This is a genomic window from Micromonospora sp. NPDC049662 (genome assembly GCF_040675055.1).
GTDB lineage: Bacteria > Actinomycetota > Actinomycetes > Mycobacteriales > Micromonosporaceae > Micromonospora.
Window position 1 is genome coordinate 1 of sequence record NZ_JBFAOC010000051.1, and the last position, 43,084, is coordinate 43,084.

The 43,084-nt window shown below is 72.4% G+C and carries 35 protein-coding genes; 18 read left to right on the plus strand and 17 right to left on the minus strand.

The window, feature by feature from the left end:
* Positions 1–93 precede the first annotated feature (93 nt).
* The gene (locus AB0J36_RS27270; protein ID WP_363661280.1) at positions 94–495 is read right to left on the minus strand and encodes a peptidase inhibitor family I36 protein; all 402 of its coding nucleotides are present in this window, start codon (positions 493–495) and stop codon (positions 94–96) included.
* Positions 496–680: 185 nt separating this feature from the next.
* Here AB0J36_RS27270 and AB0J36_RS27275 point away from each other — a divergent pair, with 185 nt between their 5' ends.
* Positions 681–3,497 (plus strand): BTAD domain-containing putative transcriptional regulator, encoded by a 2,817-nt coding sequence (locus tag AB0J36_RS27275; RefSeq protein ID WP_357392789.1) that lies wholly within the window; start codon positions 681–683, stop codon positions 3,495–3,497.
* Here the strand turns inward: AB0J36_RS27275 and AB0J36_RS27280 are convergent.
* A complete protein-coding gene (locus AB0J36_RS27280) occupies positions 3,467–4,906 on the minus strand; it encodes a nitrilase-related carbon-nitrogen hydrolase (protein WP_363661281.1) in 1,440 nt (479 codons plus the stop codon). The genes AB0J36_RS27275 and AB0J36_RS27280 overlap by 31 nt on opposite strands.
* A gap of 109 nt (positions 4,907–5,015) precedes the next feature.
* Between AB0J36_RS27280 and AB0J36_RS27285 the strand changes: the two genes are divergently transcribed.
* Both AB0J36_RS27285 and AB0J36_RS27290 read left to right on the plus strand, forming a co-directional pair.
* Positions 5,016–6,164 carry a histidine kinase gene (locus tag AB0J36_RS27285; RefSeq protein ID WP_357392787.1) on the plus strand — a complete coding sequence of 383 codons (1,149 nt, stop codon included), beginning with the start codon at positions 5,016–5,018 and terminating at the stop codon, positions 6,162–6,164.
* A complete protein-coding gene (locus AB0J36_RS27290) occupies positions 6,164–6,817 on the plus strand; it encodes a response regulator transcription factor (protein WP_357172185.1) in 654 nt (217 codons plus the stop codon). Before AB0J36_RS27285 ends, AB0J36_RS27290 begins: the two co-directional genes overlap by 1 nt.
* Positions 6,818–6,947: 130 nt before the next feature.
* Here the strand turns inward: AB0J36_RS27290 and htpG are convergent, their stop codons facing one another.
* Entirely contained in the window at positions 6,948–8,864 is a 1,917-nt protein-coding gene (gene htpG, locus AB0J36_RS27295) for a molecular chaperone HtpG (protein ID WP_363661282.1), read from the minus strand.
* Positions 8,865–9,055: 191 nt separating this feature from the next.
* Here htpG and AB0J36_RS27300 point away from each other — a divergent pair, with 191 nt between their 5' ends.
* A complete protein-coding gene (locus AB0J36_RS27300; protein ID WP_357121569.1) occupies positions 9,056–9,754 on the plus strand; it encodes an SDR family oxidoreductase in 699 nt (232 codons plus the stop codon).
* A gap of 106 nt (positions 9,755–9,860) precedes the next feature.
* Here the strand turns inward: AB0J36_RS27300 and AB0J36_RS27305 are convergent, their stop codons facing one another.
* Together AB0J36_RS27305 and AB0J36_RS27310 are read right to left on the minus strand one after the other, a co-directional pair.
* A complete protein-coding gene (locus AB0J36_RS27305; protein ID WP_355049970.1) occupies positions 9,861–10,367 on the minus strand; it encodes a hypothetical protein in 507 nt (168 codons plus the stop codon).
* A 130-nt stretch (positions 10,368–10,497) separates the two neighbouring features.
* Complete coding sequence (locus AB0J36_RS27310; RefSeq protein ID WP_357392786.1) at positions 10,498–12,255, minus strand: M28 family peptidase; 1,758 nt, start codon at positions 12,253–12,255, stop codon at positions 10,498–10,500.
* A gap of 204 nt (positions 12,256–12,459) precedes the next feature.
* On the opposite strand from AB0J36_RS27310, the gene AB0J36_RS27315 reads away from it, so the two are divergent.
* Positions 12,460–15,303: an ATP-binding protein gene (locus AB0J36_RS27315; RefSeq protein WP_357392785.1), complete on the plus strand. Its 2,844-nt coding sequence runs from the start codon at positions 12,460–12,462 to the stop codon at positions 15,301–15,303.
* Between the two features lie 469 nt (positions 15,304–15,772).
* Here the strand turns inward: AB0J36_RS27315 and AB0J36_RS27320 are convergent, their stop codons facing one another.
* A complete protein-coding gene (locus AB0J36_RS27320) occupies positions 15,773–16,534 on the minus strand; it encodes a hypothetical protein (RefSeq protein ID WP_363661283.1) in 762 nt (253 codons plus the stop codon).
* A complete protein-coding gene (locus tag AB0J36_RS27325; protein WP_357121554.1) occupies positions 16,531–17,031 on the minus strand; it encodes a SigE family RNA polymerase sigma factor in 501 nt (166 codons plus the stop codon). The genes AB0J36_RS27320 and AB0J36_RS27325 overlap by 4 nt, the downstream gene beginning before the upstream one ends.
* 140 nt (positions 17,032–17,171) lie before the next feature.
* Between AB0J36_RS27325 and AB0J36_RS27330 the strand changes: the two genes are divergently transcribed.
* On the plus strand, positions 17,172–17,999 hold the full coding sequence (locus tag AB0J36_RS27330) for a DUF3152 domain-containing protein (RefSeq protein ID WP_363661284.1): 828 nt from the start codon (positions 17,172–17,174) through the stop codon (positions 17,997–17,999).
* Positions 18,000–18,008: 9 nt separating this feature from the next.
* Here AB0J36_RS27330 and AB0J36_RS27335 read toward each other — a convergent pair whose 3' ends face one another.
* Complete coding sequence (locus AB0J36_RS27335; RefSeq protein ID WP_363661285.1) at positions 18,009–18,662, minus strand: hypothetical protein; 654 nt, start codon at positions 18,660–18,662, stop codon at positions 18,009–18,011.
* Between the two features lie 256 nt (positions 18,663–18,918).
* On the opposite strand from AB0J36_RS27335, the gene AB0J36_RS27340 reads away from it, so the two are divergent.
* A complete protein-coding gene (locus AB0J36_RS27340; RefSeq protein ID WP_363661286.1) occupies positions 18,919–19,512 on the plus strand; it encodes a hypothetical protein in 594 nt (197 codons plus the stop codon).
* 48 nt (positions 19,513–19,560) lie between these two features.
* Here AB0J36_RS27340 and AB0J36_RS27345 read toward each other — a convergent pair whose 3' ends face one another.
* Complete coding sequence (locus AB0J36_RS27345) at positions 19,561–20,556, minus strand: GlxA family transcriptional regulator (RefSeq protein ID WP_363661287.1); 996 nt, start codon at positions 20,554–20,556, stop codon at positions 19,561–19,563.
* Between the two features lie 256 nt (positions 20,557–20,812).
* Here AB0J36_RS27345 and AB0J36_RS27350 point away from each other — a divergent pair, with 256 nt between their 5' ends.
* Both AB0J36_RS27350 and AB0J36_RS27355 read left to right on the plus strand, forming a co-directional pair.
* Positions 20,813–21,451, plus strand: coding sequence for an HD domain-containing protein (locus AB0J36_RS27350; protein ID WP_357121539.1), 639 nt, complete (start codon positions 20,813–20,815; stop codon positions 21,449–21,451).
* Between the two features lie 12 nt (positions 21,452–21,463).
* Complete coding sequence (locus tag AB0J36_RS27355) at positions 21,464–22,381, plus strand: NADP-dependent oxidoreductase (protein WP_357121535.1); 918 nt, start codon at positions 21,464–21,466, stop codon at positions 22,379–22,381.
* 65 nt (positions 22,382–22,446) lie between these two features.
* Here the strand turns inward: AB0J36_RS27355 and AB0J36_RS27360 are convergent, their stop codons facing one another.
* A complete protein-coding gene (locus AB0J36_RS27360) occupies positions 22,447–22,779 on the minus strand; it encodes an L-rhamnose mutarotase (RefSeq protein ID WP_357392783.1) in 333 nt (110 codons plus the stop codon).
* A gap of 159 nt (positions 22,780–22,938) precedes the next feature.
* Here AB0J36_RS27360 and AB0J36_RS27365 point away from each other — a divergent pair, with 159 nt between their 5' ends.
* From AB0J36_RS27365 to AB0J36_RS27390, 6 genes are all read left to right on the plus strand, one after another.
* Positions 22,939–23,619, plus strand: a complete 681-nt coding sequence (locus tag AB0J36_RS27365) for a response regulator transcription factor (RefSeq protein ID WP_357392782.1) — start codon at positions 22,939–22,941, stop codon at positions 23,617–23,619.
* Positions 23,620–23,632: 13 nt separating this feature from the next.
* On the plus strand, positions 23,633–25,051 hold the full coding sequence (locus AB0J36_RS27370; RefSeq protein ID WP_357392781.1) for a HAMP domain-containing sensor histidine kinase: 1,419 nt from the start codon (positions 23,633–23,635) through the stop codon (positions 25,049–25,051).
* Positions 25,038–25,952, plus strand: a complete 915-nt coding sequence (locus AB0J36_RS27375; RefSeq protein ID WP_357392780.1) for a Gmad2 immunoglobulin-like domain-containing protein — start codon at positions 25,038–25,040, stop codon at positions 25,950–25,952. The genes AB0J36_RS27370 and AB0J36_RS27375 overlap by 14 nt, the downstream gene beginning before the upstream one ends.
* 105 nt (positions 25,953–26,057) lie before the next feature.
* Positions 26,058–26,693, plus strand: coding sequence for a TetR/AcrR family transcriptional regulator (locus tag AB0J36_RS27380; RefSeq protein WP_357392779.1), 636 nt, complete (start codon positions 26,058–26,060; stop codon positions 26,691–26,693).
* A gap of 33 nt (positions 26,694–26,726) precedes the next feature.
* Positions 26,727–28,220, plus strand: a complete 1,494-nt coding sequence (locus tag AB0J36_RS27385; protein WP_357121518.1) for a DHA2 family efflux MFS transporter permease subunit — start codon at positions 26,727–26,729, stop codon at positions 28,218–28,220.
* A 128-nt stretch (positions 28,221–28,348) separates the two neighbouring features.
* A complete protein-coding gene (locus tag AB0J36_RS27390) occupies positions 28,349–29,140 on the plus strand; it encodes a maleylpyruvate isomerase family mycothiol-dependent enzyme (protein ID WP_357392778.1) in 792 nt (263 codons plus the stop codon).
* A gap of 42 nt (positions 29,141–29,182) precedes the next feature.
* Here the strand turns inward: AB0J36_RS27390 and AB0J36_RS27395 are convergent, their stop codons facing one another.
* Together AB0J36_RS27395 and AB0J36_RS27400 are read right to left on the minus strand one after the other, a co-directional pair.
* The gene (locus AB0J36_RS27395; RefSeq protein ID WP_357392777.1) at positions 29,183–30,382 is read right to left on the minus strand and encodes an RtcB family protein; all 1,200 of its coding nucleotides are present in this window, start codon (positions 30,380–30,382) and stop codon (positions 29,183–29,185) included.
* 1,027 nt (positions 30,383–31,409) lie between these two features.
* Positions 31,410–32,690: an RICIN domain-containing protein gene (locus tag AB0J36_RS27400; RefSeq protein WP_363661288.1), complete on the minus strand. Its 1,281-nt coding sequence runs from the start codon at positions 32,688–32,690 to the stop codon at positions 31,410–31,412.
* A 201-nt stretch (positions 32,691–32,891) separates the two neighbouring features.
* On the opposite strand from AB0J36_RS27400, the gene AB0J36_RS27405 reads away from it, so the two are divergent.
* Positions 32,892–34,079 carry a spore photoproduct lyase family protein gene (locus AB0J36_RS27405; protein WP_357392775.1) on the plus strand — a complete coding sequence of 396 codons (1,188 nt, stop codon included), beginning with the start codon at positions 32,892–32,894 and terminating at the stop codon, positions 34,077–34,079.
* A 10-nt stretch (positions 34,080–34,089) separates the two neighbouring features.
* Here AB0J36_RS27405 and AB0J36_RS27410 read toward each other — a convergent pair whose 3' ends face one another.
* Together AB0J36_RS27410 and AB0J36_RS27415 are read right to left on the minus strand one after the other, a co-directional pair.
* On the minus strand, positions 34,090–34,962 hold the full coding sequence (locus tag AB0J36_RS27410) for a M15 family metallopeptidase (RefSeq protein WP_363661289.1): 873 nt from the start codon (positions 34,960–34,962) through the stop codon (positions 34,090–34,092).
* A 78-nt stretch (positions 34,963–35,040) separates the two neighbouring features.
* Positions 35,041–36,060, minus strand: a complete 1,020-nt coding sequence (locus AB0J36_RS27415) for an acetylxylan esterase (protein WP_363661293.1) — start codon at positions 36,058–36,060, stop codon at positions 35,041–35,043.
* Between the two features lie 213 nt (positions 36,061–36,273).
* On the opposite strand from AB0J36_RS27415, the gene AB0J36_RS27420 reads away from it, so the two are divergent.
* Positions 36,274–37,296: a LacI family DNA-binding transcriptional regulator gene (locus AB0J36_RS27420; protein WP_363661290.1), complete on the plus strand. Its 1,023-nt coding sequence runs from the start codon at positions 36,274–36,276 to the stop codon at positions 37,294–37,296.
* Positions 37,297–37,422: 126 nt separating this feature from the next.
* Here AB0J36_RS27420 and AB0J36_RS27425 read toward each other — a convergent pair whose 3' ends face one another.
* The 3 genes from AB0J36_RS27425 to AB0J36_RS27435 all read right to left on the minus strand — a co-directional run bounded on the left by AB0J36_RS27425 (position 37,423) and on the right by AB0J36_RS27435 (position 40,367).
* Complete coding sequence (locus AB0J36_RS27425; RefSeq protein ID WP_363661291.1) at positions 37,423–38,271, minus strand: peptidylprolyl isomerase; 849 nt, start codon at positions 38,269–38,271, stop codon at positions 37,423–37,425.
* A gap of 91 nt (positions 38,272–38,362) precedes the next feature.
* Entirely contained in the window at positions 38,363–39,595 is a 1,233-nt protein-coding gene (locus tag AB0J36_RS27430) for a D-alanyl-D-alanine carboxypeptidase (RefSeq protein WP_363661292.1), read from the minus strand.
* 10 nt (positions 39,596–39,605) lie between these two features.
* The gene (locus AB0J36_RS27435) at positions 39,606–40,367 is read right to left on the minus strand and encodes a MerR family transcriptional regulator (RefSeq protein WP_357122175.1); all 762 of its coding nucleotides are present in this window, start codon (positions 40,365–40,367) and stop codon (positions 39,606–39,608) included.
* A gap of 173 nt (positions 40,368–40,540) precedes the next feature.
* Between AB0J36_RS27435 and AB0J36_RS27440 the strand changes: the two genes are divergently transcribed.
* Positions 40,541–42,826: an excinuclease ABC subunit UvrA gene (locus tag AB0J36_RS27440; RefSeq protein WP_357172168.1), complete on the plus strand. Its 2,286-nt coding sequence runs from the start codon at positions 40,541–40,543 to the stop codon at positions 42,824–42,826.
* Positions 42,827–43,084: the final 258 nt, after the last annotated feature.

Here is a 43,084-nt window from a genome sequence, read left to right on the forward strand (position 1 = left end):
GGCCGGAGCCCTCGCGGACTCCGGCCGGCGCCGTGGCGGCCCCTCCCCCGGTGCGGCGTCGCCGGCTCCCCCCTGCGCGGCGACGCTCATGGATCAGCAGACCCGGACCGCCTCGATCCGCTGATTCCAGTTCCCCCCGATCGCGGCCGAGTCGTACGCCAGGTTCGCCCGGTAGCCATAGGCGTGCTGGTAGCCGAGCAGGCCGATGGCGTTGGCGTTGTCCCAGAAGGTGGAGACGGTGCCGGACGGCCGGTTGTTGATGATCGATTGGGCCCGGTTGCGGAAGTACGAGGGCAGCGGGACGTCGTTGCATCCGTTGTACGGACCGTCGAGCAGGAAGATGTCGCCGCTGAAGTTGGCCCCGGCGTACAGGCAGAGCAGACCCGACGGGCAGGCGTAGTTGGCCTGGGCCGGACTCGGGGCGACGCCGAGCGTGGCGCCCACGGCGATCGTACCGAGCAGCGCGGACGTGAGCCTTCGCAGAGCACTTCGCACGATGGTGACCTCCGGTGTCGTCACGACCGGAACCGGCCGCGAGTCGAGTTGCCGACATCACGTTGATCGATGTCCTTGTAGCAACGATGATCTGCGCGGAAGGTCGACGAATTCCTGCCGGAACCTCAATCCGGCTGTCCCGGGGGTGCCGGTGGGGCGACCGGCGGTGCAGCGAGCGGCGGTTCATGGAGATTCGGGTCCTCGGGCCGGTCGAGGTCTGGGCGGACGGCCGTCCGGTCGATGCCGGAGCGGCCCGCCAGCGCGCCGTCCTGGCCGCACTGGCGGTCGACGTGGGCCGACCGGTGAACCTGGACGCTCTGGTGGACCGGGTCTGGGGCGACGCGTCGCCGCCCCGGGTTCGCCACAACCTGCACGTCTACCTCGCCCGGCTCCGCCGGGTGCTGGCCGACGCGGGCGCGCCGGACGTGTTGGCGCGACGGTCGGGTGGTTACCTGCTGGACCTGCCACCGGAGACAGTGGACGGCCCGCACTTCGACGCGCTGCGGCAGCGTGCCGACGGGCTGCCCGACGGGGACCCCGAACGGGTGGAACTGCTGCGCAGGGCGCTTGAGCTGTGGCGTGGCGAGCCGCTGGCGGGGCTGCCGGGCGAGTGGGCGGCCCGGGTCCGGCAGGACTGGCACCGCCGGCACACCGACACCGTCGTGCAGTGGGCCCGTGGGCTGTTGCGACGGGGCGAGCCGGATGCGGTGATCGATCCGCTGACCCGGCTCGCCGACGAGCACCCGCTCGACGAACCGGTCGCCGCCGTGCTGCTGCACGCGTTGGCCGCGGCTGGTCGCGGGGCGCAGGCACTGACGTACTACGCCCGACTGCGGGACCGGCTCGCCGACGCGCTCGGTGTGGACCCGGGCATCGAGCTTCGCCAGCTGCACCAGGCCATCCTGCGCGGCGAGGTCACCTCGCCGACCCCGGAGGTGTCCCCCGTGCCGGCCGCCGCGGTCATCGTCGCCCCGTCGCGGCCGGACCGCCCGGTCCCCGCGCAGTTGCCGTCGGATGTCCGGGGCTTCGCCGGGCGGCGTTCGGAGCTGGACCGTCTGGACGCGCTGCGGGCGTCCGCCGAGGAACGACCCGGGGCCGTCCCGCTGGCCGTGCTCTCCGGAGCGGGCGGGGTCGGCAAGACGGCCCTCGCCGTGCACTGGGCGCACCGGGTCGCCGGGCAGTTCCCGGACGGGCAGCTCTACGCCAATCTGGAGGGCTACAGCCACAGCGGCGTCGTCCGAAGCGCGGAGCAGGTGGTCCGGGGCTTCCTGGCCGCGCTCGGGGTGCCGCCGCGCGAGGTGCCGGCGGACGAGCAGGCGCAGACCGCGTTGTACCGCAGCCTGCTCGCCGGTCGGCGGGTGCTGGTGCTGCTCGACAACGCCCGGGACGCCGCGCAGGTACGGCCGCTGCTGCCGGGCGCGGCCGGCTGCCTGGTGCTGGTGACCAGCCGGGATCGGCTCACCGGTCTGGTGGCCACCGAGGGCGCCGAGGCGGTCGTGCTGGATCTGCTCAGCGCCGACGACGCCCAGGCCCTGCTGTACGCGCGGATCGGGGCGCGGGCGGAGGCGGAGCGGGCCGCGGTCGACGATCTGGTCCGACTCTGTGACCGGCTACCGCTGGCCCTGGTCGTGGTGGCGGCGCGGGCGGTGGTCCGGCCCCACCTGCCGCTGGCCGAGTTGGGCGCGCAGCTCCGGGCCGGCGGCCGGCTGGACGGGCTCGACACGGGCGACCACGACAGCAGCGTGCGGGCGGCGCTGTCCTGGTCGTACCGGCTGCTGTCGGTGCCGACCGCGCGGCTGTTCCGGCTGGTCGGCGGCAGCACGGACGTGACGGTGAGTACGGCGGCCGGGGTCAGTCTCGTCGGTGCCGGCCGGCGGGCCGTCCAGGCGGCGTTCGCCGAGCTGGCGGATGCGCACCTGATGCTGGAACGTGCCCCGGACCGGTACGCCATGCACGACCTGCTGCGGGCGTTCGCGGCCGAACTGTCCGCCGAGCACGACCCAGCCGGCGACCGGGCCGAGGCGCGCGGCCGACTCTTCGACCACTACCTGCACAGCGCGCACGCCGCGGCCGTGCTGCTGCATCCGCACTGGGATCCGATCACCCTCGCCCCGGCCGTCGCCGGCGTGCGGCCGGAGAAGTTCGGCGACCACGACGAGGCCATGGCGTGGTTCACGCGCGAGCGCGACGTGCTGATCGCGCTCGTGGAACGGTGCGCCGCCAGCGGCGCCGACCGGCACGCCTGGCAACTGGCGTGGAGCCTGACCAGTTTCCTGGACCGCCAGGGCGGCTGGCACGACCAGTTGGCGGTGCAGCGGACGGCGCTGGCGGCGGCGCGGCGCGGCGGCGCGGCGGTCGGGCAGGCGTACGCGCACCGCAGCCTGGCGCGGGCGCAGGCCCGGCTGGGCCGGCTCGACGAGGCGCCCGGTCAGCTCCGGCGGGCGCTGGAGCTGTTCCGCGAGCTGGGCGACCCCGCCAACCAGGCGCACACCTACCTCGATCTCGCCGAGGTGGCCGACCGGGAGGGCCGGCGAGCCGAGGTGGTCCGGCATGCCGAGGCGGCGTTGGCGCTGTACCGCGAGGCGGGCCATCGCTACGGGCAGGCGATGGCCCTCAACGCGGTCGGCTGGTACCGGGCCCAGCTCGGCGAGCACGACGCCGCCGTTGAGGCGTGCCAGCAGGCGCTGGAGCTGCTGCGCGAGTTCGACGACCGGCAGGGCCAGGCGCCCACGTGGGACACCCTCGGCTACGCGCAGCACCGCGCCGGACGACCAGCGGAGGCGGTCATCGCCTACCGGCACGCGCTGGCGCTGTACCGGGAGTTCCGGGACCGGTACTACGAGGCGGACACGCTGACGCACCTGGCGGAGGCGTTGGTCGACGCCGGCGACCCGGCGGAAGCGGCGCGGAGCTGGCGGGCGGCGCTGGGCATCCTCGACGAGCTGGGCCACCCGGACGCGCAGCGGATCCGTCAACGGCTCACGGCGGCCGACGGGTCGTGACGGCGGGGCCCGCTGTTGGGCCGGCCCACCGCCGCTCCCACGGAGATCACGAACAAGACCAGGGACACGATCGGAAACCAGTCTCCCGTACGCGAATAGACAGTGCCGAACCCCGCCGTCGGAGCGGCCGTGACCAGCAGCTCCGCGTCACCGGCGGTCGCCTCGCCCACGACCCTGCCGCCCGGGTCAGTGACGGTCAGCCGGCCGAACGCGGCGGCGCGGACCACGGTGATCCCGTTCTCCACCCCACGGACGAGGGCCATCCGGCTGTGCAGCCAGCCGTCGGAGGTGAAATCCAGGCCGGGGACGAGCAGCACCGAGACGCCCTGCGCCCGATACCGCCGGACCAGACCGGGATAGTCAAGGTCCTTGCAGATCGCCACGCCGAACCGCCCGTCCACGATCACCTCGTCGCCGCCCGGCGTCAGCCAGTCCTCCAGGCCCGGGATCAGATGTCGCTTCTCGTACGTCCTGATCGTTCCGCTCGGGTCCAGCACCAGCGCCACGTTGCTCGCGGTCCCGGCCCGCCGCAGCACCACGCCGACGACGACCCGGGCCGCGGTCTGCTGGAGCGCCTCGACGAGCAGGGGCAGGGTGGCGTCTGTCACGGCGAACACCTTCTCCGGCAGCACGACGATCCGCGCCCCGCGCGCGGCCAGGTCCGAGACCCGCGGAACGTACCGGGTGAGCAGGTCCCGCCCGGACGGTTCGTCGATCGGGAGCCCGTCCTCGGACTGTCGCAGCGCGACGAGGCCCACGGTCAGCGGCTCGGCCGGCTGCGGGGAGCGACTCAGTGACCAGGCCGACCATCCGCCGACGCCGAGCAGGAGGGCGAGCAGGCAGGTGAGGGCCGGGCGTGGGCCGTCGAGCCGAGCGGTGCGGGTGGGTCGCAGGCCTGCGAGCAGGGCGGCGAGGGCGATCGGGACGGCGAGCAGCAGGTAGGTGACGCCCCACACGCCGGTGAGCGCGGTCAGCTGGATGACCGGGCGGACGTCCGCCTGCGTGTAGGCGAGGCTCCACCACGCGCCGTGCGGCAACAGGCGGGACGCGGCGTACTCGCCCAGCACCCACAGTGACGGCACGGTGAGAACAGCGGTCCCGACTCGCCCGTGCCGCAGGAGCGTCCGGGCGAGCAGGACCGTGCCGGCTGCCAGGCCGAGGCCGAGCACGAACACGCCGCCGACCACGAAGACCGGTAGTCGCAGCGTGCCGCGGTAGTACCCGACAATGCCGAGTTGGCCGATCGACCAGGCGAGAACCGTCGCACCGAGCGCGGTCCTCGGGCGTACCCGCACCGAGGCGAGGATCAGCGGGATCGGGGCGAGCCAGGTCAGCGCGGCAACCGGGTGCAGCCCGGAACCACCGAGCCAGAGCAGTCCACTGAGGAGCGCGGCGATGATCGTCGTCATGCGTCGATCGTGCGGCGGGAGCGGCCGGGGCGGATCGCCGTACGAACTGGAGGTGATCTGGTCCTGTGGAGGGAGGCGCGGCAGCGCCCGGCGAGACCATACTGCCGGCGTGAAGCGGTACGTCAATCTCGCCGTCACCGTGGCCGCCGTGGCCGCGACCGTGCTACCCGCCCTGGCCGGCGGTCCCCGTGCCTGGTGGGTGCTGCCGCTCGCGGTCGCGTCCTCGGTCCCGGTGCTGTGGCGTGACCGCGCGCTGGTCCAGGTCGCCGTCGTCGTGGGCCTCGCCACGACCGTCTCCGCCTCGCTCGGCGCACCCCCGCTGCTGCCGGTCGGTCCGCTCGTCTGCCTCTACACGTTCGCGGCGCGGGCCGCCCTGCCGATCCGCCTGCTCGGCATCCTGGTCACCGCCGGCGGCCTGCTGGTCTCGCTGCTCTATCCACACCCGGACGTGGAGGTGCTGCGGTACCTGGTGGTCGCCTACAGCTTCGCGTACGCCCTGGGCACGAGCGCCCGCGCCCGCCGTACCCAGGCCATGGCCCACGCCGAACGCGATCGTCGCGTCGCCGGTGAACGTGCGGCGGCCGTGCTGCGCGAACGCGCGCGCATCGCCCGGGACCTGCACGACATCCTCACCCACGCGGTCGGCGTCATGATCGTGCAAGCGGAGGCGGGACCTCTTCTGGTGCGCCCCCACCCGGACCGCGCCGACGCGGCGTTCGCCACGATCGCGGCCACCGGCAGGGACGCGGTCGTCCAGCTCCGCCGCGCGGTCGGCAGCCTGCACGAACCCGCCGATGAGTCCCTCGACCAGCCGGGCCTGGCCCACCTGCCCGTCCTCGTCGAACGCGTCCGCGCCACCGGACTCGACGCCGTCCTCACCATCTCACCCCCGCCGTGCGGATCCGTCGCCGGATCTCAGTCCGAGGTCACCCTCGGTCCACCGGTCGAACCGCCCGCGCACGTCGGGGTCGCCGCCTACCGGATCGTGCAGGAGTCCCTGACCAATGTGGTCCGGCACGCCGAGGCCCGATCGGTCCGCATCCTGCTGAGCTTCAGCGCGGACGCCCTGACCGTGTCGATCACCGATGACGGTCGCGGCAACCGGGCTGTCGGCGTCGGGGTGCCCGGATACGGGATCGTCGGCATGCGCGAGCGCGCCCGGACCTGCGGCGGAACCCTGCGCACCGGCCCGGCCTCCGAAAGCCACGGCTTCACCGTCACCGCCACCTTGCCGCTCTGCGCACCCGTGGCCGTCTGATGCTGCGTGTGGTGCTCGCCGACGATCAGGATCTGTTCCGGGCCGGATTCGCCACGATCCTCGGCGCGGAGCCGGACATCGAGGTGGTCGCCGAGGCCCCCGACGGCGCCGCCGCCGTGCGGGCCACCCTCGACCACCGTCCCGACGTCGTCCTGATGGACATGCGGATGCCCGTTCTCGACGGTGTCGCCGCGACCCGGCACGTCTGCTCACTCACCCCGAGCCGGGTCCTCGCCCTGACCATGTTCGACACCGACGACTACCTGTACGCGGCCCTGCGTGCCGGTGCCAGCGGCTTCCTGCTCAAGGACGCCCCACGAGCCGACCTGGTCAACGCGGTGCGGGTGGTCGCCGCCGGCGATGCGCTGCTCGCTCCCGGCGTCACCGCCCGGGTGATCGGCGAACTACACCGGCGCGGCCACCCGGACCCGGCGCTCGCCGCCGCGGTGACCGCCCTGACCGCCCGCGAGACGGACGTCCTGCGCCTGATCGCGGCCGGTCTGTCGAACGCCGAGATCGCCGCCCACCACCACCTGAGCGAGCACACGGTGAAAACTCACGTCGGCAACCTGCTCGCCAAACTGAGTCTGCGCGACCGCGCCCAGGCAGTCATGATCGCCTACGAATCCGGCCTGGTGATCCCCGGTCGCTGACCGGTGGCGACGTCACGGTCTGCCGACCTCGTCGATCATGGAGTCATGGTGCCTGTCAGGCACCGTGATGAGCGCTTTGTCACCCACCACAACTCCATGATCGACGAGGCGAGACAGTTCGCGAGGAGGCTTACAGGGTGCGCGCCAGCCGGTCGGCGAGGGTACGGGTGAACCGGGCCGGGTCGGCCAGCTCGCCGCCCTCGGCGAGGACCGCCAGGCCGTACAGCAGCTCGGCGGTCTCGGTCAGGGCCGGGCCGGAATCGCCCTGCTCGTGGGCCTTGCGCAGCCCGGCGACCAGCGGGTGACCCGGATTGATCTCCAGGATCCGCTTGGTCGAGGGGACCTCGTGCCCCATCGCCCGGTACATCTTCTCCAGCGTCGGCGTGAGGTCGTGCGCGTCACCGACCACACAGGCCGGTGAGGTGGTCAGCCGCGAGGACAGGCGGACCTCCCGGACGCTGTCGGCCAGGGTCGTGCCCAGCCAGTCGACCAGCGCGGCGAACTCCTGCCGCTGCTGCTCACGCTCGGCCTCGGCCTGCTGCTTCTCCTCGTCGGTGTCCAGGTCGACCTGGCCCTTGGCGATCGAGCGCAACGGCCGGCCGTCGTACTCGCCGACGCGCTCGACCCACACCTCGTCGACCGGGTCGGTGAGCAGCAGCACCTCGTGGCCCTTGGCGCGGAACGCCTCCAGGTGCGGGGAGTTCTCGATGGTGGTCCGGGAGTCGCCGGTGGCGTACCAGATGTCGCTCTGGCCGTCCTTCATCCGCGACACGTAGCCGGCCAGGTCGGTGGGCTCCGCCGCGTCGTGGGTGGACGCGACCGACAGGATCTCCAGCAGGGTGTCGCGGTTGTCGGCGTCGTCGATCAGCCCTTCCTTGACCACCGCGCCGAACTCGGTCCAGAAGGTGCGGTAGCGCTCGGCGTGGTTGGCCTTGAGGTCCTTGACGGTGGCGAGGACCTTCTTGACCAGGCGGCGGCGGACGATCTGGATCTGCCGGTCCTGCTGGAGGATCTCGCGGGAGATGTTCAGCGACAGGTCGTGGGCGTCGACGACACCCTTGACGAAGCGCAGGTAGGTGGGGACCAGCGCCTCGCAGTCGTCCATGATGAACACGCGCTTGACGTAGAGCTGCACGCCGCGGCGGCCCTGCGGGGAGAACATGTCCAGCGGGGCGTGGCTGGGCAGGAACAGCAGCGCCTCGTACTCGAAGGTGCCCTCGCCCTTCATGTGCACGACCTCGAGCGGGTCGGCCCAGTCGTGGCTGACGTGCTTGTAGAACTCGTTGTACTCGGCGGCGTCGACCTCGTCGCGGGGACGCGCCCACAGCGCCTTCATCGAGTTGAGGGTCTGCACCTCGCTGGTGGGCGGCTCGCCCTCAGCCCGCGAGCGCTCGACGCTCATCCGGATCGGCCACGCGATGAAGTCGGAGTAGCGCTTGACGATCTCGCGGATCGTCCACTCGGCGGTGTAGTCGTGCAGGTTGTCCTCGGTGTCGGCGGGCTTGAGGTGCAGGGTCACCGCGGTGCCCGCCGGCGCCTCGTCGACGGACTCGATCGAGTAGGTGCCCTCGCCGGTGGACTCCCAGCGGGTGCCGCCGGTCTCGCCGGCCTTGCGGGTCAGCAGGGTGACCCGGTCGGCGACCATGAACGCGGCGTAGAAGCCGACGCCGAACTGCCCGATCAGTTCCTGCGAGGCGCGGGCGTCGGCGGATTCGCGGAGCTGGCGCAGCAGCTCGGCGGTGCCGGACTTGGCGATCGTGCCGATCAGCCGGACCACCTCGTCACGGGTCATCCCGATGCCGTTGTCCCGCACGGTCAGCGTGCGCGCGTCCCGGTCGACCTCGATGGCGACGTGCAGGTCGTCGGTGTCGGCGACGAGGTCCTTGTCGACGAGCGTCGCCAGCCGCAGCTTGTCCAGGGCGTCGGACGCGTTCGAGATGAGTTCCCGCAGGAAGACGTCCTTGTTCGAGTAGATCGAGTGGACGACCAGCTGCAGGAGCTGACGCGCCTCGGCCTGGAACTCCAACGTCTCGGCCTGGTTGCTCACACCGTCTCCCTTCTCGGCTCGTACGGAGGTTCGCGCAAAGGATACGAGCCGTCACCGGCGCGGGTGTGTGCGCCTCCGGGTCGTATTCCCGATTCTCGTCCGCCCGTCGCGTGACCTACCTGACTTTGCCTAACAGAAGTCAGCCGGATAGCGTTCCGGTCGAGAAGCCGCCACGAACCCTGGAGCACTCCATGAAGATCGCTGGAAGCACCGCCCTCGTCACCGGCGCCAACCGGGGCTTCGGCCGGCACCTGGCCGCCGAGCTCGTCGCCCGCGGAGCAACGGTCTACGCCGGCGCGCGCAACCCGGACAGCGTCGACCTGCCCGGCGTGACGCCGGTCCGGCTGGACATCACCGACCCCGCCTCGGTGGCCGCCGCGGCGAAGCTGGCCGGCGACGTGAACCTGCTGGTCAACAACGCCGGCATCGACAGCCGGGCGGACCTGCTTGAGGGTGACCTCGACCTGATCCGCCTGGAGCTGGAGACGCACTACCTCGGCAACCTGTCGATGATCCGGTCCTTCGCGCCGGTCATCGCCGGCAACGGTGGCGGAACCATCCTCAACGTCCTGTCCGTGCTGTCCTGGGTGAATTTCCCCCTGCACGCGGCGTACGGCGCGGCGAAGTCGGCCGAGTGGGCGATGACCAACGCGCTACGCCTCCAGCTCGCCGAGCGGGGCGTGCGGGTCGCCGGCCTGCACGTCGGCTACATGGACACCGACATGGCCGCGACGATCGACGGCCCCAAGTCCGACCCGGCGGAGATCGCCCGGATCGGCGTCGACGGCATCGAGGCCGACGCGTACGAGATCGTCACCGACGACGTCAGCCGGCAGGTGCAGGCCGGGCTCGCGGGCGGCGTCGCCGCACTCTACCCGCAGCTCCCCTGACCGCCCCCCCACCGGGAACGCGACGGGCCGCCGCCGGCATGCACCGGCGGCGGCCCTTGATCGGGTACGCGGTCAGCTCCCGCCGCGTACGCCGTCACACTCGCGGTCAGCAGCCACCGCAGGTGTAGAAGAGGATGTCCCAGTGGCTCCCCTCCTTGGTGTAGAGGTTGCCCGACGGCGCCCGGTACTGGTACCCGAAGCCGGAGATGTAGCCGACATAGGCGTAGTTCGCGGAGATGTAGTTCTGGATGCACGTGCTCAGCGCGATGTCGAGCTTGTAGCCGTTCCAGTGGCTGTACGTGCCCCCGGCGTGCCCGACCTCGGTTCCCGCGGTGATGGTGACCGCGCAGCCGCTGGCCCGCTTGAAGGTGATGATGCCGTCGATGGTGGCCTGCCGGACCCCGTCGAACGAGGTGCAGGTGGACACGTTGCGGTCGCTGCAGTTGCCGCTGGAGGTCCAGGAGATGCCGGCGGCGCGTAGCTGCGAGGTGGCGCTGGAATGGCTGATGGCGAAGGCCGGAGCGGCCAGGCCGAACGTGGCGCAGACCGCCGCCAGGGTGGCCACGAGCAGCGTGAGCACGCGGCGGCGCAGGGTGGATCGAGTGGGTGACATGGCACTCCCGTTCGCGTGAGGGGCGGAATTCTGCGAATCAGGGGCCGGCCTTGGAGGATTTCTACCAGAGATAGACGGACGTGACCAGATGTCGGGTGGGAGCGCGACGCGCGCCCCCACCCGACGCGCCTCAGCTGGCCTGCAGCGTCACGTCGTCGATCACGAAGCTGGTCTGCAACGACGAGTCCTCGGTGCCGGTGAACTTCAGGGTCACCGTCTGCCCGGCAAACCCGGCCACGTTGAACGTGCGCTGGGTGTAGCCGGAGGCGGCGTTCAGGTTCGAGTACGTCGCCAGGGTGGTCGAGCCCACCTGCACGGTGAGCTTGTCGTACGCCGTGGAACCGGTCGTCTCGGCGGTGTCGATGTGCAGCCAGAACGACAGCGTGTAGCTGGCGCAACCCGCCGGCACGGTCACCGACTGGGACAGGGTGTCGGTGTGGGTGCTGCCGTACCCGTCGAGCCACGCCTTGTACGACCCGGTCCGGGCCGCCTGGCCGCTGGAACTGGTGATCACGCCGGAGGAGGCGGTCCACGGCGTACTGCCGCTCTCGAAGCCACCGTTGCCGATCACCTGCCCACCGGCACAGCCCCCGGTACCGGTCACCGTGAGGGTGAGGCTGGCGGTCCGGGTGACCGAGCCGGTGCCGGTGACCGTGAGGGTGACGGTGCCGGTGGCGGCACTGGACGACGCGGTCAGCGTCACCGTGGCCGAGCCGCCGGAGGTCACCGACGACGGGCTGAACGAGACGCTCACCCCGCTGGGCGCGCCGGACGCGCTGAGGCTGACCGTCTGGGCCGAGCCGGAGGTGGTCGCGGTGCTGACCGTGGCGCTGGTGCTGGCGCCCCGGGCGACGCTGAGCGCGGTGGGGCTGACGGCGACCGAGAAGTCGTTGGTCGGGGTGCCGGTGCCCACGGCGAGCTGCCACAGCGCGTACGCGACACCGTCCGCGGCCCGGTTCAGCACGGTGGCGCTGACGTTGGCGGTGGTGTCACAGGACCGGTGGTAGCAGGCGTCGTACGCCGCGTTGGCGGTGCCGCCCCACTTGGCCGCCTGGCTGCTGGTCTTGCGGGCGCTCGCGCCCGCGGCGTACCCGGAGGTCGGGATGCCGGCCTGCTGGAAGTAGTAGTCGTCGGAGCGGCCCTGGCCCTCGACGTTCTCCTCCGGTTGCAGCCCCAGCGAGTCCCAGTACGCCTTCAGCGGCGCCGCCGTGGTGGAGGTGACCCGGTTGATGAAGTAGCCGCCGTTGGTGGAGCCGACCATGTCGAAGTTGTAGTAGCCCTTGAGGTAGCCACGCTGGGTGGAGTTGAGCGAGTTGACGTAGAAGCGGGAGCCGTTGAGCCCCTGCTCCTCGTCGGTCCACCAGGCGAACCGGACCTTCTTCGTCATGGTCGGGTTCTGCGCGGCGAGGACCAGGGCGTTCTCCAGCAGGGTGGCCGAGCCGGAGCCGTTGTCGTTGATGCCCGGACCAGCCGAGACGCTGTCCAGGTGGGCGCCGAACATGACCACCTGGTCGGCCGGGCCGCCGGGCCACTCGGCGATGAGGTTGTTCGACGGGTACGTACAGCTGGAGCAGTACTGCTCGCTGACGGTGTAGCCGGCCGCCTGGAGCTTGCCCTTGACGTAGCTGAGCGAGGCGGTGTAGCCGGCAGACCCGGCCCTCCGGTTGCCGCCGTTGCTGCTGGCGATGGAGTTGAACTGGGTCAGGTGCGCCTGGACGTTGGTGACGGAGATGTCCGGCGCCGCCAGGACGGCGGCGGACGCGGCGATCGGCCGGCCCGCCGTCGTCGCGGCGGAGGGTGACGCGGTCGCCGGCTGGGCGGCCAACGTCACCGTCATCCCGGTGAACACGGCGAGCGCGATTCCCGCGCTCAGCGTTCTACCTCTCATGGGGGCTCCTCGGGGTCGGAGAGATAACCGAGACACTTACAGATATCTATGTCTGTGACATCGGACGTTCGTCCCGAACCCCCGCCCGTTAGACGGTGGGTACCGGCGTCGGCACAGGTGAGTAGAGGTGCCAGGATGGGTAGGTAACGCCAGCAGGGGTCGTCGGGCCCGGAACGGGGGGCTAGCGATGAGGCCGGGTCGAGCGTGACACGACCCCGCAGCGACCTGTTCGACGACGGCGGGGCCACCGGACAGCTGATGGCGGAGCTGGACTGGGCCGACACACCGCTCGGCGCGGTTTCCGACTGGCCGCAGAGCCTGCGCTCCGCCGTACGGATGGTGCTCTCCTCCCGCTACCCGATGCTGCTGCTCTGGGGCGACCGCCTCTCGCAGCTCTACAACGACGCGTACTCGGCGTTGATCGGCGACAAGCACCCCGGCGCGCTGGGCGACGACGTGCGGGTGACCCTGGCCGAGGGCTGGGACGTCCTCGCCCCCCTGATCGAGCAGGCCATGGCGACCGGGGTGGCCAGTTGGGTACCCGCCCTCCAGCTTCTGCTGGAGCGCGCCGGCTACCGCGAGGAGGCCTACTTCAGCGTCTCGCACGCCCCGGCCCGCGACGACGACGGCCGCACCGTGGGTGTGCTGACGGTGTGCAGCGAGGTCACCGAACAGGTCGTCGGCGAACGGCGACTGCGGCTGCTGCGCGACCTGTCCCTGCGCGGCGACGGGCGCACCGTCGACGTGGACGCGACCTGCGCGCGGCTGATCGACGCGATCGGCGGCCACCCACTGGACGTACCGTTCGCCGCGATCTACCTGCGCGACGGTGGAACCCTGCGGCGGATCGCCCACGCGGGCGGCGGCCCGCGCGACGCGACCATCACCGGATCGCTGCCGACCGTCGTCGACCTGGCCGACCCGGGCCCGACGGCCCGCGCCTGGGGGCTACCGGACGCGGCGGCGGGGCGGCCCACCGACGTGACCGGCCTCGACGAGCGGCTGTCGCTGCCCGCCGGTCCGTGGGGCGATCCGGCCCGCGCCGCGCTCGCGCTGCCGCTGCCGGCGGGTGCCGACGACCAGCCGCTCGGCGTCCTGCTGGTCGGCGTCAGCCCCAACCGCTCGCTGGACGAGGCGTACCGCTCGTTCTACCAACTGTTGACGCAGCAGGTCTCGACGGCGGTGCGCAACGCCCAGGAGTACGAGCGGGAGCGACGTCGGGCCGAGACGCTGGCCGAGCTGGACCGGGTGAAGACCACCTTCTTCACCAACGTCAGCCACGAGTTCCGTACCCCGTTGACCCTCATGCTCGGGCCGTTGGCCGACGCCCTCGCCGACACCGCCGCGCCCCTGACGCCACCGCAGCGGGAGCGGGTCGAGACCGCCTGGCGCAGCGCGACCCGCCTGTTGACACTGGTCAACAGCCTGCTCACCTTCTCCAGCCTGGAGGCCGGCCGGGCTTGCAGCGACGCCCACGAGGTAGACCTGCCGGCGCTCACCGCCGAACTGGCCAGCGTCTTCCGCGCCGCCGTCGAGCGGGCCGGGCTGACCCTGGACGTCGACTGCCCGCCGCTGCCCCACCCGGTCACCGTCGACCCGGTCAACTGGGAACGCGTCGTCACCAACCTGCTGTCCAACGCCCTGAAGTACACGTTCATCGGTGGCATCCGCGTCGCCGTGGACGCCGACCACGACGAGGTACGCCTGACCGTCGCCGACACCGGCATCGGGATCGCCGAGGCGGAGCTGCCGAAGCTCTTCGAACGCTTCCACCGGGTGCAGGGCGCGCGGTCGCGCAGCCACGAGGGCACCGGAATCGGCCTGGCCCTGGTCAACGAGCTGGCCCGGCTGGAGGGCGGCGAGGTGCGGGTGACCAGTCAGGTGGGCGTCGGCACCACCTTCACCGTGGCCCTGCCCTGGTCGGCGGCACGGCGCGCGGCGGCGACCGGTCCGTCCCCCGAAGGGCGGGGCGACGCGGCACGCGCCGCCGTCCAGGAGGCGACGGGCTGGCTGACCGACCCGGCCGGAGACGTCGCCGAGCCCGCCACGGCGCCCGGTCCGGCCGCCGACGAGCTGGCCGGCGCACGGATCCTGCTCGCCGACGACAACAGCGACATGCGCGCGTACCTGAGTCGGCTGCTCGCCGCGCAGGGCTGGCGGGTGCGGTCGGTCACCGACGGCCGGCAGGCCCTCGACGCGATCCACCGGGACCCACCGGACCTGGTGCTCACCGACGTGATGATGCCCGTGCTGGACGGCTTCGACCTGGTCCGCCGGTTGCGCGCGGACCCCGCGACCCGGTCGCTGCCGGTGCTCGTGCTCTCCGCGCGAGCGGGCGAGGAGGCCAGCGTGGCAGGTCTGAGCCTGGGCGCCGACGACTACCTGGTGAAGCCGTTCGCCGCCGCCGAGCTGATCGCCCGGATCCGGACCGCCATCCGCCGGTCGCGCAGCGGCGCGTCCGACCACGACAGCCCCGCACCGACAGCCGTCAGCACCCCGACATCGACGCAACCCGTCGGCACGGCCACGGAGACCAGGGCCCGGACCGGACCCCCCGGTGACCAGCCCGCACCGGTCGAGGCCGCACCGGCAGGGGGCGCGTCACCCGTGGACCGCGCCGGCGACCCGACCCGCGCGTCGGCGATCGCCAGGCCCGACGAGGACGGGCTCGGCGACCGGCTGGACGAGCAGTGGACGTACCCGTCGGTGCCCACCTCCGCGGCGGCCATGCGACGGGACGTCCGGCTGGCGTTGGACGACCTCGACGTCGACGGGGAGGTGGCGGAAGATCTGCTGCTCGCAACCTCCGAGGCGATGAACAACGCCGTCGAGCACGCGCAGCGACCCAGCCGTCCCGAGGTGCGGGTCCGGCTCCAGGTGGGCGACACGCTGGTCCGGATCTCGGTACGCGACTTCGGCACCTGGCGGGACCGTCGACCGGCCATGGACCGGGGGCGTGGCGCGCTACTGATGAACGCCTACGGCGACGTACGGCTGGTCTCCACCGGCGAGGGAACAACCGTGACCATCGAACGCCGGCTGACCTGAGCCACGGCGACCAGCTCGGCTGAGGACTAGCCAAAGGCCCTGAACTAGGCCAAAACAAGGTACCGATTCCCACCCCGCCCCCGCGCCCGCGCCCGCCCCTACGCCACCCCCACGCCCGCGTCGATCATGGACTTATGGTGGGCGTTATGCATTCGCTCACACCCTTCGTCCCCACCACGACTCCATGATCGACGGGGTGGGGGCGGGAGTTGTGGTGGCGTTCGGACTGGGGTCCGGGACTTGCCGGGTTTAGGGACACCGACCCGAGCCACATTCAGAGCGTGTTTGAGCAGCTGAGCCCTGGGTCCAGCCCGCACCGCGTCAGAAGCGGATGCGCCCAGTGCTGGGACGCTGGTTGCGACATGGCTGAGTTGGGCCATCGCCGTCGTCAAGGCGCACCGCACAGCTGCCGCCCGAAGACCGTGATCGAGCAGGAGCTACCCACCACGGGCCAGCGCTGTCCCAGGGATCAGAGTCGGTGGCCCGCGCCGTCGCGGGCGACGATGCCGTCCAACCGCTCCCCCGGCGCGAGGGTGGCCGGATCGAACCAGAAGATCACGACCTGCTTGTCGAGACTCCATCGCGCCAGCGTGGCGTCGACCTGCCGACCGTCGACCGTGCCGATGATCCGCGCCGCCGGACCGACGAAGTAGCCGAAGGTGGGCACCGCCGGGGTCGACGCGCTCTCGTCGTACCCGATCTGGTGGAACCCCAGGCTGCGGTCGGCGCCCTCGACGTCGTTGACCAGGATGTCCGTGCTCACCGTGCCGTCCACGGCACGACGACCGGCGGCCAAACCGATGGTCACCCTGGGCGCCCCCGGGACCGTCACCGCCACGAAGAAGTAGACCCGCCGGTCGGTGCCGTGCCCTATTCCGGTGTCGATCACCTGGCCCAGGGGCTTCGGATGCGGCACGCCACGAGCCTGCGTGGGCGGTGGCGTCGACTCGTCTGACATCGCCGCCGCCGTCGGCGTGACACCGGCCGGGGGCGAGGCCACGGCGACCGGAGACGCGGGCCCGGCCGGCGCGGGATCGCGCGAACCGCTCGGGTCGACCGTCACCGCGGTCACGGCGACCAGCCCGGCCGCGAGCGTCGCCGCAGCCGCCCCGGTGACCCGCCGACGGGTCCGCAACCGTCGCCCGTCACGCATCACCCGGGCCAGGTCGATCACGGCGTCGGGGCGTTCGGTCGCCCGCATGGCGTCCCGGAGCCGATCCAGCTCGCTCATCGGCGCGCCCCCTCGTCGGTGGTGCGCGGTGCGGCGGTGCGCAACTTCTCCAGGGCCCGTGAGCTGGTGCTCTTGACGGTGCCCACGGACACGGCGAGTTCTCGGGCCACCTGCGCCTCCGGCAGGTCGAAGTAGTACCGCAGCACGACGATGGCCCGTTCCCGAGGGCTCAGCACGCCGAGGATGGCGACCAACCAGCGCCGGGTCGCCACGTCGTCGGCCACGTCACCGCGTCGCTGCTCCGGCACCTCGTCGGTCGGGTACTCCCGCATCGGCCGTCGCCACCGGTCCACCAGGTGATTGACCAACGTGCGACGCGCGTACCCGTAGGCGTCGTCGTCGTGGATCCGCGACCACGACGCGTACGTGCGGACCAGCGCGGTCTGTGCGGCGTCCTCGGCCTGGTGGTGATCGCCGGTCATCAGGAACGCGGCGTGCACCAGCCGCGCGGACGCCGCCCGCGCGAACTCGACGAACTCCGCGTCACCCCGCGCCACCGCGAACCCTCCCCCGTGCCACATCACCTCAGACGGGTGCGGCCGCCGGAAGGTTGAGATCCGGATCACTTCAACTTTTTGTCGCCATGACCCGTCTTCTCCTGTGTGCGCGCCTTCAGGCGACGCGCGAGGGGAGAGACATGTCGACGAAGGGTACCCGCCGGTGGCATCTGGCCTCGGCGGCGTCACTGCTGGCGGTGGCGCTGCTCACCGGATGCACAGGGCCAGCGGCCGGGCAGCCCGCCGGAGACCCCGGTACCGGACCGCGACCCGATGACCACGCGGCGGCGTCGCACCGGCCAACCGGCGTCGGCATCCTCGGCACCCGTAGCACGCCCAACCACCCGGTCAGCTATCCCGCCACCGGCGGGAACCGCTGGACGATGGCCGCGGCCGAGACGACGCGTGGCGGCGCGGAGAGCGGCACTCTGCTGCGCTACCGGGTCGCCGTGGAACGCGACATCCATGGTCTCGCGGCGGGTGACATCGCCACCGCGATCACCGCGACGTTGAACGACCCGCGCGGATGGACGGCGGGCGGGGACTGGCGGCTGCGGCGGGTGGGTGCCGGCGATCCGGCGGACTTCACCATCTACCTGGCGACCCCCGGCACCCGCGACACTCTCTGCCAGGACGTGCCGGACGGCTACACGTCCTGCCGCAGCGGCGACAAGGTGGTGCTGAACGTGGCGCGCTGGGTGTCGAGCGTGCCGGACTACGGCGCGAGCCTGACCACCTACCGGCAGTACATGGTCAACCACGAGGTGGGGCACCGGCTCGGGTTCGGCCACGAACGCTGCCCGGGATCGGGCCGGCCGGCGCCGGTGATGCAGCAGCAGACGTTGGGCCTGCACGGTTGCCGTGCCAACGCGTGGCCGTACCCGAACGGCACGACCCGCTACCACGGCCCGTCCGGGGCGTACGACGACGCGATCCCCCGGCGCGAGGGCGCGTACCCGAAGCACTGAGACCGCCGCTCAGGGTCGGCGGCGGCGCTCCTGCTCAAGTCGCTCGTCCAGCCGACCCAGCTCATAGATGGCGTTGAGGCTGGTCGGCAGGCGGCGGACGTTGTCCGGCCCGGGGTCGGGATCGGGAGGTGACGTCGGGTCGGAAGTCGGTGCCGGAACGGCCGAGGGACCGGCACTGCCACGGCGGCGCAGCAGCAGCACCGCCAGCCCGACCAGGACCGCCGCCACCAGCAGATAGGACACGGGCGGCCAGCCATCGCGGACGGGGTCGGCGATGGCCGGCGCGACGATCGGCGCCGGGGTGTCGCCGCCCCGCACGGGCACGACCGGGTCGCGTCCGTCGGCGCCCGCCCGCTTGTCGGGGCGATCGGGCGGGACCGTCGCCCGCGCACCGGCCGACGACTCGGCGGGCCCGGGGGTCGCGCCGGGCTTCGACGGGCCGGACGGCGCGGTCGCCGGTGGTCGGCTCGGCCCGGAGGTCGGGCCGCGGGTGGCGCTCGGCGTCGGGATCGGTGTGGGCGTACCGCCGCGGCCCAGCAGGTCGCCGACGATCCGGCCGACACCGCCGACCAGTTCGCCGAGCGGACCGGGTGTGGCGGAGACCGACGGCGTGGGCGCGGGCGCGAGGGCGAGGGTCAACGCGAGGACGACGACGGCAGGCATCCATCCACCTCCGATGTGCCGATGCGAGGCACCGTATCGCAAGGTGGGATGCCGTGGGGTGCCACGCCACGCCACGCCGAGCCACGTCAGGACGCAACGCGACGCGGCTGACGTCGATCGCGGTCGGGGCGTCGGCTGTTACGCGGCGGTTACCCGACGGCGAGGTGCCCGTGTCGGGGCGGGACGACGGTGACGACTGAGGGTCACCGGCAGAGCCGCCGCGACGTGACCCCGGGACACCGAATGGAGAACCACGATGAGGATCAGGAGCGCGTTGACCGCGACAGCGGTCGTCCTCGCCGGAGTGCTCGCCACGGCGGGCAGCAGCGCGGCCGGCACCAGCAGCGCGACGGGCACCGGCTCGGCGCGCGCCGCCACCGAGGCGGCGTACTGCGGGATCACCTGGGGCAGCGGGGAGAAGTCGGCCGGCGCGCTGAGCGACGCTCCCCTGGTCGACGTCCGGACGGGCCGGCACGACTGCTACGACCGGGTGGTGTTCGAGTTCGCCGGCCCGGTCGACGGGTACACGATCGGCTACGGCGAGACCTGGACCGAGGGCGAGGGGCTCGCGCTGTCGCCGTACACCGCCGGAGGCGCGCTGCTGCGGGTTTCGCTGCGGGCCCCGGCGTACGACGCCGACCACCTAGGCACGGTGCCGTACCCGGTCGGCACGCACGTCACGAACCTGCTGCGCTACCCGACGCTGCGCGACGTGGTGTTCGGCGGCAGCTTCGAGGGCTACACCACCTTCGCCGTCGGCGTACGGGCCCGGCTGCCGTTCCGCGCCGTCGTGCTGGCCGGTCCGGGCGCCCACAGCCGGATCGTGCTCGACGTCGCCCACCAGTGGTGACCGCCGCCGTACACCGGCCCGGCACGGTCGGACCCGGGCGGCCGTGCCTCAGGGCGGTGGCGGAACTTCGTCCGGCTCGACGCGGCGGGTCGTACGGAACCGCCGTTGGTACGCGGCGGGGCTGATCGACAGCTTCCGGGCGAAGACCCGCCGCATGCTCTCGTAGCTGGGGAACCCGGCGAGCGTCGCGGCCTGCGTCGCGGTGTGGTTCTGGTCCAGCAGCGCCCGCGCCAGGTCGAATCGAATGTTCTCGACGTAGCGGGCCGGTGTCGTGGACAACTCGTCATGGAACAGCCGGGTGAGCTGCCGAGTGCTCACGTTGAGGTGTTTCGCGAGTTCGGTGAGCGAATGGTCGGCGCGGGGGTTCGCCGTCACCACGTCGGCGATCCTGCGCAGGGCCGGCGACCGGGGCGCGGGCCCCTGCAACGGCGCGGAGAACTGGGACTGACCGCCGGCACGCTGCATGTACACCACCAGAGCGCGGGCCACGTCGCGCGCCAGGTCGGGCCCGTGGTCCTCCTCGACGAGAGCGAGCGCCAGGTCGATGCCGGCGGTCACGCCCGCCGAGGTGTAGGTCGCGCCGTCGCGCACGTAGATCGCGTCGGGTTCGACGCGGCAGGTGGGACACCAGGCGGCCAGCTCGTGCGCGACCTGCCAGTGCGTGGTCGCGCGCTTACCGTCGAGGAGGCCGGCGGCGGCGAGGACGAACGCTCCGGTGCAGATCGACGCGACCCGTCCGGCCGCGACGGCCGGCCGGCGGGCCGCGTCCGCCAGGTCGACGGGGACGCGGGCGCGGGGATACCGGTCGGAGCCGGCCACCAGCAGCGTGTCGATGCCCGGCGTCGCGGCGGAGACCGCGCCGTCGACCGCCATCCGAACGCCGAGGCTCGACGTGACGTCCGCACCGGTCGGCGAGAGCAGAACGATCCGGTAGGCGGCGCCGAACCGGTTCGCCTCCTTGAACACCTCGGCCGGACCCGCGACGTCCAGCAGCGTCACCCCGTCGTACACGAAGATCGCGACGCGATGCGGGCCGCCGTTCACGGTCTCCGGCCCTGCGCCGTCGCGCCTTGCCGCACCCGGCGCGGTGGGTGTCGACGGTTACCGGGGTGGCGGACGGGCGGCGTGGACACGATGCATTGGTAGCACGCCGCCAGCGGAAACGAACGAGGTCTCGGCGACCAGCCGCTGTCCAGATATGAGGGGTTCCTGGCTCGACGAGGGCGGCGGGCCACGACGACCGGTGGGCACCATGGGGTCATCAGCACTCGGCTCACCTCGTCGGGAAGGTGAAAGGTAAATGGCAGAGGTCATCGCGGGATTCGAGATTCCGCGGTCAACGGCGGTCGCCGAGGCGACCCGGCACATTCAGGAGACGACCGGGCCGCTCATCTACCACCATTCACGTCGGGTCTTCCTCTTCGGCCTGATCCACGCCCGACGGCTGGGCGTCGAACCGGACCCGGAACTGCTCTACCTGGCGGCCATGTTCCACGACGCCGGGCTCGGGACGCCGTTCTCGGACCTCCAGCAGCGCTTCGAGGTCGACGGCGCCGACCATGCGCGCCGGTTCCTGTTGGACCGGGGGTTCCCCACGACCGCCGCCGAGACCGTCTGGACGGCGATCGCCCTGCACACCACGCCGGGTATTCCCGACCGGTTGGGTCCCGAGATCGCGACCACCTACCTCGGTGTGCTGACCGACGTTCTCGGCCTCGGCCTGGACGGGCTGGACACCGACCAGTTGGCGGAAATCCTCGCCGTCCATCCGCGCGGGGATTTCAAGAACGAATTCCTGCGCACCACGGTCGACGGGCTGAAGAATCGACCCGAAACCACGATCGGCACCGTCAACTCCGATTATCTCGAACACTTCGTTCCCGGCTTCCGGCGCGTGACGACGGTCGAGCGCATCGTCGGCGCACCCTGGCCGAGCTGAAAGGCAACGAGCATGAAAGCCATCACCGTACGCGACCGTGACGCCGGGGTGCAGGGACTCACCCTGACCGACATGCCGTACCCCCACGCCGCGGAGAACGACGTCATCGTGCGCGTCCACGCCGCCGGCTTCACACCCGGCGAGCTCGACTGGCCGACGACGTGGACCGACCGCGCGGGCCGTGACCGGACGCCCACCATCCCCGGGCACGAGCTCTCGGGTGTCGTGGCCGACCTCGGCTACGGCACCACCGGCCTCACCGTGGGTCAGCGGGTGTTCGGCCTGACCGACTGGGCCCGCGACGGATCCCTCGCCGAGTACACGGCGGTGGAGGCGCGGAACCTCGCCCCGCTGGCGGCCGACGTCGACCACCCGGTGGCTGCGACGCTACCGATCTCCGGACTGACCGCCTGGCAGGGGCTGTTCGACCACGCCCACCTCACGGCCGGCCAGACCGTCCTCGTGCACGGCGCCGCCGGAGGTGTCGGCTCGATCGCCGTCCAACTCGGGCGGGAGGTGGGCGCCCGCGTGATCGGCACCGGTCGCGCCGCCGACCGGACCGTCGTGCTCTCTCTCGGCGCGCAGGCGTTCGTCGACCTGGACGCCGACGACCTGCGACAGGTCGGCGAGGTGGACGTGGTGCTCGACGTCATCGGTGGCGACATCCTGCGACGGTCGACCGAGCTGGTCCGCCCCGGCGGCACCGTCGTGACCATCGCCGCGCCGCCCGAGGTCCAGCCCAGGGACGGGCGAGCCGTCTTCTTCGTCGTCGAACCGGACCGTGCCCGGCTGGTCGACCTCGCCGAACGCGTCCGCACCGGACGGCTCAGGCCCATCGTGGGCGCGGTACGGCCGCTCGACGAGACGGCCTCGGCGTTCGCCCGACGCCAGCGCACAGCGGGGAAGACAATCATCAAGATCGCGGACTGACCGGGATCCGGGCCGGCGCCCGCCGAGGTCGAGGCGGGAGCCGGCCGGCGCCGACCGTGAGACGGCTAGCCTGCGGAGCCCTGCGGGGCCTCGTCGGCCAGGTGCCAGACCTCGCGCATCGGGGCCCACCAGTCCCCCGAGCCGGGCTCGGCCAGCGACTCCTGGCACGGGTCGGTCAGCTTCCACCACTCCTGCGTCTGCGGGTCCGCGGCGATCAGCCGCAGGTCGGCCTCGTAGTCGTCGCCGACGTACTCGTAGTAGCCGAAGAGCAGGTCGTCGTGGAGGAAGATCGTGTAGTTGCGGAAGTTCGCCTCGCGCAGCGTCTGCTCGACGCTCGGCCAGACGGCGGCGTGTAACCGCAGGTAGGTCTCCCGCTGCTCGGGGCGGAGTCGGATCACGCAGCCATGACGTTGCACGTCGTGCCCTTTCGTGTGAGGGGGATGCCCGGAGGCACCTGACCGTAGCGGTGACGACGCCGGGATGAGGACCCGACCGGCCGCCGATGACGACCGTTCCGCCAGGGTTACGCACAGTGGTCACGGGTCTACCCTCGACTGATGGAGGGCCGCGTACTGGTGGTCGAGGACGACGTCTCCATTCGGGAGGTCACCGCCCTCGGTCTGCGCCGCGCCGGCTTCCGGGTCGACACCGCCACCGACGGACGACAGGCGCTCGTGACCTGGCGAGCGCACCCGGTCGACCTGATCGTGCTCGACGTCATGCTGCCCGAACTGGACGGTCTGGAGGTGTGCCGGGAGATCCGGCGGACGAGCCAGGTGCCGATCCTCATGCTGACCGCGCGCACCGACACGCTCGACGTGGTGGTCGGTCTGGAGTGCGGCGCGGACGACTACCTGCGCAAGCCCTTCGACCTGCCGGAGCTGGTGGCCCGGGTCCGCTCGGTGCTGCGGCGGGTGAGCGCGCCGACTCCGTCGCGCACCATCGCCGTCGGCGACCTGGAGATCGACCCGGGCGCATTCGTGGTACGCCGCGACGGCCGGGAGGTGGAGCTGACCGCGACCGAGTTCCGGCTCCTGCTGGAGCTGGCCCGACGCCCCGGCCAGGTCTTCACCCGGGAACTGTTGCTGGACCTGGTCTGGAACCACCGCTTCCTGGGCGACTCACGGCTCGTCGACGTGGCGGTGCAGAGGCTGCGCGCGAAGGTCGAGGAAGATCCGGCGCACCCGCGGCGCATCCGCACGGTACGCGGCGCGGGCTACAAACTGTCCGCCGGTTGACGGGAGGTCGGCGATGGCCGTACGCCCGGTGCCGCCCGGCCGGCTGCGGCGCCGACTGACGATCGCGTTCGTGCTGGTCGCCGGGGTGTCCGCCGGACTGCTCGCCGGCGGGACCGGGCTGCTGCTGCGGCAGTCCTGGTGGGACGCGTCGCTGCGTCAGGCCGCCGCCGACGCCCGTTACCAGCTCGTGCTCGCCGGACAGTTCCCGCCGTTGACCGAACAGCGCGACGCCGAGCTGCTCACCAGCTTCGAGGGCAGCGGTCGGCATGTGGTCCTCGTCGACGGCGTCATTCGTCCCTCCCATCCCGGGTACGCCCCCGCCCTGGGCACGCGCTTGCGGGCGTCGGTCGCGGACGGGCAGCTCGCGTACCAGCGGTCGACGTCGGCGCAGCGCCCCCGCCTGCTGGTGGTGGGCGGGCGTGTCCCCGGTTCGACCGCTGAGCTGTACGTGATCACCGTGGAGGACGACGTCGCGGCCGACCTGAACCAGGTGTACGCCGCGCTGCTGGCCGGCTGGATGGTCGTCGTCCTGGTCGCCGCCGCGGTGGGCAACCTCCTGGCCCGCCGCACCCTGGAGCCGGTGGGCCGGGCCAGCCGCGCCGCCCGGGCGCTCACCGAGGGGCTGCTCGCCACCCGTCTGCCGGTACGCGGTCGGGACGAGTTCAGCGCGTGGGCCGCGTCGTTCAACGAGATGGCCGAGGCGCTGGAGGCGAAGATCGCCGCCCTGTCCGCCGCGCAGGCCCGGGAGCGGCGGTTCACCGCCGACGTCGCGCACGAGCTGCGTACCCCGGTGACCGCCCTGGTGGCGGCGGCCTCGCTGCTGCGCGAGCAGCTGGACCGGCTGCCGGACGACGCCCGGCCGGCCGCGCGGCTGCTGGTCGGGGACGTGGTCCGGCTGCGCCGCCTGATCGAGGACCTGATGGAGATCTCGCGGCTGGACGCCGGGCGGGACCGCCCGAGCGTCGAGCCGGTGGACGCGCTGGCGCTGTTTCGCGCGATCGTCGCGGCGCGCGGCTGGTCGGACCGGGTGCTGGTCACCGGCGATCCCGTGGCGCTGCGCACCGACCCTCGCCACCTGGAGCGGGTCCTGGCCAACCTGGTCGCCAACGCGGTCGAGCATGGCGGCGGTGAGATCTCCGCGAGCGTGCGCGCGGCGGGCCGAGGCGTCGTGTTCGAGGTGGCCGACCAGGGGCCCGGCATCCCGGTCGCGCACCTGCCGTTGGTGTTCGACCGGTTCCACAAGGTCGACGCCGCGCGCGCGGCCCCGGGCAGCGGCCTCGGTCTGGCGATCGCCCGGGAACACGCGGCGGTGCTGGGCGGGGTGCTGAGTGTGCGCAGCGCGCCGGGCGTCGGCACGCGGTTCCGCCTGGAACTGCCCGCGCGGGATCCCGACGGTGCCGCGCGGGAGGGGGTGCGGGATGAGCGGCCGTGACGGGTCCCGCGCGGCAGGATTGGCGCTGGTCGCCGCGCTCGTCCTGAGCGGGTGCGGCACCCCCCGCTCCGGCGTCCTGGGCACGGCGCCGCCGGGGCCGCCGCCCACCACCTTCCCACCGACCGTCGCGCCCGCCACGACCGCGCCGGCCGCTTCGGCGCCGCCGACGCCGCCGGCCACCGGCACCCCGCCGCGTCCGTCGACGCCGGCGGTCACCGGGACCCGCCGGCCGGACCCGGTGACGATCGAGCTGTGGTACGTCCGCTCCGGGCGGCTCGTGCCCACCCGGCGCACCCGACCGGCCACCGTCGCGACGTCCCGGCTCGCCCTGAGTGAGCTGTCCGCCGGGCCGACTCCGGCCGAGGCCGCCACGGGGATGGTGACCCTGCTGCCGGCCGGCGTCGAGGTCACCCGGATCGTCGACGGGGTGGCGACACTCGGCCCCGTCCCGTCCGCCGACGACCCGGCGGACCGTCGGCGGCTGCGCGAGGCGCAGGTGGTGTGGACGCTCACCCAGTTCCCCACCGTCCGGCGGGTCCGCTTTCCCGGGGGCGCACCGGTCGGTCGGGCCGACTATCCGGGCCTGCTCGCGCCGATCGTGGTCGCCGGGCCGAGCGTCGGCGAGCGGGTCACCGCCCCGCTCACCGTCAGCGGCACGGCGGACGTGTTCGAGGCCACGGTGAGCGTCCGGGTGCTGGACGACGCCGGCCGCCAGGTGGCCGCCGCCTTCGGCACGGCGAGCTGCGGCAGTGGCTGCCGGGGCGACTACCGGGTGGTGGTGAACTGGCGTACGAACAGGGAGCAGCACGGCACGATCGAGGTGTACGAGGTGTCGGCCCGGGACGGCACCCGGATCAACGCCGTGGCCGTGCCGGTACTCCTCGCGCCGCCCGACAGCTGAGCGCGAAACGTGACCGTTTCGCTCGCCCGATGCGACGCACCTCATAAAAGCCTGCAGGAAGGGCTCCGAGCGAACTAGGGTCAGTACGACATCGTTTCACGGGGGGTGCCAGTGCTGGAGGGTCAGCAGGTGAGCGCGGGCGTCGGCGTGCCGGCCGCCCGGTCGGCCCGGTGCACGAGCACCGACCTGTTCAGCGTGGTGATCGACCTGCTGCGCGAGGTCGGCTACGACCGGATGACCATCGACGCCGTGGCCGCCCGCGCCCACGTGAGCAAGGCCACCATCTACCGACGGTGGGACGGCAAGGCCGAGCTGGTCGTCGCCGCCCTGAGCGACCGCCAGGTCGGCGTGCTCAACCCACCCGACACCGGCTCACTGCGGGGTGACCTGCTCGAGCTGCTCCGCGCCACCGCCGCCATCTGTGTCGCCGACTGCGACCTGATGCAGGCGCTGACCTTCGCCATGCGGACGAGTCCGGAGCTGGAGCGTCTGGTACGCCACCAGGTGCTGCCCGCCGGTCGGGTGGCCAGCACCGCCGTCCTCGTCCGCGCCGCCGCCCGTGGGGAGATCCCCCCGGAGGCCGGCGAACGGGACCTGTTCCACGATCTTGCGCCCGCGCTCCTCATGTCCCGACTGGTCGCGCACGGTCTACCCGCCGACGACGCGTTCCTCACCCAGGTCGTCGACCAGGTGCTGATCCCGGTCCTGACCTACCGGCACGACCGCCCGTCCCAGGCCTGATCCATCAACATCCGCACCACGGAAGGCTTCACCATGCCCGGAACCACCTCGACCGCCCCCGGCGCCCCCGGCGCCGGGACGTCGACAGGCGCCCCGCACCCGCGGCGCTGGATCGCCCTGGGGGTCATCGCGGTCTCGCAGCTGATGGTCGTCCTCGACGCCACCATCGTGAACATCGCGCTCCCCCAGGCCCAGGCCGACCTGGGCATCACCGACGCGAACCGGCAGTGGGTGATCACCGCCTACACGCTGGCCTTCGGCGGTCTGCTCCTGCTCGGTGGCCGGATCGCCGACTACTGGGGGCGTAAGCGCACCTTCCTGGTCGGCATGACCGGCTTCGCGCTGGCCTCCGCGCTGGGCGGCCTCGCCACCACCGGTGGGATGCTCTTCGCCGCCCGCGCGTTGCAGGGCGCGTTCGGCGCGCTGCTCGCGCCGGCCGCCCTGGCGCTGCTCACAGTGCTGTTCACCGAGGCCACCGAGCGCGCCAAGGCGTTCGCCGTGTACGGCGCGATCGCCGGTGGCGGCTCCGCGGTCGGGCTGCTGCTCGGCGGGGTGCTGACCGAGTACGCCGACTGGCGCTGGTGCCTGCTGGTCAACATCCCGGTCGCCGCCATCGCGATCGCCTTCGCCCTCCCGCTCGTGCCGGAGAGCCGGGCGCACGGCAACACCCGCTACGACGTGCCCGGCGCGGTCGTCGTCACCGCCGGTCTGGTCTCCCTCGTCTACGGCTTCACCAAGGCGGCCGAGGACGGTTGGGACGCGACCGCCACGCTCGGCTTCATCGCCGCCGGTGTGGTGCTGCTGGCCGCCTTCGTGGTGATCGAGCTGCGCACCAACCACCCGCTGCTGCCGCTGCGGATCATCCTGGACCGCAATCGGGGCGGGGCGTACCTCACCTCGACGCTGATCGGCGCGGGCCTGTTCGGGGCGTTCCTCTTCCTGACCTTCTACTTCCAGGTGGTCCTGCAGTACAAGCCCCTGGAGGCCGGCCTCGCGTCGCTGCCGGTCACCGCCGGTGTGCTGATCGCCGCGGGCGGCGCCAGCCAGCTCATGCCGCGACTGGGCGCCAAGCCGCTGATGGTCGCCGGTGCGGTGCTCGCCGCCGCGGGCATGCTGGTGCTGACCCAGATCGACGTCGACACGTCGTTCCTCACCCACCTGCTGCCCGCCCAGGTCGTCCTGGGTCTGGGACTCGGCTTCACCTTCGTCCCGCTGTCCAGCCTCGCGCTGGTCGGGGTGCCGGAGCACGACGCCGGCGCGGCCAGCGCGACGCTCAACGCCACCCAGCAGGTCGGTGGCTCACTCGGCACCGCGCTGCTGAACACCTTCTACACCAGCGCGGTCACCGCGTACCTGGTCGGCCGGGCGCCGAACCCGGCGACGCAGGTGGAGGCGCTGGTGCACGGGTACCGCGTCGCGTTCGCCTGGGGCGCGGTCCTGATCGTGCTCGCCGGGCTGGTCACGCTGGTCCTGGTGAAGGTGCGCAAGGAGGACATCCCGGCCGGCAACGCCGTGCACATGGGCTGAGCCCGAACGACGCCGCCCGGCCCGCGCCCGATGGGGTACGGGCCGGGCGGCGCACACCGGGTGCGTCCGACCGGGGCGAATCGTCCGGTAGCGTCCCGACCATCGTCGAAGATCCGTTGAGGAGACACATGTCCACGGCTGCCGACCAGATCATCCACGCGCTACGGGCGGGCCACGAGGAGCTTGCCGCGCTCGTGCGCGACCTGAAGGACGACGACCTGCGCCAGCCCTCCGGGGCCAGCGAATGGCAGGTCTCCCAGGTGCTCAGCCACCTGGGCAGCGGCGCCGAGATCGGCCTCGCGGGGCTGAACGCCTCCATCGAGGGCACGCCCGCCCCGGACGGCGACTTCAACCGCGGCGTGTGGCAGCGCTGGGACGCCATGTCCCCCGAGGAGCACGCCGCCGGTTTCCTGGCGTCCAACGAGCGTCTGGTCGAGGCGTACGAGGCGCTGGACGCCGAGACCCGCGAGACGCTGCGGATCAACCTCGGCTTCCTGCCCGACCCGGTCGACGTCGCCACCGCCGCCCGGTTCCGGCTCAGCGAGTTCGCCCTGCACCAGTGGGACGCCGAGGTGGCGTTCAATTCGTTCGCGGCGGTGACGCCGGAGGCGGTGCCGCTGCTCCTCGATCAGATCGGCGGCATGCTGAGCTGGACCAGCCGGCCCAAGGAGCTGGCCGGCCGGGAGGCGACCCTGCTGGTACGGCTGCGGGACCCGGAACGGACGTTCGGGCTGCGGCTGGGCGAGCAGATCACGCTCACCGACGCGCCGGAGCAGCCCGACGGTGAGCTGTCCCTGCCGGCCGAGGCGTGGCTGCGGCTGGTGGTCGGCCGGCTCGGGCAGCGTTACACCCCGGATGGCGTGCGGGTGAGCGGGCCGGTGACCCTGGACGACCTGCGCCGGGTCTTCGTCGGCTTCTGAGGAGGTCCGCGCGGGCCGGTGCTCCCGGCCCGCGCGTACACCTCAGCCCTTCACGCAGACGACCTGCTTGAGGTGCGCGACCACCTCCACCAGGTCGTGCTGCTGGGCCATCACCTCGGTGATGTCCTTGTACGCGCCGGGGATCTCGTCGACCACCCCGGCGTCCTTGCGGCACTCCACGCCCGCGGTCTGCGCGGCCAGGTCGGCGGTGCTGAAAGTCCGCTTCGCCTGCGCCCGCGACATCCGCCGCCCGGCACCGTGCGACGCGGAGCAGTACGCGTCCGGGTTACCCCGGCCCCGCACGATGTACGACCCGGTCCCCATCGACCCGGGAATGATGCCCAGGTCACCCCGGCCGGCCCGGATCGCGCCCTTGCGGGTGACCAGCACGTCGACGCCGTCGTAGCTCTCCTCGGAGACGTAGTTGTGGTGGCACGAGATGGGCTCGTCGTAGCCGACCTGCGGGAACTGCTCGCGCACCACATTGCAGAGCAGCGCCAGCATGACGGCCCGGTTGCGCCGGGCGTACTCCTGCGCCCACCACAGGTCCCGCCGGTACGCCTCCATCTCCGGCGTGCCGGCAAGGAACACGGCGAGGTCCCGGTCGGGCAGGTCGGCGTTGTGCGGCAGCCGCCGGGCCACCCCGATGTGCCGCTCGGCCAGCTCCTTGCCGATGTTGCGCGACCCGGAGTGCAGCATCAGCCAGACCCGGCCCTCGTCGTCGCCGCCCTGCTCCAGGCAGACCTCGATGAAGTGGTTACCGCCGCCGAGCGTCCCGATCTGCCGCTGCGCCCGCGTCTCGAGCTGCGCCACCCGAGGGTCCAGACCGGCGAAGCGACCCCAGAAGTCGTCCCAGCCGGCCTGCTCCAGCCCGCGGACCCGACGCGGGTTGACCGCCTCGGGCCGCTGCGCGAAGCCGACCGGGATGGTGGCCTCGATCGCGGACCGCAGGCCGCCCAGGTCGTCCGGCAGGTCGGCGGCGGTCAGCGAGGTGCGCACCGCCGACATGCCGCAGCCGATGTCGACGCCGACCGCAGCCGGCGAGACGGCCTGTCGCATGGCGATCACCGAACCGACCGTCGCGCCCTTACCGAAGTGCACGTCCGGCATCACGGCGACACCCTGCACCCAGGGCAGCGCGCCGATGTTGCGCAGCTGCTTCGCGGCCTGCGGCTCGATGGCGTACGGGTCGGTCCAGACCCGGACCGGCGCCCGGGTCCCGGCGAGCGGGGTGAATCCCATGATGGTCTCCTTCTGTCGTGCGGGTGACCGATATCGATCATGCGCCGGGCGGCTGTGGTCCGGCGGCGGTACGGGGATACGAGAAGGCCGCCCGATCCCGGTGGGGATGGGCGGCCGGCGGACGCGCTACGCGTCGGCGTCAGTCGCGCCACCCCGGCCCGGTGCCCCGCAAGGGGTTGCAGGCAGTGGTCGTGGCTGTGGTGAGGAGATAACCGCCGGCAGGAAGCAGACGCCGAGCGGCGTCGGTGCGGACGCGTCGCGACACGGCGTACTCCCCTCGTGGTTGCTCTCGTGGTTGCTCTCGACCTTGCACCGGTGACAGTAGGAGGATGGCGGCACGTCCGCAATGGATATCTCCGTCGGCGCGGCACCGGCGGGCCTGGCGGGCCTGGCGGGCGTGTCACCCGCAGGTCCTGTCGAGCTGCCCCAGATATGGGGCGGCACCGAGCGACCGGCCCCGCCACCCACACCACCGTCTGCCAAGCGGACCGGTGCCCGCGACCCGGACCGGCGGCCGGCGAGCAGATGGGCGCCCGCCACGGCGACGCCGCGCCCGGCTGCGCGGAGCGCGCCCGGCTGCGCGGAGCGCGCCCGGCTGCGCGGAGCGCGCCCCATTTATGGGGCAGCTCGACAGGGGCACGACACAGCGAGCGGCCCACCGGGCCGGCCCTCGTCGCTAGGCCCGTTCAGGTGTCGTAGCAGCCGTCCCACGGCGGGTCGAACCCCAGCTCGTCGGGGAGGAACTCGGCGTGGTCGTCGCCGTCGTACTCCTCGGACCAGTCGACCAGCCCGAACGCGTGCCCGTCGACCTCGACCCGGAACAGGCGGATGGCGAAGACCCGACCGGGCAGCGCGTCCAGGCACCGGGTGAGGCGGGCCTCCGCCCGGTCGGTGGAGGCGTCCTCGTGCTCGCTCGCGCCCCTGTGGCGGTACCAGTCGTCTTCGGCTCCGGCACCGCCGGTGAGGGTGGCGGTGACGGAGCCGAAGAACTGTCGGGAATCGCCATGGCCGCGAGGCTATGGCCGACCTACGACGCGGACACCAGCCGGAACGACTGCGCCGCGGTGCCGTTGCACGTGTACTGGATGAGCTGGACGCTGTCCGCCGTGGATGCGCCCGGCACGTCCAGGCACTTGCCGCTGCTGCGGTTGACCAGGCGGTAGTAGCCGCCACCCTCGGACTCCGCGCGCCACTGCTGGTTGACGCCGCCGCTGTAGGACCAGAGCTGGATGGGGGCCGAGTCGGCGGTCGACCGGTCGGTCACGTCGAGCACCTGCGCGCTGTTGTTGCGGTTGTTGACCCGCAGGTAGCCGTCGCTGGTCGGGACGAACTGGTACTGCTGGGCGGTGCTGTTGTTGCAGGCGTACTGCTGGATCGCGGTGCCGTTCGCGGTGCCGGCGGCCCGCGCGTCCACGCACTTGCCGCTGCCCCGGTTGACGACGGTGTGCCAGGCGGTCGGGGAGATCGGGCCGGCGCTGCCGGTCGGGGTGGGCGTCGGGGTCGGGGTCGGCGACGTGCCGACGCCGGCGAGCCAGTGCAGCCCGTCGATCAGCAGCTTGTTCTGCTGGGCGCTGTCGAAGGTGGACGACAGGCCGGTCTTGGTGCCGTAGTCCATCCTGTTGTGCCCGAAGTTGGCGTAGATCATCTTGTACTGCCGGTTGCTCCAGACCAGCGGGTAGTAGCCGCTGTACCAGGACTGGTTGGGGTCGGTCCCGACCGGGAAGCTCGACGGGTCGACCGAGGCCAGGATGTCGATGTTGGAGTTCTGCCGCAGGTCGTTGCTCCACGAGTACCACTCGCTGAACGACGACGAGAACGTCGCCGGCAGGTTCCGGGTGGCCGCGTGGGTGCGGTTGTCGACGCGCATGGTGACCCGGGTGGGCAGCCAGGTGTTGGTCCGGAACGAGCCGGAGCCGAGGAACGTGTTGTAGTACCAGCTCCAGCTCGACGGGTTGTCGGTCCACGCGCTGACGTGGAAGCCCATCCACGCGCCGCCGTTCTGCATGTACTGCTGGAAGGCGGGGCGCTGGGCGGCGGGCGGCGCGTCGTCCAGGAACATGACGACCTTGTACTGGGCCAGGTTGGACGTGTTCAGCAGGCTCCAGTTGTTGGTGGCCTCCCAGGAGAAGCCGTACTGCGCGGCGGCCTGCGGGAACCAGGCGCGCGCGTCCTTGATGAAGTCGATGTGCGCGTCGTCCCAGGTGCCGTTGTAGAAGGCCAGGACCTTGAACGTCGGCGCGGCCTGCGCGCTGCGCGCGACGCCGAGACCGACGCTGGCGGTCACGGCGACGACGAGCGCGACGAACACCGACAGGATCCTTCTGGTACGGGAGGAAAGTTCTGCGATCACCTGATCGTCCCTTCGGTGGGGACGCGCGCCGCCGCGTCGTCGTAAATCTGTTCACAAGGTTTACAGATAGACGAAAGGTTATGCTTTTCCGACGTGCGGCGTCAATCGCCAGCCGCGTCGATCGGGTGGGATTCCTGCGGTAGCGGGTACTCCGGCCCGATGACCAGCCCGGATGCCGTCGACGTCGACAGGCCGCTGGCTGTGGACGTGCCCGCCGCGACGCACGACGCCAGCGGCGAGCGGGTGCCGATCCGCGACCTGGCCGCCCTCGCCCCGGAGGCGCGACCCGCGCGCCGGTGGACGCCGGGCCGGGTGGTGGCCACCCCCGCCGCCCTGGACCACCCGCACGGACAGCGGATCGTCGACCGGGTGCAGGCGCTCGGCATCGAGGTGGAACGGCTCCGATCCAACCGACTCAGCGGAGTACGCGGGCAGACCGACCGCGAGACCTACGCGCGGGCCAAGGCGACCATGGCGATCGTGGTGAGCCCGCCGTCCCGGCGCGACCTGCAACCCATCGCGCCCAGCGCCGACTGGCGCGTCGACCTCGCCGAGGGCTGCCCCGCGCACTGCCAGTACTGCTACCTGGCCGGCTCGCTCTCCGGCCCGCCGGTGACCCGGGTGTACGCGGACCTCGACGACATCCTCGCCGGACTGACTCCGTACGCCGGGCGTGGCACGGTGACCAGCCGCGACGCGCGTCGCGCCGACGAGGGCACCACGTTCGAGGCGTCCTGCTACACCGACCCCCTGGCGCTGGAGCACCTGACCGGCAGTTGGCAACGGGCGGTGCGGCACTTCGCCGACTGGGACGCCCCCGTGCAGTTGCGCTGGACCACCAAGTACGCCGACGTGGACAGCTTCGTCGGCCTGCCCCACCGCGGCCGTACCCGGGTCCGGTTCAGCGTCAACTGCGCCCCGGTCAGCCAGCGGTTCGAGGGCGGCACCGCCCGGGTGCCGGACCGGCTCGCCGCCCTGCGCCGGCTCGCGCTCGACGGTTATCCCGTCGGGCTGACCATCGCGCCCATCATCGCGCTGCCCGACTGGCGCGAGGCGTACGGCGACCTGCTGGACCAGGTCCGCGCGGCGGTCGACGGGGTACCGGAGCTGGACCTGACCGCCGAGCTGATCACCCACCGGTTCACGCCCGGCAGCCGGGAGGTGCTGCTCGGCTGGTACCCGCGTACCCGGCTGGAGATGGACGTAGCGGCGCGCAGCCGCAAACACGGCAGGTTCGGCGCGGTGAAGTACGTCTACCCTCGGGACACGATGGCCGAGCTGCGACGGTGGTTCACCGACGAGCTGACCGCGCGGATACCCGCCTGCCGTGTCCTCTACTGGACCTGAGCGCCGGGTCTCAGCCGACCGACGAACGGGCGACCGGCGCGGCGAAGAACGTGTCCGGGTACGGCTCGTCGCGCAGGCGGTAGTGCCACCACTCCCGGTCGTAGTTCACGAAACCGGCGTCGGTCATCAGCCGTCGCAGCAACCGCCGGTTGTCCCGGGCGGTCCCGGTGATCCGGGGGTCGTCGGTGTGCGCTCGGGCGTCGAAGCAGTCGAAGCCCGTACCCATGTCGATGGTGTTGTCCGCGAAGCGCTGCGCCCGGGGCGCGGTGCAGGCCACCAGCGACTGGCCGGGCCGGTACGGAGGTTGGCTGGCGGCGGGCTCGTCGACGAGGGTGAGGTCCATCGTGCTGCCCCGGCTGTGCGCGGTCGGCGCACCGATGTAGCCGTCGGCGAAGAGCCTGTCCTTCGCCAGGTCCGGGTAGAACTCGGCCTTGGTCTGCTGCTCGCCGGGACGCTTCGACCAGGCGACGAAGTCGTCCACCGCCGGCTGCGGGCGGTAGCAGTCGTACACCTTGAGGCTGTGGCCCCCGGCGAGCGCGGCGTCCTGGACCCGACGCAGCGCCTCGGCCGCCGGCCGGGTGAGCAGGCACAGCGGTTCGCGGTAGCCGGTGATCGGCCGGCCCACGAAGTTGTGCGCCGTGGCGTACCGGATGTCGGCGTGGATGCGCGGGTCGACGTCGGTCAGCACCACAAAATTCGGTAACTCGCCCGCGCCCGGCGGGGTCGCGCTCGGGCGGGCGGTAGGGCCGTCAGGCGTCGGTCGAGGGCTCGCCGAGACCGGGGTGGCGACCGTCGGCGTGGGGCGCGGCGGCGAGGAGCAGCCGCCGAGCGCCGCGGCGAGCGCGAGTACGGCGACGCCACCCAACCGTCCTGACCTGCGCACAGGTCCTGTTTACCAAAGGCGGTCGGTGGCGCGCGGCGGATCGGTCGGGGCGTCCCGCGCCCGGTCCAGCGGGCCCGCTCAGTCGCCGGACGTCAGCGGAACCGGGTGGACGCCGACCCTCGTCGCCTCGGGCGTCTCGGCCAACTGCGCGGCGAGGAAGCGCAGGGCCGCCTCGTCGTCGTCGATACCCCCGGCCTCGTGGCCGTTGTAGCGCCACACCGACAGCTCTGTCGGTCCCGCGTGGGAGTTGTGGGCGGCGTAGACACCCGAGGGCGGCACGATGTCGTCCATCAACGCCACCGAGTAGCGGGTGGGCCGGCGGCAGCGCCGCGCGAAGTTGACGCCGTCGACGTACGACAGGGTCGTCAGCGTCCGCTCCTCGGCGTCGCGGTGGATCGCCAGGTAGTCACGGATCTCCCGGTACGGGTGGGCGTCGGTGACCACCACGGCGCGGGGAATGTCGCACAGGAACGGCACGAGGGCCACCACCGCCCGCACACCGGGGGCCAACGCGCCGGCCGCGAGCGCCATGGCCCCGCCCTGGCTGTGCCCGAGCACCGCCAGTCGGGTCGGGTCGACCATGGGCAGGGTACGGGCGGCGTCCACGGCCCGTACCGCGTCGGTGATCAACCGTCGGTAGTAGTACGTGCGTGGGTCGGCGATGCCCCGCGTCGCCACGCCGGGCGCCTGCGCGCCGGTCGCGCCCAGGTCCGTCGTGTCGCCCCGGCTCCAGCCGGAGCCCTGCCCCCGGGTGTCCATCTGTAGATGGGTGAACCCGGCGGTCGCCCAGAGCAGGTTCTCCAGCGGGTGCCCACGCCCGCCGCCGTAGCCCACGTACTGCACGACGGTCGGCAGGGCGGTGCCGGTGCCGTGGGGAACCCGGAGCCAGGCCCGTACGGGCTGTCCGGCGAAGCCGGGGAACGTCACGTCGTACACGTCGATGGCGGTCAGACCGGTCACCACGGGTTCGAGCCGGACCGGCCACGCCGCGTCGCGCGCCTGGGCGAGCGTGCGCGCCCAGAAGTCGTCGAAGTCGGCGGGCTCGCGCACCACGCCGCGGTACTCGCGTAGCTGCTCCTCGGGCAGGTCCGTGTACATGGCGTCCTTGTCTGTCACGTGGGACGGTACGCCGAGACGCATCCGACAAATTACCGGAACATTTCCGCAACTCTGCCGAACGCTATGACCGACCTGGCGTGTCGTCAACCCCCTCGGTGAGGCAAGATGACCCGAGGAGCGGGCGTGCCGTTCCGGGACACGGGACGGGCGACGCGGGCGGTGGCCCCTCCCGGAGCGGTGAAGGAGACACGGGTGGACGCGGACGACGGACGCAGGGTGACCATCACCGCGATCGCACGGGAGGCCGGCGTCTCGGTGCCGACCGTGTCACGGGTGCTCAACGGCCGGTCCGATGTGGCCCCCGACACCCGGGAACGCGTCGAGGAGCTGTTGCGCCACCACGGCTACCGGCGCCGCAGCAGCCGCAGCGTCCGCCGCGCCGGCCTCGTCGACCTGGTCTTCAACGACCTGGACAGCCCCTGGGCCGTGGAGATCATCCGGGGCGTCGAGGACGTCGGGCACGGCGCGGGTGTCGGCACCGTCGTCTCCGCGATCCACCGGCAGCCCACCGCGGCCCGGCAGTGGTTGCAGAACCTGCGCACCCGGGCCACCGACGGGGTCATCTTCGTGACGTCGCACCTGAGCCCGCCGCTGCACGCACAGCTGCGCCGCCTCAACGTGCCGGTGGTGGTCGTCGACCCGGCCGGCGTGCCGGCCATGGACGTGCCGACCATCGGCGCGACCAACTGGGCGGGCGGGCTCGCCGCGACCGAGCACCTGCTGGCGGTCGGCCACCGCCGGATCGGATTCGTGGCCGGACCGACACATCTGCTGTGCAGCCGGGCCCGCCTCGACGGCTACCGGGCCGGGCTGGAGGCCGCCGGAGTGCCGGTGGACGACGCGCTGATCTACCCGGGCGACTTCTACCACGCCTCCGGCTTCGCGGGCGGCACGGCGCTGCTCGACCTGGCCGATCCGCCGACCGGCATCTTCGCGGCCAGCGACCAGATGGCGTTCGGCGTCTACGAGGCCATCCGCCGCCGAGGGCTGCGGGTCCCCGACGACGTCAGCGTGGTGGGATTCGACGACCTGCCGGAGGCCCGCTGGGCGTCCCCGCCGCTGACCACCGTCCGGCAGCCCCTGGTGGAGATGGGCCGCCTCGCGGCGCGGACGGTGCTGCGGCTGGCCCAGGGTGAGGGCATCGACTCCCCCCGGGTGGAGCTCGCCACCGAACTGGTCGTCCGGGACAGCGCCACCGCGCCGTCGACCGGGTGACCCACGTCGTTCCAACGGCCTGAACCGGGTCGGATACCTGGTTCCACCGCTACCGGTCGGGCTCCCGGAAGTTCCGGCAACCGGTGGCGCGGTGAGCGGCCCTCGCCGCCCACCGCGCCCAGCGGATCAGTGGTGGTGTGCGCGTACGGCCCGACAGATGGTCACCGGCAGGGCGGGCGCGCCGTCGACCGGCGCGGGATCCTCGGCCGTCGGCGCGACGCCGCCGGCGGCGACCCGGTCCAGCGTGTCCAGCCCGGCCGCGTCGACCGTCCCGAAGATCGTGTAGTTGGGCCGCAGCGCCGAGTCGGCGTACACCAGGAAGAACTGGCTGCCGTTGGTGTCCGGACCGGCGTTGGCCATCGCGAGCACGCCCCGCGCGTAGAGCCGCCGTACGCCGGTCGGGTCGGTGGGCGCGGGCGGCAGGTCGGTGGGCAGCTCGTCGCGGTACCGGTAGCCCGGTCCGCCCTCGCCGGTGCCGGACGGGTCGCCGCACTGCAACACGCTGAGCGTGGGGTACGCGGTGAGCCGGTGACACGGGGTGCGGTCGTAGAACCGCTTGCCGACCAGGTGCAGGAAGCTCTGCACCGTGCACGGCGCGGCAGCCCGGTCCAGGGTCAACCCGATCGGCCCCTGGTTGGTGGAGAGCGTCACGCGGACGGTGCCCCGGTCCGGGGTGCGGCGCGGGTCGGGTGGCAGCGGCACGGGTCGGGCGGCCGGCTCGTCGGGCGTCTCGGTGTACGCGCACGGGCCGTGCGTGGTGCGCGGCGGGCGGTCATCGGCGGGCGGCGCCGGGGCGTGTGCCACGGTGGCGACGCCGGACGCGTCGACGGTCGCCCCCGGCGCGGCCACCGCGCTGGCCGAAGCGCCGACGACCAGCGCCGCGGCGATCGCCGTCACGCCCGCGAGGCGGGTCAGCGCACGCACCGACGGGCGGGGTGCCGCCGCGCCGGAGGGCGTTTCGCGTTCACTCGACACAGGGATCCTCCTGGGACTCGCGCTGCCAGAAAGACCGGAGTCTATGGATGCCGGAGCCGGTTGTCGATCGCTGCGGCCGGTTGCCGACCCCTCAGGGCAGCCGGCGGCGGCGGTGCCACAGCAGCCCGCCCAGCAGCACCAGCACTCCCGCGCCACTGATCGCGGAAACCGACCAGAGCCAGCCGGAACCGGTGTGCGCCGGACCGCTGGCCGCCGCCGGGCGGGGCGGACCGGGCGCGGCCAGCACGGACGGGGTCGCCGACGGCGTGGCGGTCAGCTCTCCCGGCTCGACCAGGCGACCGACGCCGACGTCGCGGGGCAGCGAGAAACCCCAGTCCAACAGGGCCGCGCCCTGCTCCCAGCCCCGCTTCGGCGTCGGCTCGGCACCCAGCAACGTCACCACCAGCCGGCGACCGTTGCGTTGCGCCGCTCCGACGTACGTGTGCCGCGCCAGGTCGGTGAAGCCCGTCTTGCCGCCCAACGCGCCCGGGTACCGGTAGATGAGCTGGTTCTCGTTCTGGATCTGGAACCCCTTCGTCCGCTGTGCCGGCTGCGCGGGGATCGTCGCCAGGTCGGTGAGCGCGTACCGGCGGAACGTCGGCTGCGCGAAGCAGGACCGGGCGATCAGCGCCAGGTCGTACGCGCTGGTGAACTGGCCCTTGCCGTCCAGCCCGGACGGGGTGACGGCATGTGTCTGGAGCGCGCCGAGGTGGTGCGCCTGCTCGTTCATGGCGCGCACTCCCCCGGCCGCGCCGTCCGGGCCACCGCCGAGACGTGCCAGCGCGTTCGCCGCCTCGTTGCCGGAGTTCAGCAGCAGTCCCAGCCAGATCGTCTCGATCGTGTAGCGGCCACCCTCGACCAGGCCGACGGCGGACGAGCCGGGCTCGATGTTCATGTCCGCCGCGGTGACGGTCACCGTCTGGGCGGGGTCGAGTCGGGGCATCATCGTGGCCGTCAGCAACAGCTTCTGGACGCTGGCCGGGGTGCCGTACTCGTGCGGGCCGCAGCCGCCGAGCACCTGGCCGGAGTCGAGGTCCGCGACCAGCCACGACGTGGCAGTGATCGCCGGTGGCGCGTCCACGCCGGCCGGCACGACCAGGCCGCTGGTCGCCAGTCCGACGCCGCCGACCACCCGAGCCTCGGGCACGGTGGGCGGGGGCGACGGGCGCGGCGGCCGGGACACCGTCGGGGCCGACGCCCGCGGACACCGCACGGCCGGCGGGGCGGCAGCGGTACGCGTGGCCGCCGCCGCCGTGCCGACAGCCGGCGCGGAAGCGGGCAGGACGGCAGCCGCCGTGACCGCCAGCAGCGCAGCAGCTCTCATGTGCCCGACCCTAGCCAACAAGATCGCTCGGCGGGAGCGGTTGGCCGCTCGACCATCCGGCGGCGGACCGCTCCACCAGGTAGTCGTGCAACGCGGCACTGCCCCGCAACCGCCGCAGGCTGCGGGCGTGCAGGTCCTGCTCACGACGGGCCAGCTCGGCGCGTACCCGCTGCGCGCTGCCGGTGGTGCGCAGCTCGCCCAGCACCGCCTCGATGATCTCGAACGGGTACGCGCCCCGACGCAGGAGCGCGACGACCTGCGCGGCGCGCAGCTCGGTCTCGTCGTACACCCGGTAGTTGGTGCCGGGCGCGCGGCCCGGCCGCACCAGGTCGCGCGCCTCCCACAGGCGCAGTTGCGAGGTCCGCACGCCGACCAGCGCCGCCACCTCGCCGATGCGGACACCACGGCGCTGGGCCGGCCGGGTCGCCGGCGGGTTGGCCAGCACGGTTTCGAAGGCACCGAGCACGCGGCGGATGTCGGCGCGTTCGCGGTCCAGTTCGGCATGGCCGCCGTCGAGCGCCGCCAGGGCCGCCGGCACGTCGCCCCGGTGTACCGCCGCCATGATCTCCCGGGTACGGCCCCAGCCGTGCCCCTCGGCCAGCCGGCGGGCCACGGTCAGCGCGCGGGCGTGCGCGGTCGTGAAGATCCGGTAGCCGCTCGCGGTTCGCCGCACCGGCGGCAGGACGCCCTCCTCGACGTAATTGCGCACCTGCTGCACCGAGATCCCGACGGTGGCGGCGAGGTCCACGGCTCGCAGGCGATCCTTCGGCATGGCCTCCACCGGGCAACCGTACCGCTTGTCATGTGATTTGAGACTTTCCCGTCCTTAAGTAACAGCCGCACGCTCGATTGTTCGTCAAACCCTCTATGTGAGGATTAATGAGACAATTTAATGCGTCCCGTGCAGGGCGGGGTCGTTCTGCCATCACTTCGTGAAGGGTTCGCATGTCGCAGCCAGCAAGGTCCGCCGCCGACAGCCACGACATGATCGAGGTACGCGGAGCGCGGGAGAACAATCTCGCGAGCGTCTCGGTCGACATCCCCAAGCGCCGGTTGACCGTCTTCACCGGTGTCTCCGGGTCAGGTAAGTCGTCGCTGGTCTTCGGCACCATTGCCGCCGAGTCCCAGCGCATGATCAACGAGACCTACAGCGCGTTCCTCCAGTCGTTCATGCCGAACCTCAACCGGCCGGACGTCGACTCGCTGCGCAACCTCAGCGCCGCCATCGTCGTCGACCAGGAACGGATGGGCGTCAACTCCCGCTCCACCGTCGGCACCGCCACCGACGCGTACGCCATGCTGCGGATCCTCTTCAGCCGGCTCGGCGAGCCGTCAGTCGGTGGCGCGGGCGCGTTCAGCTTCAACCTGCCCGAGGGCATGTGCCTCACCTGTGAAGGACTCGGCCGGGTCTCCGACCTCGACGTCAACGAGCTGGTCGACGTCGAACGCTCGCTCAACGACGGCGCGATCACCGCGCCCAACTTCGCCGTCGGCTCCTGGTACTGGCAGACCATCGTCGGCTCCGGCCTGTTCGACCCCGACGCCAAACTCCAGGACTTCACCCCGCAGCAGTGGGAGGACTTCCTGCACAAGCCAGCCACGAAGATCAAGGTAGGCAGCAACAACTGGACGTACGAAGGGCTCGCGGTCAAGGTCAAGCGGCTCCTCCTGGCCAAGGACCGCGAGTCGATGCAGCCGCACATCCGCGCCTTCGTCGACCGTGCGGTCACCTTCACCACCTGCCCGTCCTGCGCCGGCACCCGGCTCAACGCCGCCGCCCTGTCGTCACGGATCGCCGGCCGCAGCATCGCCGAGTGCTCCGCCATGCAGATCAGCGACCTGGCCGCGTTCGTCCGGACCATCGACGACCCGGGGGTCGCCCCGCTGATCGGCAACCTGCGTGACCTGCTCGACTCACTGGTCGAGATCGGGTTGGGCTACCTCAGCCTGGACCGGGAGTCCGCGACCCTCTCCGGCGGCGAGGCGCAGCGGGTGAAGATGGTCCGACACCTCGGCTCCAGCCTCTCCGACGTCACGTACGTCTTCGACGAACCCACCGTCGGCCTGCACCCGCACGACATCGCCCGGATGAACGACCTGCTGCTGCGGCTGCGTGACAAGGGCAACACCGTGCTGGTGGTGGAGCACAAGCCGGAGACGATCGCCATCGCCGACCACGTCGTCGACCTGGGACCCGGCGCGGGCACGGCCGGCGGGCAGATCTGCTTCACCGGCGACGTCCCCGGCCTGCGCCGCGCAGACACGCTCACCGGCCGGCACCTGGACCACCGCGTGACCCTGCGCGACGAGGTACGCCGACCGACCGGCCAGCTCGGGATCCGCCGCGCCGACCTGCACAACCTGCGCGACGTGGACGTGGACATCCCGCTCGGCGTCCTCACCGTGGTCACTGGCGTGGCTGGCTCGGGCAAGAGTTCGCTGATCCACGGCTCGCTGCGCGGCCGGTCCGGTGTGGTGATCGTCGACCAGTCCCCGATTCGCGGGTCACGACGCAGCAACCCGGCCACCTACAGCGGGCTGCTCGACCCGATCCGTACCGCCTTCGCCAAGGCCAACGGCGTCAAGGCCGGGTTGTTCAGCGCGAACTCCGAGGGCGCCTGCCCGGCCTGCAAGGGCATCGGGCTGATCTACACCGACCTGGCGATGATGGCCGGCGTGGCGAGCGTCTGCGAGCGCTGCGCGGGGCGGCGGTTCACCGACGAGGTGCTCACGTACACACTGCGCGGCAAGAACATCAGCGAGGTGCTGGCCATGTCGGTCACCGAGGCACACGGGTTCTTCCCCAGCGGGCCGGCCCACCTGATCCTCGACCGGCTGGTCGACGTCGGGTTGGGCTACCTCAGCCTCGGTCAGCCGCTGACCACCCTGTCCGGCGGGGAGCGGCAACGACTCAAGCTCGCCATCCACCTGGCGGAGAAGACCAGCACGTACGTCCTCGACGAGCCCACCACCGGCCTGCACCTGGCCGACGTGGACCAACTGTTGGCCCTGTTGGACCGCATGGTCGACGCGGGCAACACGGTCATCGTCATCGAGCACCACCAAGCCGTGATGGCCCACGCGGACTGGCTCATCGACCTCGGGCCGGGCGCCGGGCACGACGGCGGTCGCATCGTCTTCACCGGCACGCCGGCCGACCTGGTCGCCCACGGCGACACTCTCACCGCCACCCACCTGCGCGAGTACGTCCACAAGCCCACGATGCGGTGACGGGTCGGCGGTACCCGGGCCGGGCGACTTGACCTGACGCCGCACGGAGGGCGGTCCGGGCGCCCCGGGCGGCGATGTGAGCGGGCCAGCGGCGGCCGGTGCGCGGCCGGCGCTGTCGGGTGGCCGGTGCGCGGCCGGCGCTGTCGGGTGGCCGGTGCGCGGCCGCCACCGCCCATCGTCTTGGACGGAAACGACACCCGCGGAGCCGTCAGCACGAAAGAGCGTCACCAACAGGGCCATGGACCGGCAAGATTAGTT

Bases quoted from the DNA above. Each gene is read 5' to 3' on its own strand.
- AB0J36_RS27275 (WP_357392789.1), top strand. From the start codon at position 681: ATGGAGATTCGGGTCCTCGGGCCGGTCGAGGTCTGGGCGGACGGCCGT.
- AB0J36_RS27280 (WP_363661281.1), bottom strand. From the start codon at position 4,906: ATGACGACGATCATCGCCGCGCTCCTCAGTGGACTGCTCTGGCTCGGT.
- AB0J36_RS27290 (WP_357172185.1), top strand. From the start codon at position 6,164: ATGCTGCGTGTGGTGCTCGCCGACGATCAGGATCTGTTCCGGGCCGGA.
- AB0J36_RS27300 (WP_357121569.1), top strand. From the start codon at position 9,056: ATGAAGATCGCTGGAAGCACCGCCCTCGTCACCGGCGCCAACCGGGGC.
- AB0J36_RS27305 (WP_355049970.1), bottom strand. From the start codon at position 10,367: ATGTCACCCACTCGATCCACCCTGCGCCGCCGCGTGCTCACGCTGCTC.
- AB0J36_RS27310 (WP_357392786.1), bottom strand. From the start codon at position 12,255: ATGAGAGGTAGAACGCTGAGCGCGGGAATCGCGCTCGCCGTGTTCACC.
- AB0J36_RS27320 (WP_363661283.1), bottom strand. From the start codon at position 16,534: ATGAGCGAGCTGGATCGGCTCCGGGACGCCATGCGGGCGACCGAACGC.
- AB0J36_RS27330 (WP_363661284.1), top strand. From the start codon at position 17,172: ATGTCGACGAAGGGTACCCGCCGGTGGCATCTGGCCTCGGCGGCGTCA.
- AB0J36_RS27335 (WP_363661285.1), bottom strand. From the start codon at position 18,662: ATGCCTGCCGTCGTCGTCCTCGCGTTGACCCTCGCCCTCGCGCCCGCG.
- AB0J36_RS27340 (WP_363661286.1), top strand. From the start codon at position 18,919: ATGAGGATCAGGAGCGCGTTGACCGCGACAGCGGTCGTCCTCGCCGGA.
- AB0J36_RS27350 (WP_357121539.1), top strand. From the start codon at position 20,813: ATGGCAGAGGTCATCGCGGGATTCGAGATTCCGCGGTCAACGGCGGTC.
- AB0J36_RS27355 (WP_357121535.1), top strand. From the start codon at position 21,464: ATGAAAGCCATCACCGTACGCGACCGTGACGCCGGGGTGCAGGGACTC.
- AB0J36_RS27365 (WP_357392782.1), top strand. From the start codon at position 22,939: ATGGAGGGCCGCGTACTGGTGGTCGAGGACGACGTCTCCATTCGGGAG.
- AB0J36_RS27370 (WP_357392781.1), top strand. From the start codon at position 23,633: ATGGCCGTACGCCCGGTGCCGCCCGGCCGGCTGCGGCGCCGACTGACG.
- AB0J36_RS27375 (WP_357392780.1), top strand. From the start codon at position 25,038: ATGAGCGGCCGTGACGGGTCCCGCGCGGCAGGATTGGCGCTGGTCGCC.
- AB0J36_RS27385 (WP_357121518.1), top strand. From the start codon at position 26,727: ATGCCCGGAACCACCTCGACCGCCCCCGGCGCCCCCGGCGCCGGGACG.
- AB0J36_RS27390 (WP_357392778.1), top strand. From the start codon at position 28,349: ATGTCCACGGCTGCCGACCAGATCATCCACGCGCTACGGGCGGGCCAC.
- AB0J36_RS27395 (WP_357392777.1), bottom strand. From the start codon at position 30,382: ATGGGATTCACCCCGCTCGCCGGGACCCGGGCGCCGGTCCGGGTCTGG.
- AB0J36_RS27405 (WP_357392775.1), top strand. From the start codon at position 32,892: ATGACCAGCCCGGATGCCGTCGACGTCGACAGGCCGCTGGCTGTGGAC.
- AB0J36_RS27415 (WP_363661293.1), bottom strand. From the start codon at position 36,060: ATGTACACGGACCTGCCCGAGGAGCAGCTACGCGAGTACCGCGGCGTG.
- AB0J36_RS27430 (WP_363661292.1), bottom strand. From the start codon at position 39,595: ATGAGAGCTGCTGCGCTGCTGGCGGTCACGGCGGCTGCCGTCCTGCCC.
- AB0J36_RS27435 (WP_357122175.1), bottom strand. From the start codon at position 40,367: ATGCCGAAGGATCGCCTGCGAGCCGTGGACCTCGCCGCCACCGTCGGG.
- AB0J36_RS27440 (WP_357172168.1), top strand. From the start codon at position 40,541: ATGTCGCAGCCAGCAAGGTCCGCCGCCGACAGCCACGACATGATCGAG.